Below are 55,141 nucleotides of genomic sequence, written 5' to 3'. Positions count from 1 at the left end.
AGGTTGAAATTGGCGTCTGTGATCCTTCAACGTATTCGCCGCGCTATTTCGACCCGTGGGATGCCTTCGATGGAATCGTTGGCGCTTACGATTCAGAGATAGACGCACCGGCTATCAAGACGCTTGAAGCGGTCCGTGATCGTACGACGTTCGATTTGCAGAATGGTAAGCATGGATTATTTGTGCAGTTCTTTTTACACATCCTGGCTGGCCACAACTATGTCGATTACGGCACCAGTCCGCGCGGCGCATTTCCGACATATAAGGCTACTGACATTCTGTGGTCTGAATGGATAGAAAAGTGGCGCGCTTGGTATAGCATCAATTGGGACGAGTATCTGGACTAATCCGAATCTAATATGAGCCCGCCCTCGCAAGAAGGCGGGCTTTTTTTGATTCAGGCCACACCAGCCTTCTGCGCAGCCTTGGACGGTACATATTCACCCGTCACCGGATCCTTCCGCCTACGGAACTTCTTCTCACCGCTAGCAGATGCCTTACGCGGCCCGCCAGCCAAGCTTTCAGCCGTTGGCGCTTTCAGTATGGACCCTGGCGAAAAGATATCGCCGCGGCTAAAGCCCGCCGTAACGCGATCGGGCAGCAACCCCTGATCATGCAGCCACTTCACGCCGGCAAGCACGGCTTCGACCTGGCGGGCTGCCTCCGCGGCAAGCTCTTCCTTGGCTTTGATATCGGCAATTCGCTGGCGTTCCTGCCTAGCCATCTCGAACTCCACAGCGCGGCGCTCGAACTCAGCATCGCTTATCTCTAGCAGTTCCGGGCGCAGTTTCTTGACGTCGGTAACGGCCATGCATTTATCCCTCTTCTAATGCATGGCCTATAGCGCGCCGTGGCGCGTCTAGCAAGCGGCTGGCGGGCCGCTAGGCAGAACAGGCTACAGCCCGCACCGCCCGCCGAACCATAGTGGACACTCCGCACATAGCGGACCACCAGGCGTTAGTACCTCTGCGTCTACAACGTAAGCGGTTTCGCCTTCATCATCGAATGCGCGAATCACCTTATAAATGTCGGAGCCGTTGAGGATAGCGGCCGCCTCAATCACTATGCCAGCCTCATTGTCGCTTATTCTTATGCACTGTCCTATGTTTATTCGTGGAACTTTTACCGTGATCATTGCCCAAACCCTGTTGTTTGTTGTTGCCTTTGGGCGCCAACACACACAAGCGCCAATCCGCACCTCAATGCTTTTCTCGGGCTGGGTTCCTCAGGCCAAGCCGGGGGTTAGTAATACGCCGTGAAGACGCACCGGCTCGCCTTTAGCTTGCGCCTGGACATACGCGCGCCGCCCCCGGCCGAAGCCAGGTGCGTGCGTCGCCGCCAAGCGGTCGCACGATTTCGGCGCAATCTGCGCCTATTCACGATCCGGGTTACTAAGCCCGCCTGCACACTGTTATATTTGCTTGTGCTACGCAAGCTGCTTTTGGTCGGACCAGTGCAATTTTCACCGAACATTTCTGGGTGTGTTGCATTCGTGCTATAGTAGTTAATTTTGTATTACTGCTGGCTGTTTGGGCGTTGCAGTTCGCCGACCACATACACTCTATTGTGGTGGCGGTTCCCGCAGTTGGTGCATCTGGTGAACTTGGTAGAGAATCGCACGTAAGCCTCGCCTGACCGTTTGCGCAGGCGCTCGCGATCGGTCGGCGCCTCATGCCGGCAACATCCGCAACGGATACCAAGCGCAACGTGCTGCGGGATATCCTCGAAACGGATTTCCCAGTAGAATTTGTCGGTGACTATCTCGGTGAGTTCCATGCTGCCACATAGCGCATATAGGAACATATGCCTAGCTGGCGGTGAGCTTTTCCACCGTGGCAATGATTGCCTTGGCTAGGGCTTCGGCATGGTTGATTGGTGCCGGGCCGTAAATAGCGTTCACCATCTCTTCGCTTGGCAGTACGCCGGGTGGGCATGTCTCCTCGATCGCCATCCTGATCAGGCGCAGTGCGTTGCTACATTCTTCATGGGTCATGGTCGGCGGTGTCATAACCCTTCAAACATTCATTTCGTCTAAAATGTTCCGGAACCGAATCCCGACATTGAAGCTTGAGTCGGTCGTTGGAGTCAGTGCATGCGTCGTGTTACCAGCCAAGACCGCTTGAGGTTCATCCCGCCGCAATTGCCGCGGTTGGTGGAGGAACCGCCAGTCAGCGACGATTGGATCCACGAAATCAAATACGATGGCTACCGCACGCAGGTCATCATCGATTGGGATGGCGCTCGAGCCTACACCAAGACCGGGGTTGATTGGACCAAGCGCTACTGGCCGATAGTGGCTGCCGCGGAGTCTCTTGGCGCGCGGTCTGCCATAATTGATGGAGAGGTAATAGCGCCGACCGCCAGTGGCTCGCCGGACTTTCACGCGCTGCGGTCGGCAATGACATGGAACGCCGAACGACTGGCGTTCGTGGCGTTCGACCTGCTGCATCTCAACGGCCAGGACTTACGTCCGCTGCCCGTCGTAGAGCGGCGAGCTATGCTGTGGGACTTGGTGAAGCCGGCAGATGGGGTCATCCAGTTCAGCCAACATGTCGAAGGCGGAGGCGCTGAGTTCTTTCGCGGCGTCGAGAAGTTGGGCCTTGAGGGCATGGTATCCAAGCGCCGAGGTGCCGCATACCGAAGCGGCGAGTCTGACGCTTGGCTGAAAATCAAATGCTATGAGTTTTCCGAAATGGACTTGCTGGGCGTCAAGCGCGAGCCAGGCAAGCCTGCAATGGCCCTGATGGGGCGGGGCGGCAAGTATGCAGGATCGGCGTTCATCACTCTGCCGAAGGATATCCGCGAGCGGCTATGGAAGCGCGTCCAGGCGGGCAGGAAGGCGCCCGTAGGCGTTCCTGCGGTGTCGGGCGTCGAGTGGCTGAAGCCCGGCGTGCGGGCGCGTGTAAAGCACCTGCGGGGCGAGGCTAAGCTGCGGCACGCGTCGGTGAAGGGGATCGTGGAGGATTAGGGGCGCTCTAGAAATACGGGTATGTCGTCGTTTTCGTCGGTTGGCTGTGGCGAGAGAAGTGCGCGGATAGCCGCCGCTGTGCGCTGCGCTTGAGCCTGCAGTGGCGCGTCAGCCCAGTCCTGCGTTGCTGGCGCGTTTCGTATCGCGATCTTAGCGCACACCTCAACGATTTCCCGCCTAGCCGACTCAGCCGCGCCCATGTAATTGGCCCACATGGCATCTGTGCCGTGGCGCGCTTTGGCGATTGTGCGGGCTAGGGATTCTAGGGTCATGGGCTTGGCTCCGGCTTGGGTGAAAACGGCTCACTGCCGTTGTTGCGCCATCTCTCTTGCTCATCTCTACAGACCTTAGCGCAGGCAGAAATTACGTCCTCGGCCGAGGTACCGTAGAAGCGATAAAATGACACACTCCCGCACGGATAGACCTGCGCGGATAAAAAGCGACCGGTTCGGTATGCCTCATCTCGCTGCTCAAACGATATCCAATCTTCAGCGACCGACTCCTCGGTCTCGTCACGATAGATTGTTTCTTCGCGCGGAGTTGTGAAGCAGCAAGCGCCAGGATTGACGTTCAGGATAAATTCAAAGGCATTGCGCTGAAGGTAGGCCAGATCGTCCATCCCACTCACCCTCCTTTGCGCGCCAGCGCAAGCGCGGCGCGAGCTGGCTGGGTGGTAAAACTGTCTGGAACATAATCGCCAGAAACAGTGCCATCCATTAAGTCAGCCAATTCATCCAGCGCAGCCACAAGGGCGTCGATGACTTCCCTGTCGCTTTTGCGTGGCGTGTGTACGGGTCCATGCATGTACCTGCCGGTAAAATAATCGCGATTTCCGTTAGCCATCTTTATTCTCCATACATTCTCTAGCCAGTTCCGGGCCGTAGCTAGGCGGCCAAGGTAAGGGTCACCTTGTGCGGACCAAAGCCCTTGTCGGACCATCGCTGAACATACACTGAGAAGTCGCCACTCTCCGATATGATGCCGCCAACATGACGGCGCCATGCCTCTCCTGCGGTCATGCCAAAGGTATGCTTTCCCATCCTCAAAATTGAGTCAGGCGACCATTGGCGATTGGCGATTATATATCCATCGATCGACGTCATTTCATCCTCCAAAAACGCACCCGTAACGCACCATAACGCTGGCGATGGTGGTACGGATGGCGGTATTGCTTGTGATCGGGCAGGAAGATTTGCGTCTCCACATCGCTTCGCCTAGCTCATGTCTCGGCCAGGGAGTCGGCGCCCTTTGCGCCGCCGCTGATTACCTTCGTTGGCTGCGCGGCCTCCAGCGTCGAAGCCAAGAGCCTACTATCCCTAAATGTGCGTGATCCGATGACGGCAATTGCGCTCATTTTTATCTCCTATAGCGATGGTCGTAACGCGCCGTAACGCGCAGCCTGTAAGCCGTTGATCCGGCTTTTCTATTTTTTCAGCAACGCTAACAACGCGTTAACCAAGCTTAAGAAGTTGCGACGAAGTTCGCGGTGAACCGGCCGCTGCGGCATAAAGCGCCGCCCGCACAACGCCCTTGCGTCATGAGAGGGCTATCGGTATAGAATTGACGTAAACGTAAAAGGCGCATCAAGCGTGCTGTTTGCGATTTGTTTGTCGAAACCACGGCTGGAAGCACGCCCCCGCTTTCAGTCAGGCATCGCTTGGTCCAGGACCGCGACGCCACAGACGGGGAAAGCCAGTGACCATGAAGCTTATCTCGGCCGGCGAGACCGCGGCCAATACCAACACTATATCCGTCGACTCGGGCGAGGACCTCGTCCGCATCGGCGAAATGGCCAAGAAATATGGCGTGACGCTGCGCACGCTGCGTTTCTACGAAGACAAGGGCCTGCTCAACCCGCAGCGCGACGGTTCAACCCGCCTCTACACGCGCCGCGACAGGGTTCGGCTGAAACTGATCCTGCTCGGCCGCAAGGTCGGGTTCTCGTTGCGCGACGTCAAGCAGATGATGGATCTCTATGATCCCACCGGCTCCAACACCAAGCAGTTGCGGCTGGCATTGGACAAGTCGGAGAAGCAGCTTGCCCGCCTCCAGAAGCAGCGCACGCTCATCGATGACGCCATCAGCGAGTTGAGCACCTCCATGGCTACCGTCCGGCAGATGCTGGTCGAGCGCTCGGCGCCGCAGGCGAGCGTCGCCGGCTGATTTGGGCCGCCGCCTTGCGGCGCAACATCCATGATCGAAAAAAGCCGTGTGGCGAGCGCCACGCGGCTTTTGTCATTAAGGGTTCCAACACATGTACTGCATCGCGTGCGGTTTGCTGCGGTGCAGGAGAAATTTTGTCGCATCGGCTGAATTGACGTTTACGCAAACGTCAATTTTTGTTATCTCCCGCTGAACACGGGTCCGCATGCCGCCTGACATGAATTCGGGGGTTTCGGATCAGGTCCGCAGGGTGGAGAAGAGCATGCCGATCTACAGGGCGCCGGTGCAGGATACGCTGTTCGTGCTCAACGAGGTGCTGGGCTACCAGCGCTATTCCAATCTCCCCGGCTTTTCTGATGCAACGCCCGACGTGCTGGAGGCGATCCTCGCCGAGGGCGCCAAGCTCGCGGAAAACGTAATGCATCCGCTCAACCGTGTCGGCGACATGGAAGGCTGTGTGCGCCATGACGATGGCTCGGTGACGACGCCGAGGGGCTTCAAGGAAGCCTTCGATCAGTATCGCGAGGGCGGCTGGATGGGGCTGGCGGCGCCCGTCGAGTTCGGCGGCCAGGGCCTGCCCTATGCCGTGCATACCGCCGTGGCCGAGTATATGGTGTCGGCCAATATGTCGCTGATGATGTATCCGGGCCTGACGCAGGGCGCGATCGCGGCGATCATCACCCATGGCACCGACGAGCAGAAAGCCAAATGGCTGCCGAAGATGGTCGAGGGCGCCTGGACCGGCACCATGAACCTGACCGAGCCGCATTGCGGTACCGATCTGGGCCTGCTGCGCACCAAGGCCGTGCCGAATGGCGACGGCACTTACAAGATCTCGGGCCAGAAGATATTCATCTCGGCCGGCGAGCACGACATGGCGGACAACATCGTCCACCTGGTGCTGGCCCGCATCGAGGGGGCGCCCGAAGGGGTGAAGGGCATCTCGCTGTTCATCGTGCCGAAGCTCAAGCTCGATGCTTCTGGCAATCCCGATGAGAGGAACACCGTCTCCTGCGGTTCGATCGAGGAGAAGATGGGCATCCACGGCAATTCGACCTGCGTCATGAACTATGACGAGGCGCAAGGCACGCTGCTGGGCGAGGCCAATGGCGGCCTCAAGGCGATGTTCACGATGATGAACGAGGCGCGGCTCGGCGTCGGCCTGCAGGGGCTGTCACTGTCGGAGATTGCCTACCAGAATGCCGTCGCTTACGCCAAGGACCGCTTGCAGGGCCGCTCGCTGTCGGGACCGAAGGCGCCGGACAAGAAGGCCGACCCGATCATCGTCCATCCCGACATCCGCCGCAGCCTGATGACCATGAGAGCCTTCAACGAGGCCGGCCGCGCGCTGGCGCTGTGGACGGCGATCAAGTCGGACATCGCCCATCGCTCCGCAGACGACAGGGACCGCCAGGCGGCCGACGACTACACCGGGCTGATGACGCCGGTGGTGAAGGGCGTGCTCACCGACAAGGGCTTCGATCACGCCGTGATGGCGCAGCAGGTGTTCGGCGGCCATGGCTACATCGAAGAGCACGGCATGAGCCAGTTCGTGCGCGATGCCCGCATCGCCATGATCTATGAAGGCGCCAACGGCATCCAGGCGCTCGATCTCGTCGGCCGCAAGCTGGGTCTGAACGGCGGCCGCGCGGTGCAGGCGTTCTTCAAGGAAGTCGGCGAGTTCTGTGAAGAGAACCGCGCCGACGAGAAGATGGCCCCCTTTACCAAGGCATTGAAGAAGAGCCTCAACGATCTTCAGACGGCGACCATGTGGCTGCTGCAGAACGGCATGGCCAAGCCCGACAATGCCGGCGCCGCCTCGACCGACTACATGCATCTCTTCGGCCTCGTGGCGCTCGGCTATATGTGGGCGCGGATGGCCAGGGCCGCCCAAGGCAAGCCGGGCGCCAACGGCGCGTCGTCCTTCTACGACAACAAGCTGGTGACGGCGCGCTTCTTCATGGAGCGGATCATGCCGGAAACCGCGACGCGTCTCGCCCGCATCTCCAGTGGCGCCGATACGTTGATGGCACTGCCGGCGGAAGCGTTCTAGAAATAATCCCTCTCCCTTTGAGGGGAGGGCGGTCCAGAGGGGCCGGGAGGGGGCGCCGCGACAGTGCGCGGATCTCAATTTCGATGGCAGACCTTGGGAGGAAGATCATCGCATGACCAACCCAGCCGAAATCCTTGGCCTGCCGAAGCCCGCCTGGGCGGCGGACGAGGTCGGCATGCTCTACGACATGGCGCACCGCTTCATGTCCGAAGAGATCGCGCCGCGTTACGACGAGTTTGAGAAGAACGAAATGGTCGACCGCGAGAGCTGGCTGAAGGCCGGTGCCGCCGGCCTGCTCTGCGCCTCCATGCCGGAGGAATATGGCGGATCGGGCGGCACCTTCGCCCATGAGAGCGCCATCATCGAAGCCATCGGCCATGTCGGCGTCGATGGCTTCGGCATCGGCCTGCACAATTCCATCGTCGCCCCCTACATCCTCCACTACGGCTCGGAGGAGCAAAAGAAGAAATGGCTGCCGAAGCTCGCCACCGGCGAACTGATCGGCGCCATCGCCATGACGGAGCCCGGCGCCGGCTCCGACCTGCAAGGCGTCAAGACGCGGGCCGAGAGGGACGGCAACCAATACAAGATCAATGGCTCCAAGACCTTCATCACCAATGGCCAGCTTGCCAATTTCATCATCGTCGTCACCAAGACCGATCCGGACAAGGGTGCCAAGGGCACTTCGCTGATCGTCGTCGAGACCGACGAGGTCGATGGCTTCGAGCGCGGCCGCAACCTCGACAAGATCGGCCTGAAAGCCAATGACACATCGGAGCTGTTCTTCAACGATGCGCGTGTGCCGACCTCCAACCTGCTCGGCCACGAGGAGGGACAAGGCTTCATCCAGCTCATGCAGCAATTGCCGCAGGAGCGTTTGCAGATCGGCACCGGCGCGATTGCCATGGTCGAGCGCGCGCTGGCGCTGACCATCGAATACGTCAAGGAGCGCAAGGCGTTCGGCAAGGCGGTCATCGATTTCCAGAACACCCAGTTCAAGCTGGCCGAACTGAAGACCGAGGCCACGATCGGCCGCGTCTTCTACAATGATTGCGTGGCGCGCCACATCGATGGCGGTCTCGATCCGGTGACGGCGTCGATGGCCAAGTACTGGCTTTCCGACCTGCAGGGCAAAGTCGTCGACGAATGCCTTCAATTGCATGGCGGCTATGGCTACATGAATGAATATCCGATCGCCCGCATGTTCCGCGACGCCCGCGTCCAGCGCATCTATGGCGGCACCAACGAGATCATGAAATTGCTGATCGGCCGCTCGCTCTGAGCATCGATCGGCAAACCCAAGGAGCAGGAAAATGGCCGAAGCTTACGTCTATGACGCCGTTCGCACGCCGCGCGGCAGGGGCAAGAAGGATGGCTCGCTGCACGAAGTGCCGGCAGTGCGGCTCGCCGCCAGGACGCTGGAGGCGCTGCGCGACCGCAACGGGCTCGACACTGCAACTGTCGACGACATCATCTTCGGTTGTGTCGACCCGGTCGGCGAGGCGGGGTCGGTCATTCCGCGCGCCGCGGCCTTCGAGGCCGGCTACGCGACCTCGGCGCCCGGCATGCAGATCTCGCGCTTCTGCGCCTCCGGCCTCGACGCCATCAATTTCGGCGCCGCCAAGATAGCCCAGGGCGCCGATGAGATCGTCATTGCCGGCGGTGTCGAATCGATGTCGCGCGTCGGCATGGGCGCCTCGGGTGGCGCCTGGTTCATGGACCCTTCGGTCGGCCTGCCCGGCTGGTTCGTGCCGCAAGGTATTTCGGCCGACCTGATCGCCACAAAATACGGCTTCAGCCGGGATGATGTCGACGCCTACGCCGTCGAGAGCCAGAAGCGCGCGGCAAAATCCTGGGCCGATGGCCGCTTCAGGAATTCGGTGATCCCGATCAAGGACCAGAATGGTCTCACCATCCTCGACCATGACGAGCATATGCGCCCATCGACCGACATGCAGTCGCTGGCCTCGCTCAATCCCTCCTTCGTCATGCCCGGCGAAATGGGCGGCTTCGACGCCGTCGCGGTGCAGAAGCATCCGGAAGTGGAGGAGGTCAATCACGTCCACCATGCCGGCAATTCGTCGGGCATCGTCGATGGCGCGGCCGCCGTGCTGCTCGGTTCGAAGAAGGCCGGCAAGGCCATGGGCCTGAAACCGCGCGCGCGCATCCGCGCCTTCGCCAACATCGGCTCCGAGCCGGTGCTGATGTTGACCGGCCCCGTTGACGTCACCGAGAAGCTGTTGAAGCGCGCCAAGATGAAGCTGTCGGACATCGATCTGTTCGAGCTCAACGAGGCCTTCGCCTCCGTGGTGCTGCGCTACATGCAGGCCTTCGATATCGAGCACGACAGGATCAACGTCAATGGCGGCGCCATCGCCATGGGCCATCCGCTGGGCGCCACCGGCGCGATGATCTTCGGCACCGTGCTGGACGAGCTCGAGCGCCGCGATTTGAACACCGCGCTGGTGACGCTGTGCATCGGCGCCGGCATGGGCACCGCAACCATCATCGAACGCGTCTGACGGGGAGAGAAACGATGAGCTACATCAATTTCACCCTCGACATCGACGCCGACGGCATTGCGCTGGTCACCTGGAACATGCCGGACCGCTCGATGAACGTCTTCACCGAGGAGGTGATGCGCGAGCTGAACGCCATTGTCGACAGGGTGGCGGGCGACGCCGCCATCAAGGGCGCGGTCATCACCTCCGGCAAGGATACGTTCTCAGGCGGCGCCGACATCACCATGCTCCAGAAGATGCTGACGACCTTCGCGGCTGAAAAGGGCAAGGATCTCGAAAAGGCGACCAGGGCGCTGTTCGAAAACGCCGGCACCATGACCGGTCTGTTCCGGAAGCTGGAAACATCGGGCAAGCCGTGGGTTTCAGCAATCAACGGCACCTGCATGGGCGGTGCATTCGAAATGTCGCTGGCCTGCCATGGCCGCGTCGCCGCCGATTCCGACAAGGTGAAGATGGCGCTCCCCGAGGTGAAGATCGGTATTTTCCCGGGCGCCGGCGGCACCCAGCGGGTGCCGCGTCTCACCGACCAGCAGCAGGCGCTGCAAATGCTGGCCTCCGGCCAGAACCTGTCGCCGCAGAAGGCGAAGGCGATGGGCCTGATCCACGAGGTCGCCGAGCCGGCCAAGCTGGTCGAGACTGCGAAGGCCATGATCAGGAACGGCCTCAAGCCGGTAGCGCCGTGGGACGAGAAGGGATTCAAGCTGCCCGGCGGCCCGGTCTATTCGGCGGCGGGCGCCAATCTGTGGCCGCCGGCCATCGCCATCCTGCGCCGCGAGACCTATGGCAATTATCCGGCCGCCGCGGCGATCCTGAAATGCGTCTATGAGGGCCTGCTGGTGCCGTTCGACACCGCCCTCAGGATCGAACAGCGCTATTTCACGGAGATCATGCAGACCAAGGAAGCGGCGGCGATGATCCGCTCGCTGTTCGTATCGTTGCAGGAACTCAACAAGGGCGCGCGCCGCCCGGCCGGCGTGCCGGAAACCAGGTTCAAGAAGATCGGTATTCTCGGCGCGGGCTTCATGGGCGCCGGTATCGCCTATGTCACGGCCAAAGCCGGCATCCCGGTGGTGCTGCTCGACCGCGACATGGAGTCCGCCGAGAAGGGCAAGGCCCATTCGGATGGTCTGATCTCGGATCAGGTGAAGAAGGGGCGTGCCAAGCCCGAGGACAAGGACAGGCTCCTGTCGCTGATCACGCCGACATCGGACTATGCCGACCTTGCCGGCTGCGATCTCGTGGTCGAGGCGGTGTTCGAGGATTCCGCGGTGAAGAAAAGCGCCACCGAACAGGCGGAAGCGGTGCTGAAGTCGTCGGCGATCTTCGCGTCGAACACCTCGACCATTCCGATCACCGCCCTGGCCAAGAATTCGGCGCGGCCGAAGAATTTCATCGGCATCCATTTCTTCTCGCCGGTCGACAGGATGATGCTGGTCGAAATCATCCTTGGCAAGAAGACCGGTGACAAGGCGCTGGCCACCGCGATCGACTTCGTGCGCGCCATCAAGAAAACGCCGATCGTCGTCAACGATACGCGCGGTTTCTACGTCAACCGCTGCGTCCTGCGCTATATGTCGGAAGCCTACAAGATGTTGATCGAGGGCGTTCCGGCGCCGATGATCGAGAACGCCGCCAAGGCCGCCGGCATGCCGGTCGGCCCGCTGGCGCTGACCGACGAGACGGCCATCGACCTCGCCCAGAAGATCATGAAGCAGACCATCAGGGATCTCGGCGACAAGGCGGTCGACCCGAAGCAGATGGCGCTGATCAACACCATGGTCGACGACCACGGCCGCTTCGGCCGCAAGAACGGCAAGGGCTTCTATGACTATCCGGCCAAGCCGGCCAAGAAGAAGCTGTGGCCGGGCCTTAGGGAGTTCTATCCGCAGCTCAAGCCGGAGAAGGTCGACTATGCGGAATTGCAGCAGCGCCTGCTGGTCACCATCGCGTTGGAAGCGGCTCGGGTGATGGAGGAGGGCATCGTCACCGATCCGCGCGAGGCCGATGTCGGCTCGATCCTGGCCTTCGGCTTCGCGCCCTATACGGGCGGCGCGCTGTCCTACATCGACGGCATCGGCGCCGGGCAGTTCGTCAAGATCGCAAAGGGCTTGCAGAAGAAATACGGCGCCGAGTTCAAGGTGCCCAGGCTGCTGCTCGACATGGCCGAAAAGGGCGAGACTTTCTACCAGCGCTTCGACCCCTACGCGAAGGGCGACGTGAAGCAGGCGGCCTGAGCGTGGTCGGAATCAAAGGTGCCGCGGCGTCCCTTGCGCGTCCGAAAAGACGCGCCGCGCCGTAATGTATGTCTGGGGGCGCCTTGCGCGTATGATGGCCACGGCGGGCAGCCGTGGCTCCTACCAGATGGGTGATGAAAGCCGGTTGGCCTTTCGCTGCCTGCCGACGGACATCGATTTCAACCGCCATCTCAACAATGCCCGCTATATGATGCTGGCGGACCTTGGCCGCATCGATATCTTCATCCGCGCCGGCCTCATCACTCTGGCGAGAACGAATGGCTGGGCGCCGATGATCGGCGGGCTGCAATCGGCCTATGTGCGTGAGATCAAACTGTGGCGGCGTTTCGAAGTGGTGTCTTCGATCGAGACCTGGGAAGGCAGCCAGGTCATCGGCAAGCACCGTTTCGTCCTCGACAATGGCGAGACCGCCGCATTGATCATGACGACAGCCGGCGTCTACGACCGCGCCGCCCGGCGCTTTCTCGATATTGACGAGGTCGTCGCCGCGCTTGGCCGCTCCGCCCAGCCGCGTCCGCCCAGCGAAGCCGAGCGGGCGTTCATGGCCTCGCACCGGAACCTCCGCGAGCAGGCCAAGCGGATCGGTTGACCCGGGAACCGGAATTGGCGCGGCCAGCAGGAAGATGTGATGCGATGCCACAGCCGGTGGACAAACCTTCATTCGAAGACTAGAAAGGAAAGGCATTTTTTCCTTTTTGCAAGGAGAGCGGAATTGCTCTCGCATGACCGTGTTTGGGCCGCCATCGACGCTCTGGCCGAGCGGTATTCGCTCTCGGCTTCCGGCTTGGCGAAGCGGGCCGGCCTTGATTCGACTGCCTTCAACAAGTCGAAGCGACTGTCGTCGGACGGCAGGCCACGCTGGCCCTCGACCGAATCGCTGGCCAAGATCATCGAGGCGACGGGCGCTTCGCTCGACGAATTCACCGGGCTGATAGAAGGTCGGGCCGGCCACGGCGCGATGCCCGCCCGCGGGCGTGCCGTTCCGCTGCTCGGCTTTGCCCAGGCCGGCGCCGGCGGGTTTTTCGACGATGCCGGCTTCCCGGCCGGTCAAGGCTGGGATCTGGTGGAACTGCCGGCGCAATCGACCGAGAGTTCCTATGCGCTTCAGGTGCAAGGCGATTCAATGCTGCCGCTCTACCGCAATGGCGACGTGCTCATCGTCGAGCCGGCAGCCCTCATCCGCAAGGGCGATCGCGTCGTCGTCAAGACGACGGGCGGCGAGGTGATGGCCAAGGTGCTCGATCGCCAGACCGCCAGGTCGATCGCACTGGTTTCGCTCAATCCCGATCATCCGGACCGCGACATTCCCATGCGCGAGGTTGAATGGGTGGCGCGGATCGTCTGGGCAAGCCAATAGGGTGCGGGCTGGTGCGGCTTCCTCATCTTGTCCTTGCGGTTCTGATGGTCCCTGGAATGGCCGCGCTGGTAGTCGCCGGCGGCCGCGCGCTGAAGAGCGGCGAAGCTGCCGTCGCGGTGGAACAGATCGATCCGAGCGCCGATACGGTCTCTCAGCCAGGCACCGACGGCGTGCCGGAGGAGCCGGCCACATCGGCCATTGCCGCTCCGCCGCCCCCCGCCGCTAGCCCGCACTCGCGTGCGATCGATCCCCAAGTCGTGGCGCCGCCGGAGCTTCCCAGCAAGGAGCTGGAGCGGGTGGAGCCGCGCGCGCCGTTGAGCAAGCTGGCGCTGGCCATGCCGCCCAAGCCGAAAATGCCGGACGACTGGAAAGGGACGAAGCTGTTCCAGCCGGTCGCGCCCGCCGCCGGACTGATCGAGGCGAAGGGCTATTCTGTCGCGGTTTCCGGCGTCGACATTGTCGGGCAGGACGAGACCTGCACCTCGGACGGTAAATCCTGGCCCTGCGGCGTCCGCGCGCGCACGGCGTTCCGCGCCTTCCTGCGCGGCCGGGCGGTGGTCTGCGCCGTGCCGCCGGAAGGCGGCCGCGACCTGATCGCCGCCGACTGCCGGATCGGCAAGCAGGATGTCGGCCGATGGCTGGTCGAGAACGGCTGGGCGCGCGCCGCCAAAGGCGGCCCTTACGTCGAAGTCGGGGAAAAAGCGCGCAGCGAAAGGAAAGGCATTTTCGGATCGGCGCCAAGCCTTTCAGGCGTGCCTTCGATGCCGGCCGCGCGCGCCCCGGCGCCGCAAGCGCCGGGCTCGATCTTGGAAGAGGTCGGCGGCATTCTCAAGCCAGCTGACCAGCCAACGCCTTCTGAATGAGCCCGCGCGTCTCGGCGATGCCGTAGAGTGCCGCGAACGAGCCGAAGCGCGGTCCGCGCTCCTGCCCGATCAGCACCTGGTACATCATCTGGAAGAAGGCGCCCGAAACGCCCGGACCACCTTCGGGGCTCTTCTTGGAATGATCCTGATAGCGTTCCACCTTGCGGGCGACGTTGAGCGCGGCGTTCTGGATCGCCTCGCCGTCCGAGCCCGCCGGCAGGGCGCCAAGCGCCTGATCCAACGCTTCCAGCGCCTCCCGCTCGACGTCGTCGGGCGCGCGGAAGGTCTTCGTCGGCTTCACGAAATCGTCGAAATAGCGGATCGCATAACCCGTCAGCCTGTCGAGCTCAGGGTGGGTCGCCGGCGTCACGCCCCGGACATGGCGCGAGATGAAGCCCCACAGCACGTCCTTATTCTGCGCATTGGAGGCGCTGACCAGGTTGAGCAGCAGCGAGAACGGCACGGGCATGTCGATGGCGGGCGGATTGCCGTCGTGCATGTGCCAGACCGGGTTGCCCAGCCGTTCCTTCCAGTCCTGCCTCCGATAGGCTGCAAGGAAGGTGTAATATTCGTCCACGGCCCGCGGGATGACGTCGAAATAGAGCTTCTTGGCCTGTCGCGGCCGCTGGTACATATAGAGTCCCAGGCTCTCCGTCGGCGCGTAAGTCAGCCATTCGTCGATGGTCAGCCCATTGCCCTTGGATTTGGAGATCTTCTGGCCGTTCTCGTCCAGGAACAGCTCGTAGACGAAATGTTCCGGCGCGTGCCCGCCGAGGATGTTGCAGATGCGGTCATAGACCACCGCATTGGTCTGATGGTCCTTGCCGAACATCTCGAAATCGACGCCAAGGGCCGCCCAGCGCATGCCGAAATCGGGCTTCCACTGCAGCTTCACCTTGCCGCCGGTAACCGGAAGCGTGGTCTCGGTACCGTCATCGTCGAAGGTGATGGTGCCCGCCCTGGCATCGACATGCTTCATGGGAACGTAGAGCACGCGGCCGCTCTTCGGCGAGATCGGCAGGAACGGGCTGTAGGTCGCCTGCCGCTCCTCTCCCAGCGTCGGCAGCATCACCGCCATGATCTGGTCGTAGCGTTCGGCGGCGCGCAACAGCATCGCGTCGAAGCGGCCGGTCTTGTAGTACTGCGTCGCGCTGGCGAACTCGTAGTCGAAGCCGAACGTGTCGAGGAAGCGGCAGAGCATCGCGTTGTTGTGGTCGGCGAAACTCGCATAATCGCCGCCGAAAGGGTTGGGTACCGAAGACAGCGGCTTGTGCAGGTGCGGCTCCAGCGCCGCGCGATCCGGCACGCTGTCGGGTATCTTGCGCATGCCGTCCATGTCGTCGGAAAAGCACAGCAGCTTGGTGGCGACCTTGTCCTGCGTGATGACGCGGAAGGCATGCCGCACCATCGACGTACGCGCCACCTCTCCGAACGTGCCGATATGCGGCAGGCCAGACGGGCCATATCCGGTTTCGAACAGCACCGTTTGCGGGAGTTCGCGGCCCTTGTAGCGCTCGATGATCTTGCGGGCTTCCTCGAACGGCCACGCCTTGCTTTCGGCCGCCGCCGTCAGCACTTCGGGATTGAGATCGATGATGTTTGATCCCGCCATGTCACTGTTTTCCAAAATTAGACGCCGGCAAAGCCGCAAGTGAGGATTTTCAACCGGTCTCTATGCGCGCCTGACCCGAGCGTCAACGAGCGCGGCGCTTTTTCCTTGCAGCGCAGGGAAGGCGTTCCTACCTTCGCAGCCCGTATCGAGGAGTTGTTGAATGCCGACCCCGCATGAAGCGCTGATCTACCTGATGGTCATCACCTCCGCCTCCGACCGCGACATGACGGATGTCGAGCTGGCGCGGATCGGCGAGGTCGTCCGCTCATGGCCGGTGTTCGAGGATTTCGACCACGACCGCCTGGTTGGCGTCGCCCAGGCCTGCCAGAAGAAGCTGCATGAAAAGGGCGGGCTGGAGGGTGTCCTGGCAAGCGTGGCCGAGGCCCTGCCGGAGCGCCTGCGCGACACCGCCTATGCGGCCGCTTTCGAGGTCGCGGCCGTCGATCTCGAAATGCGGATGGAGGAGGTGCGGGTGCTCCAACTCATTCGCCTCAAGCTCGATCTCGACACGCTGACCGTCGCGGCGATCGCCCGCGCGGCCAAGGCGCGCTTGCGCACGCTGACCTGAGCGGCGACACTCAACCCGACCGGAAGAAACTGATCGGGACCGGATCAGAAGAAACTGACCGGGAAATAGCGCAGGTAGAACTCGGCGAACGTGCCTTTCAGCGAAATCTCCTGCAGCGCGTAGTCGAGAGCGGCGGCCAGCGCCGGGTCATCGGATCGGGCGGCGATGGCCATGCCCGAACCCAGATATTCCGGCGCCAGATAGGATCCGCCGGCAAAGCGGCAGCAGCCGGCCGCATCCGAACCGCCCAGCCAAAAGGCGAAACGCATGCCATCGCCGAAGGCGGCATCGATCTTGCCGGCCTTGAGGTTGGCGTAGAGGTCTTCCGGCCTGTCGAAGGTGACGACCTGAACGGTGTTGAAATAATCGCGCAGCATGCGCTCATGCGCCGAGCCTGATATCACGCCGACACGCTTGCCGCGCAGCTTGGCGAACAGCGGCTCGGTCAGCGCCTCGCCCTTCGGCATGATGAAGCGCGCCGGAAATTGCAGGTAGGAGCGCGAGAAGGCGTATGTCTGGCGTGACTGCGGCGTCGCGGCGATGCCGGCAATGATCGCTTCGCCTTCGCCTTTCTCAAGCGCTCCTTCGAGCTCGGCCCAGGGCAATGCCTGGATCTGACATTTGTCGACGATGCCGAGCTCGGCGCAGATGGCGCGCGCCAGGTCGATGTGGAAACCGGACAGCTTTCCCGCGCCGTCCAGGAAGTTGAAGGGCGGGAAATCGGTTGTGGTCAGGAACCGCAGCCGCGGCAGTGCGGAGAGATCCGGTTTCGGCAGCCGCTCCTTGGCATCCCACAGCACCGGCACCTGCGGCTCGGCCGCGCGCGCGCCCTCCCCCGACGCCAGCGACGCGATCAGCATCGACGCAAGGACGAGAGACCTCCGCTGGAACGCCATGATAAACTTCCACCGCACTTGTGTTCGCATCGGTTCTGGTACGAAAATAGTACAGGCACAATGCTTTTTGATTTCAACGCGTCGATTTCAGGATATGCTTTAGCAGGTTTGCAAACAGCGGTGGCTGCCCTGGTGGGGGACCAGGGTCGAGAACCACAACCACAAGGCAACGCTTTGCAATCCCTGGTCGGTGGCGAAGTGCCAACAAGGCACGGATCATCGATTTCAACGCGGCAACATGGGGTTTGATGTTGCGATGGGTCAGTTCGATCGCACGCTGGAATACATAGATCACCTGCAGCATGCCGGAACGGCGGCTGCGGTTTGCGAGAGGCTGTTGGGCATAACGTCGGATTTTGGCCTGACCGCTCTGATGGCGGGCACCGTTCCGCAGCCGGGCACGCCGACCGGCCAGCAGAAGCAGCATGTGCTGCTTTGCGACTGGCCTGTCGAATGGCTGGAGCGCTACGTGGCGCGCAACTATGTCGATCACGACCCGATCGTCAGCCACATGAAACAGTTGCAGGCGCCGTTCCAGTGGCGGGAAGCGGCCCAGGGCGTTAGCATCGACAGAAGCAGCGGCGAAGTGATGGGCGACGCCGTCGTGTTCAAGCTGCGCGACGGGCTGGCATTCCCGCTGATCACGCTCGACGGCCAGATCGTCATGGTGTCACTGGGCGGCGAGGCCGTGGAACTGTCCGCCGCCGAGTTCGGCCTGGTGTCGCTGGTGTCGACCTATGCGGTGGGTCGCGCCATGCAGCTTCACACGAAGGCCAGCAAGACCATCGATAATGTCGAGCTGACGCCGCGCGAACGCGAATGCCTGCAATGGGCCGCCGTCGGCAAGTCCGAATGGGAGATTTCGCAAATCCTCGGCATCTCCGAACACACGTCGGAGAAACACCTCCTTAACGCCAAAAGCAAACTCGGTGCCGTCAACCGCGTACAGGCAGTCGCTGAAGCGATAAGGCGCGGCTATATTAGTTAGGTCGGCCGGGTCGGCCTAGAAATTCCTGCCTACGTGATCGCGTAATTTTCTTGCGAGGGCACGGCCGTATCTTCCTCTTGAACAGGAGACGGCAAAATGATTTTTTCCCTTACAACAAAAGAACTTATGGAACATCCCGATCTGTGGGAGGCCGTGCATCGGCTGCGCTACAGGATTTTTGTCGAGGAAATGGGGTGGGAGGACCTGCGGCGCCCCGATGGCTTCGAGATCGACCAGTTCGATCATGACGAAGCGGTGCATCAGATCGTCATCAGAGGCAACGAGGTCGCGGGCTATCAGAGGATGTTGCCGACCACGCGGCCGCATCTGCTAACGGAGGTGCTGACCGACCTTTCCGTGGGAACGCCGCCGTCGGGTCCGAACATCTGGGAACTGACCCGCTATGCGGTCGCCCCCGGCTTTCGCGACGGCCGCCGGGGCGTCTCGACCGTCGGTACCGAACTCATTGCCGGCTTCGTCGAGTGGGGGCTGAAGCGCGGCGTCGACAAGGTGATCATCGAGTTCGAGCCGATGTGGGTTCTGCGCGCGCTGCAGCTGCATTTCCTGGCCACACCGCTGGGCTATCAGCGCACCTATGGCAACCAGCAGGTCGTCGCGACGCTGCTCACCTTCAATGAGCACACGCTGGATGTGGTGCGTTCGCGCCGCAATCACCACGCTCCCGTTCTGGCCAGGGGATATCCCGATATGTTCGGGCAAAGGCGGGCGTCATGAGATCGGAAACGGCCATGAACGCGCACCCGCAACCCGAACTGCGCAACCACACGCTGATCGTCACCGTATCGTCGACCGACGGCCGGCCGGTGCTCGACAGAAGGGCCTATGAAAGCCTGGCAAGGACGTTCCACGAAGCCGCCGACAATGACGACGTTCGTGTCGTCGTGCTGCGCGGCCTGGCGGGCTGCTTCTGCCTCGGCGGCGATTTTTCCGAATTCCTCGACGCTACCAAGCACCAGAAGCTGATCGCCGCCGTCACCGACATGTTCCGCACGCTGGCGACGTTCCCCAAACCCATACTGGCCTGTGTCGACGGCGATGCGGTCGGCGTCGGCTGCACCATCCTGTTCCATTGCGACATGGTGATCGCGTCCGCCGAAAGCACGTTCCGGGTGCCGTTCGTCGATTTCGGCCTGGTGCCGGATGCCGCGACCAGCATCCTGGCGCCGCAGAAGCTCGGCTATGCCGGCGCCTTTCGCTTTTTCTGCCTCGGCGACACGCTGCGCGCCGACGACGCCAGGGCGCTCGGCCTGGTCGCCGAGATCGTCTCCGAAGGCAGCGTCGAGGAGGCAACCCTCGGCCGGGCAAGGCAGCTCGCCAGGAAGCCGGTCGCCGCGTTGCTGCAGACGCGGGGCCTGCTCAAGGGGAACCCCGCGGAACTTTGCGAACGCATCGATCAGGAGATCTCGCTGTTCCAGCAGGCGCTGCAGGACGACACCACGCTGCGGCGGCTGCAGCGGATTGCCCGGTTGGCGGCCTGAGCGTCGCGCCGAAGGCGTTGCGCCACGCGGTCCAGTGCCGCGTGGCGCAGGCGCCGTCAGTCCTGTTTTGCCAGGAATGACGGCCCTTCGCCGATGATTTTCTTGTCTTCCTTGCCGATGATGTCGAGGTCGCGGCCGTCATAAGGCAGCGACAGGAGGATGCGCCGCATCACCGCCAGCCGCGCGCGGCGCTTGTCGTTGGCACGCACGATGATCCAGGGAGCGAATTCCTTGTGGGTGCGCTCGAACATGGTATCGCGCGCCCTGGTGTAATCGTCCCACTTGGTAATGCCGGCAATGTCGATCGGCGAAAACTTCCAGCTCTTCAGCGGACTGTGGCGGCGATCGTGAAATCGCTCGAGCTGCGTTTCCCGGCCGATGTTCAGCCAGAATTTGAAGAAGTGGATGCCGTCATTGACGATCATCCTTTCGAAGTGCGGTGTCTCGTCGAGAAACTTCTCGTGCTGTTCTGGCGTGCAGAAGCCCATCACCGGTTCGACGCCGGCGCGGTTGTACCAGGAACGGTCGAACGTGACGAATTCGCCCGCGGTCGGGAAGTGGTCTGCATAACGCTGGTAGTACCATTGCCCCAGCTCGGTCGGCGTCGGCTTGGTCAGCGCCACGTTGCGTGCCGTGCGCGGATTGAGGTACTGGCGCAGGACGAAAATCGTGCCGCCCTTGCCGGCCGCGTCACGGCCTTCGAACAGCGCCATCATCCGCCTGCCTGTCGACTGCAGCCACGCCTGCGCCTTGACCAGCTCGATCTGCAATGCCTCGAGCGTCTCGTCATATTCGTCGCTTTTCATCTTCTTGTCGTAGGGATAGCCGCCCGCGGTCAGCTTGCACTCCTCGATCCAGTCCGGCAGTGCTGGATTCTCGATGTCGAACTCCCGCTCCTTGCCGTTGATCCTGAGCTTCAGCGGCCCCGGGGTCGGCGCGGCGGTGTTTTCCTTGGCTTTTTTCATCGAGACGAACCTTTCCAGCTTACGGACTCGTGCTATTGAGCCATTGCAGTGCCGCGCGCCGCTTCAGACGCAAGGGGCGCTGCACTTTTGGATTTTGCGCATGATCCTTTCCGAAAATCGATTCTGATTTTTCGGCGTCATGCGCCAGGCCGGTCCAGCGAAATTGCCGGACCGGGAGCGGGGCGCAGGCGCGAATGGCGGACCAGGGCGCAGACGAGAAGGGTATGGCGCAAGCGCTTGCCGCGCGGCTGTGGAACAGCCGATGGTTGCTGGTCGCCGGTCTTGTCGCGGTCATGGCGGTTTATGCCTTTGCGGGCATTTCCGCCTATGTGCTGCTGCCGGCGCTGGCTTTGCTGCTGGTGGCGGCGATGATACCGGCTGGAGCCACGCGCCAGCCCGGCGAAAGCGGCGCGGCGATCGAGGCCATCGGCCTGCAACGCCTGTCCGGCGAATATCTGGCGGCGGCCGTCGCCGACCCCTTGATCATCTTCGACCATGCCGCGGCGATCGTTCATGCCAACGCCGCCGCCTTCGCCGCGTTTGGCGGCATCGCGCCTGGCGTATCGTTGTCGCTGAAATTCCGTGCGCCCGAAATGCAGGCTCTTCTGGACGGCGTGCTGTCGGGCGAGGTCGCGTCGGATGTCATCGACTACACCGAGAGGCTGCCGGTCGAGCGGACTTACCGGGTCAGCGCCTCCTCGGTCGGTCACGGCACCGATCTCTACGTGATGGTGTTCAAGGACCAGAGCGAAGCGCGCCGCATCGACCGCATGCGCGCAGATTTCATCGCCAATGCCAGCCACGAATTGCGCACGCCGCTCGCCTCGATATCGGGTTTCATCGAAACGCTGCGCGGACCGGCCCGCAATGACCCGGCGGCGCGCGAGCAGTTCCTGCAGATCATGCAGAACCAGACCGGCCGCATGGCACGCCTGATCGATGACCTTTTGTCGCTGTCGCGGCTGGAGATGAAGCCCTATCTGCGGCCGGGGACCGAGGTCGATCTGCGCCAGACCGTCGACAGCGTCATCGATTCGCTGGCCCCGCTGGCGCGGGAAAACGGCGTCGTCATCGAGCGGGATTTCGCCGACGGCCCTCTCGACGTGCCGGGCGACCGCGACGAACTGTTCCAGGTCTTCGAGAACCTTCTGGAAAACGCCTGCAAATATGGGCAGTCGGGCGGCCGCGTGGTGGTGTCGATCGAGCGCGGCGACGCCGAGGGCGAAGCGGGCATCGACGTGACGATCAGGGATTTTGGCCCCGGCATTCCCGAGGAGCACATTCCGCGCATCACGGAGCGCTTCTATCGCGTCGACGTCGAGAGCAGTCGAACCCAGAAGGGTACAGGCCTTGGCCTGTCGATCGTCAAGCATATCCTGACGCGCCACAACGCCAGGCTCTCGATCAAGTCCGAAGTCGGCAAGGGCGCCGCCTTCTCGGTTCATTTGCCGGCGGCCTGAGCCGCCCTAGTTTCCAAGCTGCCATTTCTTTTTTCTGTCATCCGGTTAGCGTATCAGCGGGGATTCGAGGAAACGACTCAAAATCAGATCATCCGTGGGAAGGCATCCGGTCATGCAGTCCGTGCACATAGTCAGCGCCTATGACGAGGAGCTGAAAGATCTGTCGAAGCGCATCGCCGCCATGGGCGGACATGCCGAACGCATGGTCGAACAGGCGATCTCCGCCCTGGTCAATGCCGATCCCGGCCTTGCCCAGAAGGTGATCCGCGACGACGCCGTCCTCGACGAAGGCCAGCGCGAAATCGACGACAGGGCAATCATCATCATCGCCCGGCGCCAGCCGATGGCGACGGACTTGCGCGAGATCGTCGGCGCGATCCGCATCTCGGCCGATCTCGAGCGGGTCGGCGATCTCGGCAAGAATGTCGCCAAGCGTGTGGTGGCGGTTGCCGACGGGCGCCAGCCGACCAGCCTGTTCCGCGGCCTCGAAGCCCTGGCCGACCTGGCGTTGACCCAACTCAAGGAAGTGCTCGACGTCTACGCCTCGCGCTCGGTCGAAAGGATCGGCTTCGTACGTGACCGCGACGACCAGATCGACGCCATGTACACGTCGCTGTTTCGCGAATTGCTGACCTACATGATGGAAGATCCGCGCAACATCACGCCTTGCACGCATCTGCTGTTCTGCGCCAAGAACATCGAACGCATCGGTGACCATGCCACCAACATTGCCGAGACGATCTACTATATCGTCACCGGCGACCAGATGCCGAGCGAGCGGCCGAAGGGCGACAAGACGGACAAGATCGGCCTTTCCGCAACGCAGCCGGTCAAGTGAACGCACTTTTTCTCGAACGCTTGGTCGTATTGCGCTAGACTATCCCTGAGGCAAGCCTGCTGGTTCCCAGCAAAGGCAGTGCTTCGGGAGGCTGCGATGGAATATGTCCGGGATTTCAAGCCCGCGCCGCCGACATCGGCCGTCATCGCCTCCAGCGTCTACACAGCCGGGCGCCGCATCGCCGACATCCCGATCGAGGAAGCCGGCACATGGGCAAGGAAAGCGGGGCACGTGGTGTGGATCGGGCTGCTTGAACCCGACCGCGAGCTTCTGCTGCGCGTGCAGGCGCAATTTCATCTGCATGAGCTCGCAATCGAGGATGCCGAGCATCCGCACCAGCGGCCGAAGATCGAGCAGTATGGCGATGCGCTGTTCATCGTCGCCCGCACCGCGCAGCTGATCGAGGGCCGCGTCACCTTCGGCGAGACGCATCTGTTCGTGGGCAGCGGCTACATCGTCAGCGTCAGGCACGGCCCTTCGACATCCTATGCTGTGGTGCGCCAGCACTGGGAAAGCTGCCCGCATTCACTGGCCAAGGGCGAGGATTTCGTCCTCTATGCCATTCTCGATTTCATCGTCGACAACTACATGCCGGTGCTCGAGCAGATCGAGGATGAGGTCGAGGCGATCGAGGACCGGGTCCTGCTGAAGCCGATGACCGGCCCCGATATCGAACGCCTTTATATGCTGCGCCGCGATCTGTTGCGGCTGCGCAATGCCGCACTGCCGCTAGTGGAGGTCTGCCGGCGGCTGACCAGCGCCGACCTGCCGCAGATCCATTCAGCCATGCACCCGCTGTTTCGCGACGTGACCGACCATATCCGCACCGTCCAGGAAAAGATCGACAGCTTGCGCGAAGTGCTGGCCTTTGCCTTCGAGGCGAGCCTGCTGGTGGGCCAGAGCCAGGAAACGGCGATCTCCAAAAAGCTCGCCTCATGGGCGGCAATCCTGGCTGTGCCGACAGCCTTCGCGGGAATATACGGCATGAATTTCAGCGACATGCCGGAACTGAAAATGGAATACGGCTACCCGATGGTGCTGCTGGCGATTGCGCTGATCTGCTGCTTTCTCTACTGGCGGTTTCGCAAGAATGGATGGCTGTGAGAGTAGGGCAGTAGGGCAGTAGGGCAGTAGGGCAGTAGGGCAGTAGGTTTAGAGAACGCTCGGGAGCGCAAATTCAAAACAGACTGCCCTACTGCCTTAGTCCTTATCTATTCCGCCGCCGCTCCGCTGCCGGCTGGAACGCCACGCGGGCATGGTATTTACAATAGGGGCCGGTTTCGGCGGCTTCGTTGCCGCAGAAATTGAAGTCCTCCGACAGCGGATCGCCGTTCGGCCATTTGCAGGTGCGCTCGGTGAGCTCGGTGAGCTGGAGATGCCGCGAGATCGGCACCACCACATTTTCGACCGGCCGGATATAATGGCGGGCCACCGGCTCGGCATCGAACTGCGCCTGCAACGCCGTTGCTCCGATCGACGTCGTGACGTGGCGGGTCGCACTCGCGGGGCGCGACACCGATTTCTGCGCGCCCGACCCTTGCGCCGTCTTCTTCTGGCGTGCCGGCGCTGCCGTGGCGCGCCCGCGGCCCGACAATTTCAGCCGGTGCACCTTGCCGATGACGGCATTGCGGCTGACCCCTCCAAGCTGGGCAGCAATCTGGCTTGCGCTCAGACCCTCCGACCACAGTTTTCTCAAGAGTTCGACCCGCTCGTCAGTCCAATTCATGACCGCGCTCCTGCTAAGCGTACGGCAATCGGAATCCATTCCCGGCCCAGCACCACTGCTGGGGCAGACACCACATATATCTGGTGATTAGGTCCGCCGCACGAAATCTAGTTATTTCCCGACTACAACTACCTTATGCGCTGACTCGGTGACAAGAGTCCGAAGTGCAACACGAATCGGTTTTTTCGGTTTTCCCCAACTTGCCAGCTCACTTATGAGCCGGCGTCCCGTCGGGAGGCTTGCCGCGCGCCACTACGCGACGTTTTCGTTGACTTCATGGCTGAAAAACCCGATAAGCCGCAAAGGCCGCCGCTTTGGCGGCTTTTTTGATTTTCCGGTTCCGGAGACGCATATAATGAGCGGTTCGGCGCTTTTCGAGACCTTTGCTCGCGCACCCCTGGCCTTCGACCATGGGGAAGGCACCTGGCTGGTTACCGACAAGGGCGAGCGATATCTCGATTTTGCCGGCGGCATAGCCGTCAATTCGCTGGGCCACGGCCATCCGCATCTGGTTGCGGCGCTCACCGAGCAGGCTGCCAAACTCTGGCACGTCTCCAATCTCTACGAGATCCCGGGGCAGAGCCGGCTCGGCGAGCGGCTGGCTGACGCGACCTTCGCCGACAAGGTGTTCTTCACCAATTCTGGCGCCGAGGCGCTGGAATGCGCGATCAAGACGGCGCGGCGCTACCATTTCGTCAAGGGGCATCCCGAGCGCTTCCGCGTCATCACTTTCGAAGGCGCCTTCCATGGCCGCACGCTGGCGACCATCGCGGCCGGCGGCCAGTACAAATATCTCGAAGGTTTCGGCCCCAAGGTCGAGGGGTTCGACCAGGTCGGCTTCGACGATATCGACGCCGCCGAAAAGGCGATCACGCCGGAGACCGCGGCGATCCTGATCGAACCGGTGCAGGGCGAGGGCGGTATCCGCCCGGTGCCGACACAATCGCTGAAGCGGCTGCGGCAGCTCTGCGACCAGCACGGCCTGCTGTTGATCTACGATGAGGTCCAGTGCGGCATCGGCCGCACCGGCAAGCTGTTCGCGCATGAATGGTCGGGGGTCGCTCCAGACATCATGGCCATCGCCAAAGGCATTGGCGGTGGCTTCCCGATGGGCGCCTGCCTTGCCACCGACGAGGCGGCTGTCGGCATGACCGCGGGCGTCCACGGCACTACGTTCGGCGGCAACCCGCTGGCCATGGCGGTCGGCAATGCCGTGCTCGACGTGGTGCTGGAGGAGGGCTTCCTGGCGGATGTGCAGCGCAAGGCGCTGTTGTTGAAGCAAGGGCTGGCAGGGGTGGCCGACGAATTCCCCGAGGTCATCGAGGACATCAGGGGCACGGGGCTGATGCTGGGCCTCAAATGCGCCATGCCCAACGGCAAGGTGAACATGGCGCTGCGCGACCAGCATCTGCTCGCGGTTCCGGCCGGCGACAACGTCATTCGCCTGCTGCCGCCGCTCACCGTCACGGACAGCGAGATCCATGAAGCGCTGGAGCGCATTCGCGCCGGCGCCAAGGCCCTGTCCGAGGCCATCGCCGCTGAAGCCGCGAAGTAAATTCGAAAGCTCCTGATGTCACTTCGTCATTTCACCGACCTCTCCGCCGTTTCCGAAGGCGACCTGCGCTCCATGCTGACCGACGCAGTGGAGCGCAAGGCGCGCCTCAAGGCGGGCGAGCGCTCGAAACCGCTCGAAGGCAAGGTGCTGGCGATGATCTTCGACAAGCCGTCGACGCGCACGCGCGTCTCCTTCGATGTCGGCATGCGTCAGCTTGGCGGCGAGACCATCATGCTGACCGGCACCGAGATGCAGCTCGGCCGCTCCGAGACCATCGCCGACACCGCCAAGGTTCTGTCGCGCTATGTCGATGCCATCATGATCCGCACCACGTCGCATGAGCGGCTGCTGGAGCTGACCGAGAATGCGACCATCCCGGTGATCAACGGGCTCACCGACGATACCCATCCTTGCCAGCTGATGGCCGACATCATGACCTTCGAGGAGCATCGCGGTCCGGTCGCCGGCAAGACCATCGCCTGGACCGGCGACGGCAACAACGTGCTGCATTCGCTGCTGGAAGCCTCGGCGCGGTTCCGCTTCAACCTCAACGTCGCCGTGCCCGAAGGCAGCGAGCCGGCGCAGAAGCATGTCGACTGGTCAAAGGCGCATGGCGGCAAGCTCTCCTTTACCCGCTCGCCAGAGGAAGCCGTCGACCAGGCCGACTGCATCGTCACCGACTGCTGGGTGTCGACGGGCCAGGAGCACCGCGCCCGCGGCCACAACGTGTTTTCGCCCTACCAGGTCAACGCCAAGCTGATGGCCAAGGCAAAGCCCGACGCGCTGTTCATGCATTGCCTGCCGGCGCATCGCGGCGAGGAAGTGACGGACGAGGTCATCGACGGTCCGCATTCGGTGGTCTTCGACGAGGCCGAGAACCGGCTCCACGCCCAGAAGGCCGTGCTGGCCTGGTGTCTTGGGGCCTGAAGTGGACTTGAAGTGTCTTGGCGCTTGACGTGCCGGGGAACTTGATCTCCGGAGGCGCGATGCCTATCTGCGCGGCATCACGCAAATCAAGCGCGTTTAGACGCATGCTCCCCAAAGGGCGGCATGGCCGCGCCCTGGAGCTTTGTCATGCTGGAAACCCATCAAGTGGCTGAACATCACCCCAAACTCGGCGAATTCGGTTACGCCGGCGATGATCACGTCGTGCCTTTCGAGGTCGGCCCGCTCGATGTGCGCGGCCGCACCGTGCAGCTCGGGCCGATGCTCGATGCGATCCTTGGCCGCCATGATTATCCCGAGCCGGTCGCCCGGTTGCTGGCGGAAGCCTGTGTGCTGACGGTGCTGCTAGGCACCTCGCTCAAGTTCGAGGGCAAGTTCATCCTGCAGACCCGCACCGACGGCCCTGTCGACATGCTGGTCGCGGATTTTTCCACGCCCTCGGCGCTGCGCGCCTATGCGCGCTTCGATGCCGACCGGCTGGAGGCGCTGATTGCGGCCGGCGAGACCTCGCAGCAAACGCTGCTCGGCAATGGTGTGCTGGCGCTGACCATCGACCAAGGTGCTCACACGCAGCGCTACCAGGGCATCGTCCAACTCGACGGCGAGACCCTGGAAGAGGCCGCGCGCACCTATTTCCGCCAGTCGGAGCAGATCCCGACCGATCTCCGGCTTTCGGTCGCCAAGCTTTTGACGCCCGGCCCCGGCGGCGCGCGCGAGCAGTGGCGGGCGGGCGGCATCCTGGCGCAATTCCTGCCGCAGGCCTCCGAGCGCATGCGCGTTCCTGACCTGCCCGGTGGGGATGGCGATCCGCGCGAGGAGATCCACGATCCCACAGACAATTCCTGGCAGGAATTGCTGGCGCTGCTCGGCACCATCGAGCCGACCGAACTGATCGATCCGACCATCGGCGCAGAGCGGCTGCTCTATCGTCTGTTCCACGAGCATGGCGTGCGCGTCTTCGGCGGCGTTCCCGTCGCCGATCAGTGCTCATGCTCCCGCGACAAGATCCGCGGCATCCTCGAGGGCTTCTCCGCGCAGGAGATCAAGGACAGCACCGAGGACGGTGGGATCCACGTCGCCTGCGAGTTCTGCTCGACGCAATATGACTTCGACCCGGCGGAATTTACGACGCAGTAGGGTTCCACCTTCTCCCCGTTCTACGGGGAGAAGGTGCCCGAAGGGCGGATGAGGGGCGGCGCTGCCCCTCATTCCTGCCGGACATTTCTCGCCGTATAGTGACGGGGAGAACGACGCTGTCGCCGATTTCGCCTCGTCTAATTCACCGTCCGCCTTGTCCCCGGCAGGTCGAGTGAGAAGGCGGGGATGGCGATGTCGAATGTCTCGCCCCGCTCGTTGCGCATGGTGTAGTGACCGACCATGATCCCCGACGGGGTCGAGAGCGGACAGCCCGACGTGTATTGATAGCTGTCGCCGGGATTGAGTTCGGGCTGATCGCCGACCACGCCGGCACCTCGCACTTCCTCGACCCGGCCGGCGCCGTCGGTTATGTGCCAATAGCGCGACAACAGCTGCACGAATTCGTCGGACTGGTTGTCGATCGTTATCTGGTAGCCCCAGACATAGCGGTTTTCCGAAGGATCCGAGCGGTCCTCGAGATAGAACGGCCTGACCTGCACTTCGATGTTGCGCGTGACGGCGCGGTACATGAGCGGCTCCAAAACAAATCCGGTGTGGAACATTCGGCGCTCTTTGCGGTTCGATCAACCGTGCGCGTCCGAGTTGCTGTCCCTGAAGGGCAGGTGCCGACAAACAATGTCATTTGAGTGACACATGACAATGATGGTGTGCACCAGCAATGCCGGGCGACTCGGGCGCTCTGTCGAACTGTCGAAAACGGCCGCCAAGCGGGCCGGGTTTTCTGGAGTGACCGGATATCGATGGAACTCGCTCTCATAACCGGCTCGCTTTCGATCGCTCTCATCGCCTCAAATCTCGCCAGCATCCTGCTCGCCTGCTCGCGCCTGAAACGGCGCGCCGCCATCGCGCCGCCGGCCGGCAAGCCGCTGCCTGTCTCGATCGTCATCCCGGCGCGCGGCGTCGAGCCGTTTACCCATGAGACGCTTGAGCGCGCTTTCTCGCTCGACTGGCCGCGCTACGAACTGATCTTCTGTGTCGCCCATGCCGACGACCCCGCGGTCAAGCCGATCCGCGCCGCGATTGCCCGCTTTCCAGCCGTGCCGGCCCGCCTGCTCACCGGCGACGACCGCGTCAGCGCCAACCCGAAACTGAACAACTGCGTCAAGGGCTGGGAGGCAGCGCGCCACGACTGGGTCATTCTCGCCGATTCCAACGTGCTGATGCCGAAAGACTACGTCCAGCACCTGATGGCGGCATGGCGGCGGGACACCGGCCTGGTTTGCTCGACGCCGATCGGTTCGCGGCCCGACGGCTTCTGGGCAGAAGTCGAATGCGCTTTCCTCAACACGCTGCAGGCGCGCTGGCAATATGCCGGCGAGGCGCTTGGCCTCGGCTTTGCCCAGGGCAAGAGCATGTTGTGGAACAAGCAGATGCTCGACGCCAATGGCGGCATCCGTGCGCTCGCCGCCGAGATCGCGGAGGATGCCGCGTCGACCAAACTGGTCAACAGGCTCGGCCTGCGCGTCAATCTCGTCGCTTCGCCCTTCGAGCAGCCGCTCGGGCAGCGCATGCCGGGCGAGATCTGGTCGCGCCAGGCCCGCTGGGCGCGCCTGCGCCGCGTCACCTTTCCGCTGTTCTTCGCACCCGAGATCCTGACCGGCGTGGCGGCTCCGCTCGTGCTGGCATTGATCGCCGCGGCCAGCGCCGGCGTCAGCCTGCCCATGACAGCGCTTTGCGTGCTGGCGCTCGCCTACCTGCCGGAATGCATGCTCGCCTCGGCAAAGGGCTGGTATCTGTCGCCGCGCATCGTCACCGCGATGATCGCACGCGACCTGATTTTGCCCGCGATCTGGATGCGCGGTTGGCTGGGCGGGGCCGTCGACTGGCGCGGCAACGCCATGACCATCGGCACCCAGGCGGCCGAGCTCGAAGAGACGCCCTCCCGCGCTTGATGTCGGCAGTTCAGCTTGATGTCGAGGAAGGTTATCGTATATACAAAAATTGTTGAACTAGGCTCTATTTTTGTGTATACAATAACCTATGGAGCGCCCCGACGGCGATGCTGTTCGAGTGGGATGAAAACAAGGCAAAGACAAACAGGGCCAAGCATGGCGTGGATTTCGCGATCGCTCCGTCCTTCGATTTCGCCAATGCCGTTATCCGGCTCGATGACAGCGAGGATTTAGGCGAGGATCGTCTTGTTGCCATCGGTCTGATCGAGGCTGGCGTTTATGTGATGGTCTATGTCGAGCGAAGCCATGCGATCCGCGTAATTTCGCTACGCAAGGCAACGAGACAGGAGATTACGGACTATGTCGAAAACCTCTAAGACGATCGTGCGCCGCGAGGCTACTCCCCCAAAGCAGTCGCGCGCTGATGCTTTGGGGCTCGCCAGAAAGGCGCTTGGCGCGAGGACCGACGAGGAAGATGCTGCGATCACTGCCGCCGCCGAGGCCGATCCGGATGCGCAGCCGACCGATGCCGCTTCGCGCCGCAAAGTTGGCCGACCGCCGCTTGCGCGACCCAAACGTGCGGTACAGTTGCGCCTCGACGCCGATGTTGTCGACCGTTTCAGGGCCGGTGGTGATGGCTGGCAGACGCGCATGAACGAAGCGTTGCGCAAAGCGGCAGGCCTGTAGTCCTCGGTCTGCCACCAGTCCTCATCGGGCCTTCAACGCCTGCGCGATGTCGTCCAGCAAATCGTCGGTATCTTCCAGCCCGACCGACAGCCTGAGCGTGCCGGGTCCGATGCCGAGCTCGGCGCGCGCTTCGTCGCTGAGGTTCTTGTGCGTTGTCGTCGCCGGATGGGTGATCAGGCTTTTGGCGTCGCCGAGATTGTTCGAGATCAGGACGATGTCGAGCGCGTTCTGCAAGGCGAAGGCACCCTGCTTGCCGCCCTTGACGTCAAAGCAGATCAGGGTGGAGCCGCCCGACATCTGCTTCTTCACGATATCGGCCTGCGGATGGTCGGCGCGGCCGGGATAGATGACGCGGGCGATCTCCGGCTGCTCGGCCAGGAAATCGGCGATCTTGCCGGCGCTCTCCGTCTGCTGGTGCACGCGCAGCGGCAGCGTTTCCAGGCCCTTCAGCAGCGTCCAGGCATTGAACGGCGACAGGCTGGGGCCCGTATGGCGGAAATAATCCTGCAGGTTCTCGTCGATCCACTTCTTGTCCGACAGGATGACGCCGCCGAGACAGCGGCCCTGGCCATCGATGTGCTTGGTCGCAGAGTAGACCACGATATGCGCACCGAGCTGCAACGGCTTCTGCTGGAGCGGCGTGGCGAAGACATTGTCCACAACCAGCCGCGCGCCGATCGAATTGGCAAGCGAAGCGACGGCGGCGATGTCCACCACCTCAAGCGTCGGGTTGGTCGGGCTTTCCAGGAAAAACAGCTTGGTGTTGGGCCGAACCGCCTTTTCCCAATTGGCGATGTCGGTGCCGTCGACCAGCGTCGCCTCGATGCCGTAGCGCGGCGCCAGCGTCTCGACCACCCAGCGGCAGGAGCCGAACAGGGCGCGCGCCGCAACGATATGATCGCCGGCCTTGACGCTGCACAGGAGGGCTGCCGTCACCGCCGCCATGCCGGACGCGGTGGCGCGCGCGTCCTCGGCGCCTTCGAGCGCGCACATGCGCTTCTCGAACATGTCGACGGTCGGATTGGCGTAGCGCGAATAGATGAAGCCCGGTTCCTCGCCCTTGAAGCGGGCTTCGGCGGCTTGGGCCGTCTCATAGACATAGCCTTGGGTCAGGTATATCGCCTCGGAAGTCTCGCCGAAGCCGGAACGCAGGGTTCCGCCATGCACGAGTGCGGTCTGAGGCTTCCAGTTGCGCGTCTTGCTCGTCATCGTCCTATCCAAACACAAAAAAACCGGCCGCGAAAAAGTCGCAACCGGTCCATGCGGCCTTGCGGCCCGACGGTCCTTTAGCGACTTGTTTAACGTGGCTGCAAGCCGACCGGCCAAATCACCACGGGATAACGACCCTTTAGACCCGCGCCACGCTTGCGTCAATTGCCGGCTTCATTAAGAGATTTGTACCAGCAGAGCGGAGCCAGACTTTGCGGCAGACAGGAATTCTTCCCGATCAGGACATTGCGGCGCTGTTCCAGTCCGGCGCGCTGAAGTCGTCGCGTGCGCTCGACGCCGACCAGATCCAGCCGGCCAGCCTTGATCTGAGGCTCGGCGACAAGGCGTGGCGGGTGCGCGCGTCCTTCCTGCCGGGTCCCAACCACAAGGTCAGTGAAAAACTCGACCGGCTGAAGCTGCACGAGATCAGCCTGGCCGACGGCGCCGTTCTGGAAACCGGCTGCGTCTACATCGTGCCCCTGCTCGAAAGCCTGGCGCTGCCGGCGGAAATTTCGGCGTCCGCCAATCCCAAGAGCTCGACCGGGCGGCTCGATATCTTCACCCGCGTGATGACCGATCGCGGCCACGAGTTCGACAAGATCGCCGCCGGCTATCATGGTCCGCTCTATCTCGAAGTCAGCCCACGCACCTTCCCGATCGTCGTGCGCGCCGGCTCGCGCCTTTCGCAGATACGCTTCCGCACCGGCAATGCGCTGCTCTCGGAAGCAGAGTTGCATCAATTGCACCGGGCCGAAATGCTGGTCGCCACCGAACCGCCGAACATCTCCGGCGGCGGCATCGCATTGTCGATCGATCTCAACGGCGACAGTGACGGGCTGGTCGGCTATCGCGGCAAACACCATACCGGCCTCGTCGATGTCGACAAACGCGCGGCGCAGGAGATCGTCGACTTCTGGGAGCCGATCCACAAGAGCGGCGCCGGCGAGCTGGTGCTCGATCCGGACGAGTTCTACATCCTCGTCAGCCAGGAAGCGGTGCATGTGCCGCCGCTCTACGCGGCCGAAATGACGCCCTTCGATCCGCTGGTGGGCGAGTTCCGTGTCCACTATGCCGGCTTCTTCGATCCGGGTTTCGGCCATTCGGCGGCCGGCGGCACCGGCAGCCGCGCCGTGCTCGAAGTGCGCAGCCATGAGGTGCCGTTCATCCTCGATCATGGCCAGATCGTCGGCCGGCTGGTCTACGAGCATATGCTGAAGCGGCCGCAGGCGCTTTACGGCACCGAGCTCGGCTCGAACTACCAGGCGCAGGGCCTGAAGCTGTCCAAGCACTTTCGCGCCGCGCCCTGAACGCTCATCACCGTCAGGCAAGATACTTGCCTGCGCCGGCTCGCCATGCTTGGCTGCCTCGCCGGCCGCCGACGTGGCGGCGCTCAAGGGGAATGAAAATGCAGATTTCGAAATGGATAATATCGGCGGCGGCCGCCGCCATGCTGACGCTTGGTGCCGGCGCCCTGTCGGCGCATGCGGCGGAGAAAATCAAGATCGGCACCGAGGGAGCCTATCCGCCGTTCAACACCATCACGCCCGACGGCAAGGTCGAGGGCTTCGACATCGACATCGCCAACGCCTTGTGCGCGCAGATGAAGGTCGAATGCGAGATCGTCACCCAGGACTGGGACGGCATTATCCCGGCGCTGCAGGCCAAGAAGTTCGACGCCATCATCGCTTCGATGAGCATCACCGAGGAGCGCAAGAAGCAGGTCGCGTTCACCCACAAATATTATACGACGCCGCTGTCGCTCGTCGCCCTGAAGGACAGCGACATCGCCTCGACCGAACCGGCGGCACTCACCGGCAAGACGGTCGGCGCCCAGGCGGCGACCACGCAGGCCAATTACGCCCAGGACGTCTATGGCAAGGCCGGCGCCGAAGCGAAGCTCTATCCGACCCAGGAAGAGGCAATCACCGATCTCCAGAACGGCCGCCTCGACGCCGTCCTTTCCGACAAGTTCGTGCTGATGGACTGGATGAAGAAGGCGAGCGACGGTTGCTGCAAGATGGTCGGTGACGTCAAGGGCACCGAGACCGAAGCCGGCATTGCCGTGCGTCTCGAGGATACGGCGCTGCGCGACAAGCTCAACGCAGCCATTGACGCCATCGTCGCCGACGGCACCTACAAGAAGATCCAGGACAAGTATTTCGACTTCGATATTTATTGAGATGGAAGCTGCCGATCTCCTCCCACCAGGGAGGAGATCACGCTCATCTCACAGCGCCTTCACCGCCACCTTCACCGGCTGTTCGATTTCGAGCGGATTGCGCAGCGGCAGGCCGAAATCGCCGGCCTCGATCTCGAACACGTCGCCGGCCTCGGTCTTGATGCCGTCGGCGAAGGACAGGGTCGCGGTGCCGAACATGTGCACATGCACGTCGCCCGGCTGGCGGAAAGCCGAATATTTGAAATGGTGGTGTTCGAGATTGGCGATGGTGTGCGACATGTTCGCTTCGCCCGACAGGAACGGCTTTTCCCACATCAACTTGCTGTCGCGCCAGATGCGTGAGGAGCCCCTGATGTCGGCGGGCAGGTCGCCGACCAGGATCTCCGGTCCGAAGGAAGCGTTGCGCAGCTTGGAATGGGCGAGAAAGAGGTAGTTCACGCGTTCGGTCACATGATCGGAAAATTCGTTGGACAGCGTGAAGCCGACCCGGAACGGCGCGCCGTCGTCGCCGATGACATAGATGCCGGCAACCTCGGGCTCCTCGCCGGCATCCTTGGCGAAGGCCGGCGACAGGAGCGCGGCACCCGGCGCCACGGCCATCGTGCCATTGCCCTTGTAGAACCATTCCGGCTGCACCCCGATCTGGCCTTTCGCGGGTTTGCCGCCTTCCAGCCCCATGCGGAACATCTTCATGGAATCGGTGAGCTGCTCCTCGCCGTCGGTGCTGAGCTTCTTGTGCATGGAATCGCGCGTCGCCGCCGAGCCGAGATGCGTTAGCCCCGTGCCGGTCAGATGCAGATGCGCCGGATCGGGATGATTGATCGGCGACAGCAGCCGCCCCTTCTTGTAGGCGGCGTCGAGATCGACGGTCTCGCCGAGCCCCTTGCGTTCGATCAACGCGGCAAGGCCGACGCCGGTACGAGCGGCTTCCATCGCCAGCGAATAGACGCTGCGTGCGCCGTTGATGATCCGGGTCTTGCCGCCTGTGCGGGCAACGACACGGATGGTCTCGGCGTCGTCGAGAATCTGCGAGATCAGCATGATCAGTCCTCTCTCATATGTCTTGGCATGGCTGCCTTCTGGCAAACCCTGACCTGCGCGGCTCGGACTGGCCGTGCCACGGGTTGAACTCTTCGTCCGGATTGCGCTCGCGAGCCCGGTCCCTGAAGGACTTCTTCAAGCCGGCGAATTGCCGGCAGCGCCGCGACCGTATGCCTCCTGCTTGCCTCGCCTGAAACCTGTTCAGGCCTTGTTCTTGTTGTAGACGTCGAAGATCACGGCGCCGAGCAGCACCAGGCCCTTGACCACTTGCTGCCAGTCGACATTGACGCCCATGATCGACATGCCGTTGTTCATCACGCCCATGATAAAGCCGCCGACCACCGCGCCGATGACCTGACCGACGCCGCCCATCGCCGAGGCGCCGCCGATGAACACCGCGGCGATGACGTCGAGCTCGCTGCCGAGGCCTGCCGCCGGCACGGCCTGGCCGAGACGCGCCGCGATGATCAGGCCGCCAAGCGCCGACAGCACGCCCATATTGACGAACACGTAAAGCGTCAGCCGCTCGGTCTTGATGCCCGACAGCTGCGCGGCCTTGGCATTGCCGCCCATCGCATAGATGCGGCGGCCGATCGTCATGCGCTTGGTGACGAAGACGAACAGTGAGATCAGCAAGCCCATGACGAGCAGCACCACCGGCAGGCCCCGATAGCTGGCGAACTGGTAGACCAGGAACAGCGCCAGCGCGCTGCCGACCAGCGTCTTGATGACGAACAGGGTAAAGGGCTCGGCCTCATAGCCGTGGCGTTCGCGTTTGCGTCGCGTCCGCAGCCCGAAATAGGCATAGGCCAGCACGGCGATCAGGCCCAGCACGATCGTCGTCATGTGCAGCGTCAGGCCGCTGCCCATAATCGTCTTGCCGGCTGCATTCACCGTTGGCGGGATCAGCGTCAGCGGTCCGATGACATCTGGAATGAAGCCGGAGCTGAGTGCCTTGAACTCGGGCGGCAGCGGCCCGACCGAAGATCCGCCGCCGAGCAGCGCCTGGCAGATGCCGCGGAAGATCAGCATGCCGGCCAGCGTCACGATGAAGCTCGGTATTCGATGGTAGGCGATCCAGTAGCCTTGCGCCGCGCCGATGAGGCCGCCCACGATCAGGCAGACGATGGAGACCACCAGCGGGTTGCTGAATATGCCGAGAGGCCAGATCACCATCATCATCGCCGCCAGCGCGCCGATGAAGCCGGCCACGGACCCCACGCTGAGGTCGATATGGCCCGATACGATGACCAGCAGCATGCCGAGCGCCATCACGATGATGAAGGAGTTCTGCTGCACCAGATTGCTCAGGTTCACCGGCTTGAACAGCGTTCCCGAGGTGGTGAACTGGAAGAACACCATGATGGCGATCAGCGCCAGGATCAGGCCGTATTCGCGCAGGTTCGTCGCCAGCGCCGATACGGCGATGCGTGGACGCTGCCCTACATCTTCGGCGACGTTGCTTTGCGGGGCGGGGGCGCTTTCCGTGCTCATGCTGCTTTTCCTTCTCCCCGAACGATGGCGCGCATTATTCTTTCTTGGCTTGCGTCCGCCGCGGGCATTTCGCCGACGATGCGGCCTTCGTTCATGACATAGATGCGGTCGGTGATGCCGAGCAGTTCTGGCATTTCCGACGAGATGACCACGATCGCCTTACCTTCGGCTGCAAGGCGCGCGATGATCGTATAGATTTCATATTTGGCGCCGACATCGATGCCGCGCGTCGGCTCGTCCAGGATCAGCACTTCCGGGTCGGCGAACAGCCATTTCGACAGCACCACCTTCTGCTGGTTGCCGCCGGAAAGATTGCCGGTCATCTGATAGACGCTGGAGGCGCGGATGTTGGTCTGCTTGCGATAGTCGTTGGCGACGGCAAGCTCGCGCAAATCGTCGATCACGCTGTGGCGCGACACGCCGCCGAGATTGGCCAGCGTAATGTTGTGCTTGATATGGTCGATGAGATTGAGGCCGTAGGTCTTGCGATCCTCGGTCACATAGGCAATGCCGTGTTCGACCGCCCTGCTCACAGAGGAGACGTCGATCGGCTTGCCCTTGAGCAGCACCTCGCCGGTGATGCGGCGCCCATAGGAGCGGCCGAACAGGCTCATGGCGAATTCGGTTCGCCCGGCGCCCATCAGCCCGGCAATGCCGACCACCTCGCCCTTGCGCACATTGATGTCGATGCCCTTGATCACCTGCCGCTCGGCATGGAGCGGGTGATAGACCGACCAGTTCTTCACCTCGAACACGACCTCGCCGATATCGGGCTCGCGCGGCGGATAGCGGTCGTCGAGCGAACGGCCGACCATCGAGGTGATGATGCGGTCTTCCGAGATGTCCTTCCTGGACAGCGTCTCGATGGTTCGTCCGTCGCGGATGACGGTCACCTTGTCGGCGACCCGGTTCACCTCGTTGAGCTTGTGCGAGATCAGGATCGAGGTCATGCCTTGTCGCTTGAATTCGAGCAGAAGGTCGAGCAGCGCCTGGCTGTCCTTTTCGCTGAGCGACGCCGTCGGCTCGTCGAGGATCAGGAGCTTGACCTCCTTGCTCAGCGCCTTGGCGATTTCGACCAGCTGCTGCTTGCCGACACCGATATTGGTGATCAGCGTCTTGGGGTCCTCCTTGAGGCCCACCTTCTTCAGCAGGGCGCTGGTGCGCGCCTCGTTGGCATTCCAGTCGATGACGCCGTATCGGGCGTGTTCGTTGCCGAGGAAGATGTTTTCGGCGATCGACAGCATCGGCACCAGCGCAAGCTCCTGGTGGATGATGACGATGCCCTTGCGTTCGCTGTCATGAATGCCTTTGAACTGGCATTCCTGGCCCTGAAAGATGATCTGGCCGTCATAGGTGCCGGAGGGATAGACGCCCGACAGCACCTTCATGAGCGTCGATTTGCCGGCGCCGTTCTCGCCGACCACGGCGTGGATCTCGCCTTCCTCGACCCGAAGGTTGACGTTCGACAGCGCCTTGACGCCGGGAAACGTCTTGGTGATGTCCTGCATCTCCAAAATCGTCGAGGCCATGGGTAAAGTGCTCCTGCGAGACCCGCAACAATACCGGGGTCGCTGGTGAACGAAAAGGGGCCCTGCGTTGCGCAGGACCCCTGGCTATGCAACCGAATTTACTTCAGTTCGTCGGCCTTGATGTAGCCGGAGTCGACGACCAGGGCCTGGTAGTTCGACTTGTCGACCTCATGCGGCGTCAGCAGGATCGAGGGAACGACCTTGACGTCGTTGTTGTAGGTCTTGGTGTCGAGGCCTTCCGGCTTGCCGCCCGAGAGCACCTTGTCGACGAGCTCGACGGTGGCCTTGGCCAGTTCGCGGGTGTCCTTGAACACGGTCGAGTACTGCTCGCCCGAGATGATCAGCTTGACCGAGGCGGTCTCGGCGTCCTGGCCGGTCACGATCGGCCACGGCTGGGCCTCCGTGCCGTAACCGACAGCGCGCAGCGAGGCGGTGATGCCGCGCGACAGGCCATCATAGGGCGACAGAACGCCATCGACGCGGCTGCCGTCCGAATAGTTGGCTGACAGCAGATTGTCCATGCGCGCCTGGGCGGTGGCGGCGAGCCAGCGCAGCGTGCCGACCTTGTCCATGCCGGTCTGGCCGGACTTGATCTTGATCGAACCGTCGTCGATCAGCGGCTGCAGGACGGAAATCGCGCCGTTGTAGAAGAAGAAGGCGTTGTTGTCGTCGGGTGAGCCGCCGAACAGTTCGACGTTCCACGGCTTGGTATTCGGGAAGCGCTCCTTGAGGCCCTTGACCAGCGAATTCGCCTGGATCACGCCGACGCCGAAATTGTCGAACGTGGTGTAGTAGTCGACATTGGGCGTCTTCTTGATCAGGCGGTCATAGGCGACGACGACGACGCCGGCATCAGCGGCCTTCTGCAGCGCATCCGACAGGGTGGTGCCGTCGATCGAGGCGATGATCAGCGCCTTCGGACCCTTGGTGATTTCGTTTTCCAGCTGGCTGAGCTGGTTGGGGATGTCGTCCTGCGCATATTGCAGGTCGACCGTATAGCCCAAAGCTTCGAGCTGGGACTTGACGGCATCGCCGTCGTTGATCCAGCGCTGCGAGGTCTTGGTGGGCATCAGCACGCCGACGAGACCCTTGTCGGCGGCGTGCGCCGAATAGGTCATGGCAGCGATGCCAAGGGCCGCGACGGCGGCCAGCGTCTTGATGATCTTCACAATTACTCTCCCTGGTTGATGGACGCGACACCTCGGGGCTTCGCGGGCCGCGCAGGCGAGCAGGAGCGCAAGCGCCGCTGTCGTCTATCGATCTCCGGTATCCTCCCAATCGGCCCTGGGACTGATTTCAATCGACACGATTTTCCTCGTCATCGACTGGCACGCCCCAGGACGCGCGAAGGGTGTGTCCCTTTGCCATAACTGTCAAATGCGATCTTTGATGATTGCTATACCGAAACTGGTATACGTTGACGCTAAACTCAAGGGCATTGGGAGCGAAGGGAAATCAATGGCAACGTTGCGCAATCCTGGCGGGATTTCAGAAGGTTACGAGGTGCTCCCCGGTGACGGCGAGACCCTGCTGCGCAGCGGCCTCAGCCTGCGCCATATGCGCATGATCGTTGCACTGGACGATCACGGCCGGGTCAGTTCCGCCGCCCAGGTCATGAATATCTCACAGCCGGCGGCCTCGCGCATGATCGCCGAGATGGAAGCCGTGCTGGACGTCACGCTCTGCGAAAGGCTGCCGCGCGGCGTCACCTTGACGCCCTATGGCAAGGCGCTCGCCAGGCGCGCGCGCTCCATCCTCTTGGAGATGCGCGAGGTCGATCGCGAGATCTCCGAACTCAAGGCGGGCAAGGGCGGCTCGGTGTTCCTTGGTGCGGTGACGGCGCCCGCGATCGAGCTCGCGGTGCCGGCGATCCGCGAAATCCGCCGCATCTATCCGCGCATCGAGATCACCATGCAGGTCGAGACCTCCAACGTGCTGGCGCGCGAGTTGATCGCGTCGCGCCATGACTTCATCATCGCGCGCATCCCCGACGATCTCAACCCGCGGCTGTTCGAGTCCCGTGTCATCGGCGTCGAGAAGGCCTGCCTGATCGTGCGCCGGGGCCATCCGCTGACCGAGGGCAAGGCGGTGCGGTTGGAGGAGACCGCGGCCTATGACTGGGTTTTCCAGTCCGGCGGCTCGCCGCTGCGCCAGGCCATGGAGAGCAATTTCCTGAACCGCAACATCGCGCTGCCGGACCGCATCCTCAACACCAGTTCGCTGCTCCTGACCCTGGTCATGGTCGCGCACTCCGACGCCATCGCGCCGGTCTCGGTCCAGGTGGCGAAATTCATCCAGAATCCCGAAGGGCTGGCCGGCGCCATCGACGTCGTGCAGACCGAATTCGACATCGAGGTTCGGCCCTACAGCCTGATCACAGTGAAGAACCGTGCGCTGTCGCCGGCGGCGAAGATGCTGCATGATTTCATCCTGCGCGAAGTGGGGTGACCGGAACAAAAACCAGGTAAGTGCGTTCAAAGGCCAATCGGCGTTCGCGCCGGAGCTCGTTTTGAGCCGGGGAACGATGCGCCGATGATAAACAACTCGGGAGATTTTGATGGAACGTCGGTTGTTTCTTACTGGAATGCTTGGCGTCGCGGGGGCAGTTGCTTTTGCAGGCCTGGCCAGGCCCGGCACAGCAGTTGCCGGGGTCCCGAACGGCAACGGAATCCTTGACGAACTCGACAAGGACGACCTCGACAGGGCTGATGCGGCCGTCTTCGAAGGAGACGATCAAGCCGAGGTGGAGCAGATCTCGCATCGCCGGTGGCATCGCCGGCACCGTCGTCATGGGCGCCGCCGCGCCTGGCGCAGGGTCTGCCGCAGCTATTGGCGCCGCGGTCGCCGCCATGTCCGCTGCTGGCGCAGGCGCGTCTGGGTTAGTGTTTGGCTCTAAAACGATACCGGGAAAACGGCTGGAGCGGTTTTCCCGGGACCATGGCTCGACCGCATCTCCGATCATTTCGGCAATCTGTCGGTTCGCAAGTGCGACCGGCCGGAGAAGATCAGGCCGAGGATCCGGGCGCTGCGCGCGAAGTTCGAGGCGACGCCGCGCGCATGCAGGTCTGCCGCGCGTGCTGTTCGAGGTCGCCCGCGGCGCGCTTGCGCTGAACCCCTGCGAGGCTACCAAGCAGCTTTACAGCGGCTCGCGCTCGGAGATCATCTGAACCGATGCCGATCTGGCCCGCATCCGGCCGCACGCCGCCGCAAGGCTGCGATCCCGCCTCTATGACGATCTGCGCGCCTGCTGAAGCGCATCCCGTTCCGCTCGCCCGTCATCCTGACCTCGAGCATGAGAAGACCGTGGAACAAGGATGGCCTCGGAAGCTCGTTCATCCAGGCTAAGAAGGATGTATGGTCGGAAGGCTGCGACCTCCATTTTCACGATCTCCGCGGCACTGCGGCGACGAAGTTCTACGTTAACGGCCTGACCGAGCGCGAGATCGCTGAGGTCATGTCACGAGGAAGACAACGTCTCCCGTATCATCCGCCGTTACGTCGGTCGTTCCGCTGCGATCAAGGATATGATGAAGCGTCTGAACGCGGTCCAAGGGAAGCTCACATCCTGACAATCTGTTGTCAGGGTCCTTACATCAGATCGCCGGATTTTTTCCATTTAGACAGCTCTAATAGTATAGATGGAAGGAATCGAAGCAGTATCAGGAAGGAATCGATGCCAAATCCAGGCCTCTCCCTCGTGGGATTTATGGATATCGGAAATGCAATCCAGCATCTGCGCAACGGATGCATTCCGGCCGATCCTTCCGACGCAGCTTTGATTCAGGAGTGGAACGCGGCTCGTGGAATGCTGGGACCGCCCATCGCCAACGCTGGCCATCCAGAAGTCCTGGACATCCCGCAGGCTCATCACCGGTACGTTGACGATCTCCTGAACAATTCCCACTACGCTCCGCAGTTGCAGGGTGTCGCTGTCCGGCTGGTGGAAATCGAGCCGCTACTTGCCTATCAGGCAACTGTCGACGATGGCAGATCGGCGCATCATTGCGGCGCTCTCCCACCCGCTCCTCCACTGGGTGACCTTTTCCCGATATGTCTTCCTCAGGCACAGGTGAATGAAGCGGTCTCGGCTGTGCTGAATGGCAACTCTGCCATGCTGCGCTCGAAAAGCCTGAATGTTCGGACGATGCAAGCTGGCGTGATGAACGGCCAAGCTATGGGACTGTTTTTCGGAGTAAGCTTGCCGCACGTCCACGTGGTCAGGTTCAACGGCCGCTGCTACCTTCACAATGGATTCCATCGAGCCGTCGGACTGCGTGCCGCCGGCGCAACGCATCTTCCTTGCCTATTCCGTGACGTCAACGATGCGGCCTCGGTTGGCCTCAACCCTCCGAGCACATTTGACCTTCAGTTGTTGGAATCCACCAACCCGCCGACCCTCGGCCACTTTTCACAGGGCAGGGCATACGCAGTCGAACTCCGGAAATTGATCCGGGTGCTTCATGTCAGTTGGGCGGAATATGCGGTTCCCGAGGACTTCTAACAGCTGATTGCCAGCGTCAGAGTCTCAGACGGATTTCGCGAAGGAGAAGAATCCGGAGCAGGGTTCTTGACCAGCATGCTCGATTCAGCATCGACAATATCGCGACGGTTCACCGAACTGCCGGCAGCCTTCACCGTCTTCTGTTCGACTTGCAGATCCGTGCGTCGAGCTTCATGCATTGCCTTCGCGCTCCTCTGTCAGGCTCACACTGAGACGCAATACTCGTGACAACATGCATCATCACGGTTAACGCCACGTTAACCTGGTCGCTTCGCAATTGTCGGCTTTCTAGCCGATCTCAGCCGCGAAGCGGTTGTTCCCATAAGCGGCATCCTATCAGGAAGTTCCGTTCTGGGAAGACAAATTCCTCATCCGACATATAGTGCAGTGCACAAGAAAACAAGCCATTCTTCGGATGTAGGTAAACGGACCGCCACCAAGGCCGGACGGAGCCACCAGCGAACAGAGTCCTGTAAAACCGCTGGTTTTCAGGGTTCTCTCAATCAGGCTCCAGCCCTTGCGACGTTTGCTGGAGCGGGTAGCGGGAATCGAACCCGCGCGTTCAGCTTGGGAAGCTGACAGGCTACCATTACATCATACCCGCGCAGCAGCCTCGTTACCATGAGGGCTGGCCATCGGGCAATCGCAAAGCGGCTCACTTTCCACACGGTACCGTCCCAGCGACCGGCGCGCCGCATGCCGGTTCCGCCTGCTATTTCACTTTCGCGATCTCGGTGCCGGCTGCAAAGCTCGGCCAGTATCTCGAGATGGCGAGTGCGGCGCCCGCGGAAGAGAAGTGACCATAGTCGAAATAGAGAAATTGCTTGTTGCCGGCATCGGCATACGAGCAGCCTGCGGCGTCGCACAGATAGGTCAGCGGGTCTATGAAGTCAGCGCCTTTGACGAAGGGCAGAACCCGCTTGTTGATGTCCGGATCCATGGCCATCGGCCAGGACATGTTCGCGGTATCTCCTCGTCTTGCGAAGAAGGCGATTTTCTGGACGTCGGCGATGAATTCGGGAGACTGGCCGATGACGTAGACCTTGACGCCCATCTGGCGAAGCCGGTCGATCGTCTTCTGGAGGCCGCCGAAGCCCCTGACCTCGTAGTCGGTCCATCGGCCACTCAGGATCACGGCCTGAATGTTGGCTTCGCGGATGATCGACAGGGCTCGCTCGTTGAAGCTGGTACAGGCGGGTCGGGCGTAGGAAAAATAGGTCAGGTCCGGAGGGCAGCCGGCATAGGTGTATTGGATGACGTTAGCCTGGATTTTCTGGGCGTTGGCTTCAAGTCCCGAGACATAGTGGGCGGCGAAGGAATCGCCCCACAACAGCACATTGGTGGCAAAGCCGCTCGTTCGGGTGCAGGCGGCAAGGTTCCAGTCCTCGATCCGGTTCGAGCCTTCGTTGAAGCAGATGCCGTTGCGCCAGTCGCCAACCTGGATCCGTTCCGTTGAAAAGTCCGGGAAGCGTTGCGGAAAACCGTTGCCGAGCGCCCCGGCCACGCCGCCGACGCAGAGCAGGACGATTGCCGTCGTGGAAAAGGCGAAGATAGGCAGCGGTGCGGTGTAGGCCCGTTTCCGCCGAAACGGCTGCTCGACATATTTCCACGAGAACGCCGCCAGGGCGAAGCTTGCCACGGTCATGGCGATGATCGTCGGCACGCCGATGGCTTTCAGCGAAACGTAATGGACGAAAGAATTGATCGGCCAATGAACGAGGTAGAGCGAATAGGAAATGAGGCCGATCCAGACCAGCGGCGGAAACTGCAACACCCGCGTGGCGATGGTTGCCGGCCCCTGTTCGCCCGCCCTTTCGTGGCCGGCATAGATGAGCAGCGCGGTGCCGATGCAGGGGAACAAGGCATTGTAGCCCGGAAAGGGGTCGCTCTCCGAAATCGTGACGAAGCCGAAGGCGACCATGGCAAAGCCGGCGAGGCCGATCAGTTCCATTGCCGGCTGGCTGGCAAGTGCCGGCGGCTTTCTCAGCATCAGCATGGCCCCCAGCGCCAGTTCCCAGATGCGCGTCGGCAACAGGTAGAAACCCGCCGTGGGCGCCATCGAGGTCGCCATGACCGCCAAGACGAAACTGCCGATCGCGATCGGCAGCAATATCGTCAGCCAGCGTTTCGAGGCATAGCGATAGATCAGGTACACCAGTATCGGCGCGAAGATGTAATATTGCTCTTCGACCGAGAGCGACCATGTGTGCAGCAGCGGCCGCAGCTCGGCGTCGATCGAGAAATAGTTCGTCGTCTTCCAGAAATAGATGTTCGACCAGAAGGTCGAGGCCGCGATGACGCTGAGGCTGAATTCGTGCAGGTCCGATGGCAAAAGGATGAACCAGGCGGCAGTGCCTGCGAGCACGATGACGAAGGTCAGCGCCGGCAGGATGCGCCGAGCGCGGCGCCAATAGAAGCGGCCGATCGAAAACTGGCCGCGTTCGAGATCGTCGAGCAGGCTGCCGCTGATCAGATAGCCCGATATGACGAAGAAGATGTCGACGCCGGTGAAGCCGCCTGGGATGGCGGACAAGCCGAAATGAAAGAGGACGACAGGCAGCACCGCTATGGCCCGCAGGCCGTCGATGTCGCGTCTGTAGTTCATGCGGCCGGTTCGCGCGCCATGGCCGGCGGCAGTCGTGGCGCACCCGGTTCACCGGCCCATGCGGCGGCATTGCCGCGATGCGAGAAAGCCTTGATTCTCGATCCCACTTTGTTCGTCCTCTCCGGTGCAATTTGCTGCACCGCAACATCGGTGTCAAGGCGAATGCTGGAGGGCCGAAGCCGGTTTGGGCTGGCGCCGCGGATCAGGCGCCGGGCAGGTAGATCACGGCGTATTCGTCCGCGTAGGCCCGCTTCCAGCCCAATTCCTCGAAGAAGGGAATGCGGGTGTCGCCGGCTGCCAGCAGCGCCCAGCCTATGGCGTATTTCTTCAGCCGGGCCTCGAGCAGTGGTTTGCCGTCACTGTGTCCGGTCGCGTCGTCGGCTTTCGTGAACCCGTCCAGGAACAGCTGGTCCGTCCTGCCGTCGATGTAGGTCTTGATCCCGTGGAAGATCAGCGTGCCGCCGAAATTGTAGGAATTCAGCACGTTGCCGGACAGGTGCTGATCCCTTGCGAAGGCGAGTGCTCCGCTGGCGGACGTCTTCGGGCTCGGCGCGATCTGTTGGACGCTGCCGAGGACCGAGACCGCGCCGATCAGCAGGACGGCCACCGCGCCTGAGATTGCGTAGTAATGCCTGGCGAAGACTTTTTCCAATCCGTCGCGCTTTTGCGCCAGCCAGGTCGCGGCTGAAAGTGCGGGATATTGCTGTGCGACCTCAGCCATGATCACCAGCGGAACCAGAAGGAAGAACAGATACATGAACCGCTGGTGACTGAGATAGGCATGCAAGGTGAAGACGATGAACAGTGCCTTGGCCCAGCCAATCCGCAGCCGTGACACCAACAGCCCGAAAAGCGCCAGCAGCATCACGGCTTCCTTGACGAGCTCTTCCTGGGCGTTGAAGGGCCGCCACTCCAGGATAAGCGGCACCGCTTCATTGCCATAGGCGACGGTAAGCGTCGCCAGGATGGCCTTGACGCCATAGGGATGGACCAGGCTGACCACTGGGCAGAGCAGGCCGAACGCGACCCATTTCGCCAGGAGAACCGGTTTCGACAGGCCTATGCGCGACAGGAGATACAGACCGGCAAAGCCGGCGATGACGAAGCTCAAGGTGAACGTGGCATGCAGGTTCGCCCACAACACGACGAGCGCGAGCAGCCACGGGGATGGCGCTCTTTCCTCCTGCGCCGCGCGAAACAGCATTGCCGTCCAAATGACGATGATCGGCAAAGTGAAAACGTGGGGGCGCGCGGTATAGATCGGGGCGACAAGGAAAGCCGCGACGAAAGCCAGCACCACCGCTAACACCGGCTTCAGCCATGCGCTGAGGAACCATCCCATCAGGAAGACTGTCAGGCCGATCGTGGCGATGATCAGCGTGACGACGCCATTCCAGCCACCGGCGCCATAGGCGAGCGCCAGAAGCACCTGCCCCAGCCATTCCTTGGCGATCCAGGGCTGGCCGGCGAAGGTATAGGAATAGGGGTCGACGGTCGGAAATGTCAGGTTCGCCAGGAAATCCAGCCCGACCTTCACCTGCCACCAGCTGTCAGGATCCAGAAGGAGGGAGTTGGCATGCCTCATCAGCACGTAGGCAACGGTGCAGGCGCAGAAAAGACAGAACAACAGCCTGCTGCGCTGTGCATCCTCGAGCGACGGCGTAGCCATCGCGATTGCCGTGGCTTGGTTCATGTCGCGGCTCCCGGCCATTTCGCGTTCGTTCCGGTCGAGAGGTCCCGTTGCGGCCGGTCGATCGTCGCCTTAGCCACGCGCGGCTCTCTTCACCATTTCCTGGAGGCGGTGGACAGGCAGGTCCTGGTTTTCGACGGCCACATCGCTTCGCGAAACGATCTCGTTGACGAAATAGAGCGGCCGCCGCTTCGTCTCCATGTACATCCGGCCGAGATATTCGCCGAATATGCCGAGCACCAGAAGCTGAACACTGCCCAGGATCAGCATGATCGCGGCAAGGCTGGTCCAACCCGGCAGCACGTTTCCCAGCGACCACTCGAGCAGCGTATAGCCGAGCACGACCATCCCCAGCACGCCGGAAAGCATTCCCAGAAGCGAGGCAAACCGCAACGGCGCGATGGAAAAGCTGGTCATCGCATCGACAGCCAGGAGGACCATCTTCTTGAGCGGATAGTGGGTGGCGCCGGCGAAACGCCGTTGCCGCTCATAGGAGAAGGCGGCCTGTCTCAGCCCGATCCAGCTCACCATGCCGCGAATGAACCTGTAGCGCTCCGGCATGGCGTTCAGATGGTCGAGGGCGCGGCGGCTCATCAGCCTGAAATCACCGGTGTCCGGCGCGATCTCGACGTCGACCATCCGGCGCAGCAGCCGGTAGAACATCGACGCGGAAGCCAGCTTGAACCAGCCTTCGCCATCACGCTTGGCCCTTTGACCGTAAACGACGTCGAAGCCTTCATCCATCTTCGCCATCATCGCGCCGAGCAGTTCAGGGGGATCCTGGAGATCGGCATCGAGAATGAGGATGCGCTGGCCCCGGCAGAACTCCAGCCCCGCGCTCAGCGCGATCTGGTGGCCATAGTTGCGGGCAAGGTCGATGGCGACGACATGGTCGTCCTTTTGCGCCAGTTCGAAAACGGCCTCGCGGGTGCCGTCGGTCGCCCCGTCGATGACGAGCACGATCTCGTAGGAAGGGTTTTGCGCCAGGCAAGCGGCGGTGACGCGTCGGTGAAGCTCAGCCACGCCGTCCCGCTCGTTATAGCACGGCACGACAACCGAAAGCATGACCGCGCGGCGCGCGCCGATTTTTTCCGCTTCCATCAAAGCCTAGCTCCCGCTCCAGGAATGGCAATAGCGGCAATTGGTTAGAAAACAGATAAGCCGGCCGCGATCAGCCGCCGCCGGCTGCTCGCCTGCCATGCGCCTATGGTCGCCGGCTTGGTACCAGGGCACGATCCGCGTTAACGAATTCCTTCGGAGCCTTCGACGGTGCGCTGTTGACGGAGCCTTGAACGGATAAACCCGCCTGTGCGGCGGGTCCCTGGCGCAACTCAGCACCATAGCCAAATATCTACCATAGTTGCCTTCAACCCGTCAAGGAAAAAATTCCTATCATGAAAAGCCGGCGGCACCGCCGGACCGGCCGTCATAGGCTTTGTCAGCCAGGTTCAGAGCCTTGGCCCGCCCGGCTTGAAGCGGGGCGGCCAAGTGCGTATTTCTGATCCTGTCGCCGAATCGGGCGATCAGAGCCGGAGACAGGTCTTGTCCGCATTGACGCGCTTTCTCGGCGACACCCCGCTCAGGGTACTCCTGAAGTTGCTGGTGGTGTCGTTCCTCGTCGGCCTCGTCATGACCGCCTTCGGCTGGTCGCCGATGGACGTGCTCTATGGCATCCGCAAATTCTTCCTGGATCTCTGGAATCTGGGCTTCCATGCCATCGACCGCTTCCTGGGTTATATTCTGCTGGGTGCGGCGATCGTGGTTCCGGCGTTCATCCTGCTCAGAATCGCCAACTACAGGAAATAGCGGTCAGGCGTAGTCCGCCGCCGCCTCGAACAGAATGGCATGGCGCGCCGCGAGCGCGGCCACGTCGGTCGAATAGCCGCCGCCGATGACGCCGCATAGCGCGATGCCGCGCGAGCGGAAGTGACCGATCACCATGGCGTCGCGGGCGCGAAGCCCGTCGTTTGAAAGCGCCAGCCTGCCGAGCCGGTCCTCGGCATGGACGTCGACGCCGGCATTGTAGAAAACGATGTCCCAGCGCGCATGGGCGGACAGTTCCGGCAAGATGGCGGCCAGCCTTTCGAGATAGGCGGCATCGCCCGTGCCGTCGGGCAGTGCGACATCGAGGTCGGAGGCGATCTTGCGCGCGGGGTAGTTGCGCTCGCCATGCATGGAGAAGGTGAACACGCGCTGATCGCCAGCCAGGATATCCGCCGTGCCGTCGCCCTGATGCACATCCAGATCGACCACGAGTATGTTCCGCGCCGCGCCTTCGGCAAGCAGCACCAGCGAAGCGACGGCGACGTCGTTGAAGGTGCAGAAGCCCGCGCCTTGCGCGCGGCGCGCATGATGGCTGCCGCCGGCGGTGTTGCAGGCAATGCCGTGGCGCAAGGCCAGCCGGGCCGCCAGTACTGTGCCGCCGGTGGCGAGTTGGGCGCGCAACGAGACGCGTGGGCCGACCGGAAAGCCGATCTCGCGTTCGATCTTTTCCGGCACCGAACAGCTGATGACCTGGTCGACATAGTCGGCCGCATGGGCAAGCTTCAGCCATGGTGCGGGTGCCGCTTCCGGCATGCTGAGCGCCCCCTGCACGGCCAGTCCGCGTGCGCGCAAGGCCTCCATCAGCAGCGGATATTTGCTCATCGGAAAGCGATGGTTGACGGCGAAGCCGGCGTCGTAGTCGGGATGATGGACGATCTGGAGGGACATGAACCGGATCCGGCGGCTCGCGCCAGACCGGAATTTCGGTTGGCCGCCATGGCAAGGGTGGATTGCGCGGTGGCCGGAAAATGGGGCACACCGGCTGTTCGATCAAGCCGCAATCAGCAAGGCAGCAATTCTTTGGAGAAGGGTGCAATCCCAGCCGACGCCGGATCCCCAATCGTTCCCGGATCCTTTGTCGTCACCAACCGCACGGTGCTCGTCATCGCCGTACCGATGACGCTCGCCTACCTGACGACGCCGCTGCTCGGCATGGTCGATACGGCTGTTGTCGGACAGCTCGGCGACGCCGCCTTGCTTGGCGGCCTGGCGGCAGGCGCGCTGGTCTTCGACGTCGTCTTCACCACCTTCAATTTCCTGCGCTCCGGCACCACCGGTGTGGTCGCCCAGGCTTTCGGGCGCAACGACGCGCTGGAGGAACAGGCGGTGTTCTGGCGCGCGGTGCTGATCGCTGTTGTCGCCGGCATCGTGCTGGCTGCGCTTTCGCCGCTGATCGCGGCCGGCGGGCGGTGGTTCATGGATGCCGGACCGCGCGTCAGCGAGGCGATGGGCGTCTATATCGGCATCAGATTGCTCGCGGCACCTTTCTCGCTGATCAACTACGCCATTCTCGGCTATGTACTCGGCCGAGGCGAGGGCGGGCTCGGGTTGGTGCTGCAGCTGGTGCTGAACGGCATCAACATCGCGCTCTGCATCCTGCTTGGGCTGGAGCTTGGCTGGGGCGTCGCCGGCGTCGCATGGGCAACCGTCACCGGCGAATTCCTGGCCATGTTGCTTGGCCTCGCCATCGTCATCAGGCGGTTCAGTGCAAGCCCGCCCGTGCCACGCCAACGCCTGCTCGACATGAGCGCGTTCCTGCGCATGCTGTCGCTCAACCGCGATATCATGATCCGCTCGTTCTCGCTGCTTGCCGCCTTTGGGCTGTTCACCCGCCAGGGTGCGCAATTCGGCACGGTTACGCTGGCCGCCAACGCCGTGCTGATGAATTTTTTCCTCGTCGCAGGCTATTTCCTCGACGGTTTCGCCACCGCCGCGGAACAGCTCGCCGGCCGCGCCGTCGGTGCGCGGGCTGAGCACCCGTTCCGGCGCGCGGTGCGGTTGACCCTGTTCTGGGGGTTCGGATTGGCGGGCGCCGCAACCCTGGTGCTTCTGCTGGCCGGTGCCAATCTGGTTGCCGTCGTTACAACGTCGCAGGAAGTCCGCTCGGTGGCCGACACCTACCTGCCCTGGGCGGCCTTCACCGCACTGAGCGGCGTGCTGGCTTTCCAGATGGACGGCGTCTTCATCGGCGCGACCTGGTCGCGCGACATGCGCAACATGATGCTTTTGTCTTTCCTGGCCTTCGCCGCCGCGCTGATTACGCTGGCGCCCGCTTTCGGCAATCATGGGCTGTGGGCGGCATTGCATGTCTTCCTGCTGGTGCGTGGCCTCAGCCTGCTGGCCATCCTGCGGTTGCGGCTGCGGACGGCATTCAGTTGAGCGGCCTTGAAGCCCATTGGTCGAGATGGCGGTCGCGCAAATCGCTGATGGAGTTGAGCCGTTCCGTGTCGGCGAAACGCGCCATGCCGGCGACGATGCGTCCCGGCAGCGCCGGCCCGGCATAGATCATGCCGGTGTAAAGCTGGACGAGATCCGCGCCTGCGCGGATCTTCTCGAGCGCCGTCTCGGCGGAGTTGACCCCACCCACGCCGGTGATGGCCATGTCCGGCCCCAGCAGCCTGCGCATACGGGCCAGCACGATGGTCGAGCGCTCGAATAGCGGCCGGCCGGAAAGCCCGCCGGTCTCGCTTGCCGCGCCGCTGGAGCGTAGCGCCGGGCGAGAAATGGTGGTGTTGGACACGATGATGCCGTCTATGGCCTTCTGGGTGACCTCGGCGGCGATGTCTTCCAGCTCGGCTTCGACCAGGTCCGGCGCAATCTTGAGAAACACCGGCGGCTGCCTTGCCGCCGCCGCGCGCGCGGCCATGACGCGCGACAGGAGCTCGCCAAGCTGTTCGCGCGCCTGCATGGTGCGCAGGCCGGGCGTATTGGGCGAGGAAATATTGACGGTGAGATAGCTGGCGTAGGGCGCGAAGCGGATGACGCCGCGCTCATAGTCACCGACGCGGTCGGCGCTGTCCTTATTGGCGCCGATGTTGACGCCGACGATGCCGGGGCGCCCTTTGCGGCCGACCAGGCGTTTCTCGGCGGCCGCATGGCCTTCATTGTTGAAGCCGAGCCGGTTGATCACCGCTTCATCCGCCGGCAACCGGAAGATGCGCGGCTTCGGATTGCCAGGCTGCGGCAGCGGCGTCACCGTGCCGACCTCGGCAAAGCCGAAGCCGAGGCCGAGAAGCGCATCGGGCACCTCGGCATTCTTGTCGTAACCGGCAGCCATGCCGAGCGGATTGGGGAAATCGAGGCCGCAGAGGCTGACCTTCAGCCGCGCATCTCGCGCCGTCCGTGCGCCGACCGGCAGGCCACAGCGCAGCGCCGCGATCGACAGGCCATGCGCGGTTTCCGGGTCGAACGTGAAGAGCAGCTTCTGGCCAATCCGGTCGAGCACGCTCATTCGGCCTCCAGCGCCGGGAACTGGTGGGTGCCGTCGGCGCCGAGCGGCAGCGGCCGGACCCACAGCACGGCTTTCAGGTCGAGCACGCCGTAGAGGTGCGGAAACAGCGCGCCGCCGCGCGAGGCTTCGTATTTTAGCGCATCGCCCAGGCTGGTCCCGTCGATGGCGACCAGCAGAAGCCCCGCCTGGCCGGCAAAATGCTTCGCCGCCGTCTCTTTGACCTGTGCCGCCGTGGAGAAATGGATGAAGCCGTCGGCGACATCGATCGGCGCACCGGTGAAGCGGCCGTTCGCTTCGGCCTCGCGCCAGGGCCCTTCCGGGGTTATCTTGTAGATAATCTGAGACATGGTTGCGCTATAGTCCGAACCAGCCGTGCGGGGAAGGCCGTGCCAAGCGTCTTCCCCATTTCCGGCGCAAACATGCGATATCTCAGGCTTTGGCCATGGAGGACAACATGCGTCTGCAGCACATCTTGATCCCCGCCGCGCTCGTTTCGCTGGTCGCGGCGTCCGCCTTTTCCGAGGAGACCGACCGCTATCGTCTGGAGAAATCCGCCAACGGCTATGTCCGCATGGACACGCAGACAGGCGCGATGTCGATCTGCGAGGAGCGCTCCGGCCAACTCGTCTGCAAGATGGCGGCCGATGAACGCGCTGCCTTCCAGGACGAGGTCGATCGCCTGCAAACTTCGATGAAAGCCATGGACGAGCGCGTCACCAGGCTCGAGAATTCGCTCTCGGCCCGCCTCGAATCGACATTGCCGAGCGAGGAGGATTTCAACAAGACGATGAGCTACATGGAGCGTTTCCTGAAGGGCTTCATGGGCATCGTCAAGGATATGGACAAGGACAGCGGCGACGGCGCCAAGCCCAACTCGCAGAAGACCTGAAGACAGGCCGTCTGGGGAAATCCGGTGCGCCGGCTTTGCTGCTTGAAAACAGCGCGAAGCGCCTCATAATCGTTGCATCAGGTCCCGAGAAAACAGAAGACCATCAAGGGATCCGGGGAGGGATATTTGCCATCAGGCTATTCTTTCGTCATCGCCGACGATCACCCGCTGTTTCGCGGTGCGTTGCGCGAAGCGCTTGCCGGCATCGGCAATGTCACCGCTATTCACGAAGCCGGCGATTTCGAAAGCGCCAAGGCGCTGGTCGTGGCCAACGAGGAGGTCGATCTGGTGCTGCTCGACCTGTCGATGCCGGGCGCGAGCGGCCTTTCCGGCCTGATCTCGTTGCGCGGCATCCATCCGGCGGCGCCGCTGGTGGTGGTCTCCGCCCATGACGACCCGGCGACCATCCGGCGCGCGCTCGACCTCGGCGCGTCCGGTTTCATCTCCAAATCGGCCAGCATGGAGGAAATCCGCGACGCCGTGCGATCGGTCCTTGCGGGCGATATCGCGGCACCGGCCGGCATCGATCTCGGTGTCGAGCGCGACCCCGAAATATCGGACCTGATCAAGCGCCTGCAGGCGCTCACGCCGCAGCAAACCCGCGTGCTCGGCATGCTGGCGGAAGGCCTTCTCAACAAGCAGATCGCCTATGAGCTCGGCGTCTCCGAGGCGACGATCAAGGCGCATGTCTCGGCGATATTGCAGAAGCTCGGCGTCGACAGCCGCACCCAGGCGGTGATCCTGCTGTCCAAGATCGGCAGCGATCCGCTGCAGCCGGTGAGCTGAGCGCCCGAGCCTGCGGATGGTTATGTGGATATCGGATCGGCGAGCAGTTTCTCGGAAACGCCTCGCCCGTCGGCAGAGATAGAAGCCATGATGCGATGGCCGACATGTTTTGCGCCTATCTCGAAGCCTGGGCGCCGTCGGCGGGGCCGAAATGAAGCAAACCTGACAGTTACTCCGCCGCCGGCGCCAGCGGCCTGACCCTGGCCATCATCGAGCGCAGCACGGCCGGTTTGAGCGGCTTGTTGATCACCGGGACGTCGAGCCCGGCCGCTGCGGTGCGTACCTCGTTGGAACGGTCGGCGGTGACCAGCACGGCGGGCAGGTCGTCGCCGTGGATCGCTCGCAGCCCGACGATGGCGTCGAGGCCGGTTTCGCCATCGAGATGATAGTCGGCAAGGACAATGTCCGGGCGGCGGATCGCGATATCCAGGTTCGTTGTGCCGGACACGGTCTCGACGGCGCAGCCCCAGCCTTCGAGCAGCAGCCGCATGCCTTCGAGGATGCGGGCGTCGTTGTCGATACACAGCACGCTCAGTCCGGCCAGCGAAGCCGCCGCGCGGGCCGGCGCCCTGGTTTCGACCTCGCGTTTCGGTTCCTGCACGGCCGCCACCGGCAGGATGACGGAAAAGCGCGTGCCCTTGCCCGGATTGGAGAAAATACGGATCTCAAGCCTCAGCACCCGCGCGATGCGATCGACGATCGAAAGGCCGAGGCCGAGGCCTTCGGCCTCGCGCGCGCCTTCGTCCAGCCGGGTGAATTCGCGAAACACCGTGTTCAGCTTGTCGCCGGCAATGCCGATGCCAGTGTCGATCACCTGGATTTCCGCCAGTTCGCCGCGCCGCCGCACGCCAACCAGGATGCGGCCGTGACGTGTGTATTTGATGGCATTGGAAACGAGGTTCTGGATCAGGCGGCGCAACAGGTTGCGATCCGTCATCACTGTCAGCGACGAGGGCATGATCGTCAGCTTGAG

The 55,141-nt window shown here is 62.6% G+C and carries 56 protein-coding genes, 1 tRNA gene and 1 riboswitch (2 of these 58 only partly in view); of the genes, 31 read left to right on the top strand and 26 right to left on the bottom strand.

Going from position 1 to position 55,141, the window contains the following annotated elements; genetic code table 11:
* Window positions 1-347: the 3' portion of a hypothetical protein gene (locus tag FJ959_RS08730; RefSeq protein WP_140629577.1), read on the top strand. It extends 76 nt beyond the left edge of the window; 347 of the gene's 423 nt are visible here — the last part of the coding sequence; its start codon lies off the left edge, out of view; the stop codon is at window positions 345-347.
* A 50-nt stretch (window positions 348-397) separates the two neighbouring features.
* On the opposite strand, the gene FJ959_RS08725 is transcribed toward FJ959_RS08730, so the two are convergent.
* Both FJ959_RS08725 and FJ959_RS08720 read right to left on the bottom strand, forming a co-directional pair.
* Entirely contained in the window at window positions 398-811 is a 414-nt protein-coding gene (locus FJ959_RS08725; RefSeq protein WP_140629574.1) for a hypothetical protein, read from the bottom strand.
* Window positions 812-1,807: 996 nt separating this feature from the next.
* Window positions 1,808-1,993, bottom strand: coding sequence for a hypothetical protein (locus tag FJ959_RS08720; protein ID WP_181181023.1), 186 nt, complete (start codon window positions 1,991-1,993; stop codon window positions 1,808-1,810).
* A gap of 99 nt (window positions 1,994-2,092) precedes the next feature.
* On the opposite strand from FJ959_RS08720, the gene FJ959_RS08715 reads away from it, so the two are divergent.
* Window positions 2,093-2,968, top strand: coding sequence for an RNA ligase family protein (locus FJ959_RS08715; RefSeq protein ID WP_140629569.1), 876 nt, complete (start codon window positions 2,093-2,095; stop codon window positions 2,966-2,968).
* 268 nt (window positions 2,969-3,236) lie between these two features.
* On the opposite strand, the gene FJ959_RS08710 is transcribed toward FJ959_RS08715, so the two are convergent.
* The 4 genes from FJ959_RS08710 to FJ959_RS08695 all read right to left on the bottom strand — a co-directional run bounded on the left by FJ959_RS08710 (window position 3,237) and on the right by FJ959_RS08695 (window position 4,322).
* Window positions 3,237-3,587, bottom strand: a complete 351-nt coding sequence (locus FJ959_RS08710; protein WP_140629566.1) for a hypothetical protein — start codon at window positions 3,585-3,587, stop codon at window positions 3,237-3,239.
* A 5-nt stretch (window positions 3,588-3,592) separates the two neighbouring features.
* Entirely contained in the window at window positions 3,593-3,811 is a 219-nt protein-coding gene (locus FJ959_RS08705; RefSeq protein ID WP_140629563.1) for a hypothetical protein, read from the bottom strand.
* A 41-nt stretch (window positions 3,812-3,852) separates the two neighbouring features.
* Entirely contained in the window at window positions 3,853-4,071 is a 219-nt protein-coding gene (locus FJ959_RS08700) for a hypothetical protein (protein ID WP_140629560.1), read from the bottom strand.
* 116 nt (window positions 4,072-4,187) lie between these two features.
* Window positions 4,188-4,322, bottom strand: a complete 135-nt coding sequence (locus FJ959_RS08695) for a DUF2493 domain-containing protein (RefSeq protein WP_140629557.1) — start codon at window positions 4,320-4,322, stop codon at window positions 4,188-4,190.
* Window positions 4,323-4,669: 347 nt separating this feature from the next.
* Here FJ959_RS08695 and FJ959_RS08690 point away from each other — a divergent pair, with 347 nt between their 5' ends.
* The 8 genes from FJ959_RS08690 to FJ959_RS08655 all read left to right on the top strand — a co-directional run bounded on the left by FJ959_RS08690 (window position 4,670) and on the right by FJ959_RS08655 (window position 14,181).
* Window positions 4,670-5,131 carry a MerR family DNA-binding transcriptional regulator gene (locus FJ959_RS08690; protein WP_140630160.1) on the top strand — a complete coding sequence of 154 codons (462 nt, stop codon included), beginning with the start codon at window positions 4,670-4,672 and terminating at the stop codon, window positions 5,129-5,131.
* Window positions 5,132-5,393: 262 nt separating this feature from the next.
* Complete coding sequence (locus FJ959_RS08685) at window positions 5,394-7,184, top strand: acyl-CoA dehydrogenase (RefSeq protein ID WP_140629554.1); 1,791 nt, start codon at window positions 5,394-5,396, stop codon at window positions 7,182-7,184.
* A 112-nt stretch (window positions 7,185-7,296) separates the two neighbouring features.
* Window positions 7,297-8,466: an acyl-CoA dehydrogenase family protein gene (locus tag FJ959_RS08680; RefSeq protein ID WP_140496673.1), complete on the top strand. Its 1,170-nt coding sequence runs from the start codon at window positions 7,297-7,299 to the stop codon at window positions 8,464-8,466.
* 31 nt (window positions 8,467-8,497) lie between these two features.
* The gene (locus FJ959_RS08675; protein WP_140523939.1) at window positions 8,498-9,706 is read left to right on the top strand and encodes an acetyl-CoA C-acetyltransferase; all 1,209 of its coding nucleotides are present in this window, start codon (window positions 8,498-8,500) and stop codon (window positions 9,704-9,706) included.
* A gap of 14 nt (window positions 9,707-9,720) precedes the next feature.
* The gene (locus tag FJ959_RS08670; protein WP_140629552.1) at window positions 9,721-11,940 is read left to right on the top strand and encodes a 3-hydroxyacyl-CoA dehydrogenase NAD-binding domain-containing protein; all 2,220 of its coding nucleotides are present in this window, start codon (window positions 9,721-9,723) and stop codon (window positions 11,938-11,940) included.
* Window positions 11,941-12,004: 64 nt separating this feature from the next.
* On the top strand, window positions 12,005-12,550 hold the full coding sequence (locus tag FJ959_RS08665; protein ID WP_140624808.1) for a thioesterase family protein: 546 nt from the start codon (window positions 12,005-12,007) through the stop codon (window positions 12,548-12,550).
* A gap of 123 nt (window positions 12,551-12,673) precedes the next feature.
* Window positions 12,674-13,318 (top strand): helix-turn-helix transcriptional regulator, encoded by a 645-nt coding sequence (locus FJ959_RS08660; RefSeq protein WP_140496665.1) that lies wholly within the window; start codon window positions 12,674-12,676, stop codon window positions 13,316-13,318.
* A gap of 11 nt (window positions 13,319-13,329) precedes the next feature.
* Window positions 13,330-14,181, top strand: coding sequence for a thermonuclease family protein (locus FJ959_RS08655; RefSeq protein WP_348640298.1), 852 nt, complete (start codon window positions 13,330-13,332; stop codon window positions 14,179-14,181).
* Here the strand turns inward: FJ959_RS08655 and FJ959_RS08650 are convergent.
* A complete protein-coding gene (locus FJ959_RS08650) occupies window positions 14,147-15,793 on the bottom strand; it encodes a lysine--tRNA ligase (protein ID WP_140496661.1) in 1,647 nt (548 codons plus the stop codon). The two genes, FJ959_RS08655 and FJ959_RS08650, sit on opposite strands and share 35 nt — an antisense overlap.
* A 160-nt stretch (window positions 15,794-15,953) precedes the next feature.
* Here FJ959_RS08650 and FJ959_RS08645 point away from each other — a divergent pair, with 160 nt between their 5' ends.
* Complete coding sequence (locus FJ959_RS08645; protein ID WP_140496659.1) at window positions 15,954-16,361, top strand: tellurite resistance TerB family protein; 408 nt, start codon at window positions 15,954-15,956, stop codon at window positions 16,359-16,361.
* Window positions 16,362-16,405: 44 nt separating this feature from the next.
* On the opposite strand, the gene FJ959_RS08640 is transcribed toward FJ959_RS08645, so the two are convergent.
* Window positions 16,406-17,257 carry a transporter substrate-binding domain-containing protein gene (locus tag FJ959_RS08640; RefSeq protein WP_140629550.1) on the bottom strand — a complete coding sequence of 284 codons (852 nt, stop codon included), beginning with the start codon at window positions 17,255-17,257 and terminating at the stop codon, window positions 16,406-16,408.
* Between the two features lie 256 nt (window positions 17,258-17,513).
* Here FJ959_RS08640 and FJ959_RS08635 point away from each other — a divergent pair, with 256 nt between their 5' ends.
* The 3 genes from FJ959_RS08635 (at window position 17,514) to FJ959_RS08625 (ending at window position 19,744) form a co-directional block, all read left to right on the top strand.
* Window positions 17,514-18,245, top strand: a complete 732-nt coding sequence (locus FJ959_RS08635) for a LuxR family transcriptional regulator (RefSeq protein ID WP_140557703.1) — start codon at window positions 17,514-17,516, stop codon at window positions 18,243-18,245.
* A 96-nt stretch (window positions 18,246-18,341) separates the two neighbouring features.
* Complete coding sequence (locus FJ959_RS08630; protein ID WP_140629547.1) at window positions 18,342-18,980, top strand: acyl-homoserine-lactone synthase; 639 nt, start codon at window positions 18,342-18,344, stop codon at window positions 18,978-18,980.
* A 14-nt stretch (window positions 18,981-18,994) separates the two neighbouring features.
* Window positions 18,995-19,744 (top strand): enoyl-CoA hydratase-related protein, encoded by a 750-nt coding sequence (locus FJ959_RS08625; protein WP_140496652.1) that lies wholly within the window; start codon window positions 18,995-18,997, stop codon window positions 19,742-19,744.
* Window positions 19,745-19,800: 56 nt separating this feature from the next.
* Here the strand turns inward: FJ959_RS08625 and ppk2 are convergent, their stop codons facing one another.
* Window positions 19,801-20,709, bottom strand: a complete 909-nt coding sequence (gene ppk2 / locus FJ959_RS08620) for a polyphosphate kinase 2 (protein WP_140629544.1) — start codon at window positions 20,707-20,709, stop codon at window positions 19,801-19,803.
* Window positions 20,710-20,903: 194 nt separating this feature from the next.
* On the opposite strand from ppk2, the gene FJ959_RS08615 reads away from it, so the two are divergent.
* From FJ959_RS08615 to FJ959_RS08605, 3 genes are all read left to right on the top strand, one after another.
* Window positions 20,904-22,169 carry an ATP-binding protein gene (locus FJ959_RS08615; protein WP_140523956.1) on the top strand — a complete coding sequence of 422 codons (1,266 nt, stop codon included), beginning with the start codon at window positions 20,904-20,906 and terminating at the stop codon, window positions 22,167-22,169.
* Window positions 22,170-22,281: 112 nt separating this feature from the next.
* On the top strand, window positions 22,282-23,007 hold the full coding sequence (phoU, locus tag FJ959_RS08610; RefSeq protein WP_140513249.1) for a phosphate signaling complex protein PhoU: 726 nt from the start codon (window positions 22,282-22,284) through the stop codon (window positions 23,005-23,007).
* A gap of 96 nt (window positions 23,008-23,103) precedes the next feature.
* Window positions 23,104-24,111, top strand: coding sequence for a magnesium and cobalt transport protein CorA (locus tag FJ959_RS08605; protein ID WP_140629542.1), 1,008 nt, complete (start codon window positions 23,104-23,106; stop codon window positions 24,109-24,111).
* Between the two features lie 103 nt (window positions 24,112-24,214).
* Here the strand turns inward: FJ959_RS08605 and FJ959_RS08600 are convergent, their stop codons facing one another.
* Window positions 24,215-24,733, bottom strand: coding sequence for a GcrA family cell cycle regulator (locus FJ959_RS08600; protein ID WP_140496642.1), 519 nt, complete (start codon window positions 24,731-24,733; stop codon window positions 24,215-24,217).
* 355 nt (window positions 24,734-25,088) lie between these two features.
* Here FJ959_RS08600 and FJ959_RS08595 point away from each other — a divergent pair, with 355 nt between their 5' ends.
* The 3 genes from FJ959_RS08595 (at window position 25,089) to FJ959_RS08585 (ending at window position 28,370) form a co-directional block, all read left to right on the top strand.
* Window positions 25,089-26,288: an aspartate aminotransferase family protein gene (locus FJ959_RS08595; protein ID WP_140523959.1), complete on the top strand. Its 1,200-nt coding sequence runs from the start codon at window positions 25,089-25,091 to the stop codon at window positions 26,286-26,288.
* A 15-nt stretch (window positions 26,289-26,303) separates the two neighbouring features.
* On the top strand, window positions 26,304-27,215 hold the full coding sequence (gene argF, locus FJ959_RS08590) for an ornithine carbamoyltransferase (protein WP_140629539.1): 912 nt from the start codon (window positions 26,304-26,306) through the stop codon (window positions 27,213-27,215).
* 123 nt (window positions 27,216-27,338) lie between these two features.
* The gene (locus tag FJ959_RS08585; RefSeq protein ID WP_140513251.1) at window positions 27,339-28,370 is read left to right on the top strand and encodes an Hsp33 family molecular chaperone; all 1,032 of its coding nucleotides are present in this window, start codon (window positions 27,339-27,341) and stop codon (window positions 28,368-28,370) included.
* A 137-nt stretch (window positions 28,371-28,507) separates the two neighbouring features.
* On the opposite strand, the gene apaG is transcribed toward FJ959_RS08585, so the two are convergent.
* The gene (apaG, locus tag FJ959_RS08580; protein ID WP_140496634.1) at window positions 28,508-28,900 is read right to left on the bottom strand and encodes a Co2+/Mg2+ efflux protein ApaG; all 393 of its coding nucleotides are present in this window, start codon (window positions 28,898-28,900) and stop codon (window positions 28,508-28,510) included.
* A 231-nt stretch (window positions 28,901-29,131) separates the two neighbouring features.
* Between apaG and FJ959_RS08575 the strand changes: the two genes are divergently transcribed.
* From FJ959_RS08575 to FJ959_RS08565, 3 genes are all read left to right on the top strand, one after another.
* Entirely contained in the window at window positions 29,132-30,283 is a 1,152-nt protein-coding gene (locus FJ959_RS08575; protein ID WP_140560867.1) for a ceramide glucosyltransferase, read from the top strand.
* Window positions 30,284-30,390: 107 nt separating this feature from the next.
* Window positions 30,391-30,660: a BrnT family toxin gene (locus FJ959_RS08570; protein WP_140624803.1), complete on the top strand. Its 270-nt coding sequence runs from the start codon at window positions 30,391-30,393 to the stop codon at window positions 30,658-30,660.
* Window positions 30,644-30,970, top strand: a complete 327-nt coding sequence (locus FJ959_RS08565; RefSeq protein WP_140496628.1) for a BrnA antitoxin family protein — start codon at window positions 30,644-30,646, stop codon at window positions 30,968-30,970. The genes FJ959_RS08570 and FJ959_RS08565 overlap by 17 nt, the downstream gene beginning before the upstream one ends.
* Window positions 30,971-30,991: 21 nt before the next feature.
* Here the strand turns inward: FJ959_RS08565 and FJ959_RS08560 are convergent, their stop codons facing one another.
* On the bottom strand, window positions 30,992-32,179 hold the full coding sequence (locus tag FJ959_RS08560) for an O-succinylhomoserine sulfhydrylase (RefSeq protein WP_140629537.1): 1,188 nt from the start codon (window positions 32,177-32,179) through the stop codon (window positions 30,992-30,994).
* A 57-nt stretch (window positions 32,180-32,236) separates the two neighbouring features.
* A riboswitch (SAM riboswitch) is annotated at window positions 32,237-32,314 on the bottom strand.
* Between the two features lie 77 nt (window positions 32,315-32,391).
* Between FJ959_RS08560 and FJ959_RS08555 the strand changes: the two genes are divergently transcribed.
* Together FJ959_RS08555 and FJ959_RS08550 are read left to right on the top strand one after the other, a co-directional pair.
* Window positions 32,392-33,486 (top strand): 2'-deoxycytidine 5'-triphosphate deaminase, encoded by a 1,095-nt coding sequence (locus tag FJ959_RS08555; protein ID WP_140496624.1) that lies wholly within the window; start codon window positions 32,392-32,394, stop codon window positions 33,484-33,486.
* A 98-nt stretch (window positions 33,487-33,584) separates the two neighbouring features.
* The gene (locus FJ959_RS08550; protein ID WP_140496622.1) at window positions 33,585-34,358 is read left to right on the top strand and encodes an ABC transporter substrate-binding protein; all 774 of its coding nucleotides are present in this window, start codon (window positions 33,585-33,587) and stop codon (window positions 34,356-34,358) included.
* Between the two features lie 48 nt (window positions 34,359-34,406).
* On the opposite strand, the gene araD1 is transcribed toward FJ959_RS08550, so the two are convergent.
* The 4 genes from araD1 to chvE all read right to left on the bottom strand — a co-directional run bounded on the left by araD1 (window position 34,407) and on the right by chvE (window position 39,591).
* Window positions 34,407-35,399 carry an AraD1 family protein gene (gene araD1, locus FJ959_RS08545; protein ID WP_140496620.1) on the bottom strand — a complete coding sequence of 331 codons (993 nt, stop codon included), beginning with the start codon at window positions 35,397-35,399 and terminating at the stop codon, window positions 34,407-34,409.
* 201 nt (window positions 35,400-35,600) lie between these two features.
* Window positions 35,601-36,893 carry a multiple monosaccharide ABC transporter permease gene (gene mmsB, locus FJ959_RS08540; RefSeq protein ID WP_140496616.1) on the bottom strand — a complete coding sequence of 431 codons (1,293 nt, stop codon included), beginning with the start codon at window positions 36,891-36,893 and terminating at the stop codon, window positions 35,601-35,603.
* Window positions 36,890-38,422: a multiple monosaccharide ABC transporter ATP-binding protein gene (mmsA, locus tag FJ959_RS08535; protein ID WP_140496613.1), complete on the bottom strand. Its 1,533-nt coding sequence runs from the start codon at window positions 38,420-38,422 to the stop codon at window positions 36,890-36,892. Before mmsA ends, mmsB begins: the two co-directional genes overlap by 4 nt.
* A 98-nt stretch (window positions 38,423-38,520) precedes the next feature.
* Window positions 38,521-39,591: a multiple monosaccharide ABC transporter substrate-binding protein gene (gene chvE / locus FJ959_RS08530; RefSeq protein WP_140496611.1), complete on the bottom strand. Its 1,071-nt coding sequence runs from the start codon at window positions 39,589-39,591 to the stop codon at window positions 38,521-38,523.
* Between the two features lie 289 nt (window positions 39,592-39,880).
* Here chvE and FJ959_RS08525 point away from each other — a divergent pair, with 289 nt between their 5' ends.
* Window positions 39,881-40,870, top strand: coding sequence for a LysR family transcriptional regulator (locus FJ959_RS08525; protein ID WP_140513261.1), 990 nt, complete (start codon window positions 39,881-39,883; stop codon window positions 40,868-40,870).
* Here the strand turns inward: FJ959_RS08525 and FJ959_RS31605 are convergent.
* Complete coding sequence (locus FJ959_RS31605) at window positions 40,848-41,213, bottom strand: hypothetical protein (RefSeq protein WP_181172007.1); 366 nt, start codon at window positions 41,211-41,213, stop codon at window positions 40,848-40,850. The two genes, FJ959_RS08525 and FJ959_RS31605, sit on opposite strands and share 23 nt — an antisense overlap.
* An 882-nt stretch (window positions 41,214-42,095) precedes the next feature.
* Between FJ959_RS31605 and FJ959_RS08515 the strand changes: the two genes are divergently transcribed.
* Complete coding sequence (locus tag FJ959_RS08515; RefSeq protein WP_140629535.1) at window positions 42,096-42,923, top strand: hypothetical protein; 828 nt, start codon at window positions 42,096-42,098, stop codon at window positions 42,921-42,923.
* On the opposite strand, the gene FJ959_RS08510 is transcribed toward FJ959_RS08515, so the two are convergent.
* The 5 genes from FJ959_RS08510 to FJ959_RS08490 all read right to left on the bottom strand — a co-directional run bounded on the left by FJ959_RS08510 (window position 42,920) and on the right by FJ959_RS08490 (window position 48,319).
* Complete coding sequence (locus tag FJ959_RS08510; RefSeq protein ID WP_140629532.1) at window positions 42,920-43,102, bottom strand: hypothetical protein; 183 nt, start codon at window positions 43,100-43,102, stop codon at window positions 42,920-42,922. The genes FJ959_RS08515 and FJ959_RS08510 overlap by 4 nt on opposite strands.
* Before the next feature lie 351 nt (window positions 43,103-43,453).
* Window positions 43,454-43,527 (bottom strand) — tRNA-Gly (locus FJ959_RS08505).
* Window positions 43,528-43,635: 108 nt separating this feature from the next.
* Window positions 43,636-45,528, bottom strand: coding sequence for an acyltransferase family protein (locus FJ959_RS08500; protein ID WP_140629530.1), 1,893 nt, complete (start codon window positions 45,526-45,528; stop codon window positions 43,636-43,638).
* A gap of 202 nt (window positions 45,529-45,730) precedes the next feature.
* Entirely contained in the window at window positions 45,731-47,221 is a 1,491-nt protein-coding gene (locus FJ959_RS08495; RefSeq protein ID WP_140629528.1) for a hypothetical protein, read from the bottom strand.
* A 69-nt stretch (window positions 47,222-47,290) separates the two neighbouring features.
* Entirely contained in the window at window positions 47,291-48,319 is a 1,029-nt protein-coding gene (locus FJ959_RS08490; RefSeq protein WP_140513269.1) for a glycosyltransferase family 2 protein, read from the bottom strand.
* 441 nt (window positions 48,320-48,760) lie between these two features.
* Here FJ959_RS08490 and FJ959_RS08485 point away from each other — a divergent pair, with 441 nt between their 5' ends.
* A complete protein-coding gene (locus tag FJ959_RS08485) occupies window positions 48,761-49,024 on the top strand; it encodes a DUF6460 domain-containing protein (RefSeq protein ID WP_140496599.1) in 264 nt (87 codons plus the stop codon).
* Window positions 49,025-49,027: 3 nt separating this feature from the next.
* On the opposite strand, the gene FJ959_RS08480 is transcribed toward FJ959_RS08485, so the two are convergent.
* On the bottom strand, window positions 49,028-49,930 hold the full coding sequence (locus tag FJ959_RS08480; protein WP_140629525.1) for a histone deacetylase: 903 nt from the start codon (window positions 49,928-49,930) through the stop codon (window positions 49,028-49,030).
* A gap of 132 nt (window positions 49,931-50,062) precedes the next feature.
* Here FJ959_RS08480 and FJ959_RS08475 point away from each other — a divergent pair, with 132 nt between their 5' ends.
* A complete protein-coding gene (locus tag FJ959_RS08475) occupies window positions 50,063-51,421 on the top strand; it encodes an MATE family efflux transporter (RefSeq protein ID WP_140629523.1) in 1,359 nt (452 codons plus the stop codon).
* Here the strand turns inward: FJ959_RS08475 and FJ959_RS08470 are convergent.
* The gene (locus tag FJ959_RS08470; RefSeq protein ID WP_140629520.1) at window positions 51,414-52,493 is read right to left on the bottom strand and encodes a quinone-dependent dihydroorotate dehydrogenase; all 1,080 of its coding nucleotides are present in this window, start codon (window positions 52,491-52,493) and stop codon (window positions 51,414-51,416) included. The two genes, FJ959_RS08475 and FJ959_RS08470, sit on opposite strands and share 8 nt — an antisense overlap.
* Entirely contained in the window at window positions 52,490-52,840 is a 351-nt protein-coding gene (locus tag FJ959_RS08465) for a DUF952 domain-containing protein (protein WP_140496591.1), read from the bottom strand. Before FJ959_RS08465 ends, FJ959_RS08470 begins: the two co-directional genes overlap by 4 nt.
* 107 nt (window positions 52,841-52,947) lie before the next feature.
* On the opposite strand from FJ959_RS08465, the gene FJ959_RS08460 reads away from it, so the two are divergent.
* Both FJ959_RS08460 and FJ959_RS08455 read left to right on the top strand, forming a co-directional pair.
* The gene (locus FJ959_RS08460) at window positions 52,948-53,382 is read left to right on the top strand and encodes a hypothetical protein (protein WP_140496589.1); all 435 of its coding nucleotides are present in this window, start codon (window positions 52,948-52,950) and stop codon (window positions 53,380-53,382) included.
* Between the two features lie 126 nt (window positions 53,383-53,508).
* Window positions 53,509-54,168, top strand: a complete 660-nt coding sequence (locus FJ959_RS08455; RefSeq protein WP_140513279.1) for a response regulator transcription factor — start codon at window positions 53,509-53,511, stop codon at window positions 54,166-54,168.
* Window positions 54,169-54,337: 169 nt separating this feature from the next.
* Here the strand turns inward: FJ959_RS08455 and FJ959_RS08450 are convergent, their stop codons facing one another.
* Window positions 54,338-55,141, bottom strand: partial view of a PAS domain-containing hybrid sensor histidine kinase/response regulator gene (locus tag FJ959_RS08450; protein WP_140624792.1) — the 3' end only. 2,703 nt of this gene lie beyond the right edge of the window; only the last 804 of its 3,507 coding nucleotides appear in the window; its start codon lies beyond the right edge, outside the window — the gene reads right to left on this strand; the stop codon is at window positions 54,338-54,340.

It is taken from the genome of Mesorhizobium sp. B2-2-4 (assembly GCF_006442375.1).
Lineage (GTDB): Bacteria > Pseudomonadota > Alphaproteobacteria > Rhizobiales > Rhizobiaceae > Mesorhizobium.
The sequence above is the reverse complement of the archived record's forward strand: the minus strand, read 5'-3'. Positions and strand labels throughout refer to the sequence as shown.

Coding starts and splice junctions, on each gene's coding strand:
- FJ959_RS08495 (WP_140629528.1), bottom strand. CDS start 47,221: ATGAACCAAGCCACGGCAATCGCGATGGCTACGCCGTCGCTCGAGGAT.
- ppk2 (WP_140629544.1), bottom strand. CDS start 20,709: ATGAAAAAAGCCAAGGAAAACACCGCCGCGCCGACCCCGGGGCCGCTG.
- FJ959_RS08480 (WP_140629525.1), bottom strand. CDS start 49,930: ATGTCCCTCCAGATCGTCCATCATCCCGACTACGACGCCGGCTTCGCC.
- FJ959_RS08630 (WP_140629547.1), top strand. CDS start 18,342: ATGATTTTTTCCCTTACAACAAAAGAACTTATGGAACATCCCGATCTG.
- FJ959_RS08570 (WP_140624803.1), top strand. CDS start 30,391: ATGCTGTTCGAGTGGGATGAAAACAAGGCAAAGACAAACAGGGCCAAG.
- araD1 (WP_140496620.1), bottom strand. CDS start 35,399: ATGCTGATCTCGCAGATTCTCGACGACGCCGAGACCATCCGTGTCGTT.
- FJ959_RS08605 (WP_140629542.1), top strand. CDS start 23,104: ATGGAATATGTCCGGGATTTCAAGCCCGCGCCGCCGACATCGGCCGTC.
- FJ959_RS08710 (WP_140629566.1), bottom strand. CDS start 3,587: ATGGACGATCTGGCCTACCTTCAGCGCAATGCCTTTGAATTTATCCTG.
- FJ959_RS08460 (WP_140496589.1), top strand. CDS start 52,948: ATGCGTCTGCAGCACATCTTGATCCCCGCCGCGCTCGTTTCGCTGGTC.
- FJ959_RS08515 (WP_140629535.1), top strand. CDS start 42,096: ATGCCAAATCCAGGCCTCTCCCTCGTGGGATTTATGGATATCGGAAAT.
- FJ959_RS08700 (WP_140629560.1), bottom strand. CDS start 4,071: ATGACGTCGATCGATGGATATATAATCGCCAATCGCCAATGGTCGCCT.
- FJ959_RS08575 (WP_140560867.1), top strand. CDS start 29,132: ATGGAACTCGCTCTCATAACCGGCTCGCTTTCGATCGCTCTCATCGCC.
- FJ959_RS08645 (WP_140496659.1), top strand. CDS start 15,954: ATGCCGACCCCGCATGAAGCGCTGATCTACCTGATGGTCATCACCTCC.
- FJ959_RS08695 (WP_140629557.1), bottom strand. CDS start 4,322: ATGAGCGCAATTGCCGTCATCGGATCACGCACATTTAGGGATAGTAGG.
- FJ959_RS08680 (WP_140496673.1), top strand. CDS start 7,297: ATGACCAACCCAGCCGAAATCCTTGGCCTGCCGAAGCCCGCCTGGGCG.
- FJ959_RS08500 (WP_140629530.1), bottom strand. CDS start 45,528: ATGAACTACAGACGCGACATCGACGGCCTGCGGGCCATAGCGGTGCTG.
- FJ959_RS08595 (WP_140523959.1), top strand. CDS start 25,089: ATGAGCGGTTCGGCGCTTTTCGAGACCTTTGCTCGCGCACCCCTGGCC.
- apaG (WP_140496634.1), bottom strand. CDS start 28,900: ATGTACCGCGCCGTCACGCGCAACATCGAAGTGCAGGTCAGGCCGTTC.
- argF (WP_140629539.1), top strand. CDS start 26,304: ATGTCACTTCGTCATTTCACCGACCTCTCCGCCGTTTCCGAAGGCGAC.
- FJ959_RS08685 (WP_140629554.1), top strand. CDS start 5,394: ATGCCGATCTACAGGGCGCCGGTGCAGGATACGCTGTTCGTGCTCAAC.
- FJ959_RS08470 (WP_140629520.1), bottom strand. CDS start 52,493: ATGAGCGTGCTCGACCGGATTGGCCAGAAGCTGCTCTTCACGTTCGAC.
- FJ959_RS08725 (WP_140629574.1), bottom strand. CDS start 811: ATGGCCGTTACCGACGTCAAGAAACTGCGCCCGGAACTGCTAGAGATA.
- FJ959_RS08465 (WP_140496591.1), bottom strand. CDS start 52,840: ATGTCTCAGATTATCTACAAGATAACCCCGGAAGGGCCCTGGCGCGAG.
- FJ959_RS08665 (WP_140624808.1), top strand. CDS start 12,005: ATGTATGTCTGGGGGCGCCTTGCGCGTATGATGGCCACGGCGGGCAGC.
- FJ959_RS08550 (WP_140496622.1), top strand. CDS start 33,585: ATGCAGATTTCGAAATGGATAATATCGGCGGCGGCCGCCGCCATGCTG.
- FJ959_RS08675 (WP_140523939.1), top strand. CDS start 8,498: ATGGCCGAAGCTTACGTCTATGACGCCGTTCGCACGCCGCGCGGCAGG.
- mmsB (WP_140496616.1), bottom strand. CDS start 36,893: ATGAGCACGGAAAGCGCCCCCGCCCCGCAAAGCAACGTCGCCGAAGAT.
- FJ959_RS08490 (WP_140513269.1), bottom strand. CDS start 48,319: ATGGAAGCGGAAAAAATCGGCGCGCGCCGCGCGGTCATGCTTTCGGTT.
- FJ959_RS08600 (WP_140496642.1), bottom strand. CDS start 24,733: ATGAATTGGACTGACGAGCGGGTCGAACTCTTGAGAAAACTGTGGTCG.
- FJ959_RS08565 (WP_140496628.1), top strand. CDS start 30,644: ATGTCGAAAACCTCTAAGACGATCGTGCGCCGCGAGGCTACTCCCCCA.
- FJ959_RS08670 (WP_140629552.1), top strand. CDS start 9,721: ATGAGCTACATCAATTTCACCCTCGACATCGACGCCGACGGCATTGCG.
- FJ959_RS08615 (WP_140523956.1), top strand. CDS start 20,904: ATGGCGGACCAGGGCGCAGACGAGAAGGGTATGGCGCAAGCGCTTGCC.
- mmsA (WP_140496613.1), bottom strand. CDS start 38,422: ATGGCCTCGACGATTTTGGAGATGCAGGACATCACCAAGACGTTTCCC.
- FJ959_RS08510 (WP_140629532.1), bottom strand. CDS start 43,102: ATGCATGAAGCTCGACGCACGGATCTGCAAGTCGAACAGAAGACGGTG.
- FJ959_RS08640 (WP_140629550.1), bottom strand. CDS start 17,257: ATGGCGTTCCAGCGGAGGTCTCTCGTCCTTGCGTCGATGCTGATCGCG.
- FJ959_RS08690 (WP_140630160.1), top strand. CDS start 4,670: ATGAAGCTTATCTCGGCCGGCGAGACCGCGGCCAATACCAACACTATA.
- FJ959_RS08625 (WP_140496652.1), top strand. CDS start 18,995: ATGAACGCGCACCCGCAACCCGAACTGCGCAACCACACGCTGATCGTC.
- FJ959_RS08720 (WP_181181023.1), bottom strand. CDS start 1,993: ATGACCCATGAAGAATGTAGCAACGCACTGCGCCTGATCAGGATGGCG.
- FJ959_RS08560 (WP_140629537.1), bottom strand. CDS start 32,179: ATGACGAGCAAGACGCGCAACTGGAAGCCTCAGACCGCACTCGTGCAT.
- FJ959_RS31605 (WP_181172007.1), bottom strand. CDS start 41,213: ATGACGACGGTGCCGGCGATGCCACCGGCGATGCGAGATCTGCTCCAC.
- FJ959_RS08715 (WP_140629569.1), top strand. CDS start 2,093: ATGCGTCGTGTTACCAGCCAAGACCGCTTGAGGTTCATCCCGCCGCAA.
- FJ959_RS08705 (WP_140629563.1), bottom strand. CDS start 3,811: ATGGCTAACGGAAATCGCGATTATTTTACCGGCAGGTACATGCATGGA.
- FJ959_RS08585 (WP_140513251.1), top strand. CDS start 27,339: ATGGCCGCGCCCTGGAGCTTTGTCATGCTGGAAACCCATCAAGTGGCT.
- FJ959_RS08650 (WP_140496661.1), bottom strand. CDS start 15,793: ATGGCGGGATCAAACATCATCGATCTCAATCCCGAAGTGCTGACGGCG.
- FJ959_RS08635 (WP_140557703.1), top strand. CDS start 17,514: ATGGGTCAGTTCGATCGCACGCTGGAATACATAGATCACCTGCAGCAT.
- phoU (WP_140513249.1), top strand. CDS start 22,282: ATGCAGTCCGTGCACATAGTCAGCGCCTATGACGAGGAGCTGAAAGAT.
- FJ959_RS08525 (WP_140513261.1), top strand. CDS start 39,881: ATGGCAACGTTGCGCAATCCTGGCGGGATTTCAGAAGGTTACGAGGTG.